This is a genomic window from Desulfovibrio piger, assembly GCF_951793255.1.
Classification (GTDB): Bacteria; Desulfobacterota; Desulfovibrionia; order Desulfovibrionales; family Desulfovibrionaceae; genus Desulfovibrio.
Window position 1 is genome coordinate 1,923,808 of sequence record NZ_OX636706.1, and the last position, 57,671, is coordinate 1,981,478.

Genomic DNA, 57,671 nt, shown 5'->3' on the forward strand with positions numbered 1-57,671 from the left:
CTCCGCATCATCCGCGCCCGGACCATCCTGGATATGCTCGGGGAGCGCCCCGCCACGGGCCGCGACCTTTTCCGCCCCCTCAAGGGCCTGGACAATGCGGCGCTGCTGGTACGCGGCGGCCGCGTCCTGGACGTGCTGCCCTGGAAGAGCGTGCGCGTGCCTGCCGGGACCCCGGTGACGGACATGGGCGACGTGACCCTGATGCCCGGCAGCATCAATGCCCACTGCCATCTGCAATTGTCGCATACGGCGGGCCGGACGTTGTTCGGCGCGGGCTTCACGGCCTGGCTGCGCAGCCTCATCGCCCTGTTGCGCGAAGAGCATGACGGCACGGCCCTGATCGGGGCCTGCCGGGACATGGCCGCGGCGGGCACGGCCCATGTGGGCGATTATGCCGGGGACGGCCTGCTGGCGGTGGATGCCGCCGTGCGGGCGGAAGGCATGGGCGTGACCCATTTTTGCGAGTGGTTCGGCGGCCAGGCCCCCTTCATCGACGACGGGCGTCCCTGGCCGCCGCGCTGCCGTGCCCTGCTGGAAGGCCGGCCGGAAGTGGCCGGGCGCTGTGCTCCGGCCGGGCACGCCCTGTATTCCACGGATGCCCGCGTGTTGCAGGATGCGCGGCAGTGGTGCCGTCTGAAGGGGTGTCCCTTCGCCCTGCATCTGGCGGAATCCGAGGACGAGACGCGCCTGCTGCTTGACGGCGAGGGCCCCCTGTGGGACTGCTACCGGGGCATGGTGCTGCCGGAAGACTGGGCCGTGCCGCATCTGCGACCTGTGGCCTATGCCCGGCGTCTCGATCTGCTGGGCCCGGGCACGCTGGCCGTGCACGGCGTGCAGCTGGAGCCCGCCGAAGTGACGGCCCTGGCCGCCAGCGGCAGCGCCCTGTGCCTGTGCCCCCGTTCCAACGAATATCTGGCCGTGGGCACGGCGCCCGTGGCCGCGCTGCTGGAGTCCGGCCTGCTGTGCTGTCTGGGCACGGACGGCCTCAGCTCCAACACGGATCTGGATGTGCGTCAGGAAGCTGTTTTTTTGCGCGAAAGGCTGGACGTTGCCCCGCAGGCCCTGATACGGTGCCTCACTGTGAACGGGGCCGCCGCACTGGGCCTTGCCGGATACGGGCGTCTCGAACCCGGGAGCAGGGCCGTTTTCAGTGTGCTGCCTGAAAGCCTCTCCATCTGATCCCATGCTATTTCGGCCGGTATGTCTCCGGCCTTCCACGACAGTTGTCCTTCATATTCACCGAATCATCAGAACGAGCAATAACGGGAAAGGTTATGAGCGAAGCAATCCTTGACTGGAAGGAAGCCATGGCGCGCGTGGATACCACGCGCGGGCTCTATGTGAAGCTGCTGCGAAACTTCATCGAGACGGAACGGGACACCCCCGTCAGGGTCTCGGTAGCGCTGAAGAACTGTCAGCAGGAAGAAGCCCGCGCCATGGTCCATGCCACGCGTGAAGCTGCCGCCGAACTGGGCGGCAAGGCGCTGGCGGCGGTCGCGCTGGAGCTTGAGATGGCCATCAAGGCCGGTGCGGACACCACGGTGGCCCTGCACCGTTTCGACAGCATCACCACGGATACCCTGGTGGCCATGGCCACGGTGGCCGCACAATAAACAGATGTTTTTCCGCCCGTCCCCCGCATCCCTGATGCCGGGAGGGGCAAAAAAGTCCTTTTTTTTCCATCGTTGCAACTGTCGTGGAAGGCCCTTTCCGCCCCGGACGGGGAAAGAGGAAAGGGCTTTTTCTTTTGTACGTTTTGGGATATGCTGTCCGCTTACAACAACTCGTACCTTTGGGAGAGTACCTTATGAAAAAGCTCGGGCTTTTGCTGGGAGTGGTAGCCTTGCTTGTGCCTTCGCTGGTTCTGGCGGGCGACATCAAGATCGGTCTGATGTGTCCGTTGACGGGCAAATGGGCCTCCGAAGGGCAGGACATGAAAAATATCGTGAGCCTGCTCGTGGATGAAACCAATGCCAAGGGCGGCATCAACGGCAGCAAGGTGGAACTGGTGGTGGAAGACGACGCCGGTGACCCGCGCACCGCTGCCCTGGCGGCCCAGAAGCTGGCTTCCGCCGGTGTGGTGGCCGTCATCGGCACCTACGGCTCCGCCGTGACCGAAGCCACCCAGAACATCCTGGCCGAATCCGAGCTGGTGCAGATCGGTACCGGCTCCACCAGCGTGCGCCTGACCGAGAAGGGCCTGCCGCTCTTCTTCCGCACCTGCCCGCGTGACGACGCCCAGGGCAAGGCCGCTGCCGCCGCCATCATCAAGGCCGGCTACAAGAAGGTGGCCCTGCTGCACGACAACTCCTCCTATGCCAAGGGCCTGGCCGAAGAAAGCCAGGCGGCCCTGGAAAAAGCCGGTGTGAAGATCATCTTCTACGATGCCCTGACCCCCGGCGAACGTGACTACACCGCCATCCTGACCAAGCTGAAGGCCGCCAACCCCGACCTGATCTTCTTCACCGGCTACTACCCCGAAACGGGCATGCTGCTGCGCCAGAAGAAGGAAATGGGCTGGGACGTGCCCATGATGGGCGGTGACGCCGCCAACCATCAGGACCTGGTCAAGATCGCCGGTCCCGAAGCCGCTGCCGGTTACGTCTTCGTGAGCCCGCCGCTGCCGCAGGACATGGATACCGACGAGGCCAAGAACTTCCTGAAGGCCTTCAAGGACCGTTACAAGACCGTGCCCGTCTCCGTGTGGGCCGTGCTGGCCGGTGACGCCTACAAGGTGCTCGAGGCCGCCATCGCCAAGGGCAACGACGATCCCGAAAAGATCGCCGAATGGCTCAAGCAGCTCAAGGAACTGCCCACTCTGTCCGGCAAGATGGGCTTTGACGAAAAGGGCGACCGTGTGGGTGATTTCTACCGCATCTACAAGGTGAACAACGCAGGCAAGTTCGAGCTCCAGGCTCGATAGAAAAGTCATCCGAAGCGGGGCGGCGGGCAGTGAACGCCGCCCCGCAAACTGCGCCGTGGGGCGCATGACCGAGACATGGAACAGTTTTTTCAACAACTTTTGAACGGCCTTGCCGTGGGCGGCATCTACGCGCTGGTGGCCCTGGGCTACACCATGGTCTATGGCGTGCTCAAGCTCATCAACTTCGCGCATGGCGACCTGTTCACCATCGGCGCCTATCTGGGCCTGACCCTGCTGGTGAGCTGCAACCTGGCGGGCATGCTGCCGCCGGTGGTGGCCGTGCTGGCGGTCTTCATCATGGTGGGCATCATGGTGGCCATCATCGGCTGCCTGCTGGAGCGCGCCGCCTATCGCCCCCTGCGCAAGGCCGGGCGCCTTTCGGCCGTGGTGTCCGCCCTGGGCGCTTCCATCTTTTTCCAGAACGCCGTCATGCTGGTCTACGGCGCGCGCTTCTACGTTTATCCCGACTGGCTGCGACCGGACTTCACCGTTGACCTTTTCGGCATCGCCGTCCCCGGCGTGCGCCTGATGGTCATCGCGGCCAGCGTTATCCTGATGCTGGCCCTGTGGGCCTTCATCCAGCGCACCCGTATCGGCGCGGCCGTGCGTGCCGTGGCCATCGACCAGGGCGCTGCCCGCCTCATGGGCATCAACGTGGACCGCATCATCTCCCTGGTCTTCTTCATCGGTCCCGGCCTGGGCGGCGCAGCCGGCCTCATGGTGGGCATCTACTACGGCCAGATCGACTTCACCATGGGCTGGTCCTACGGCCTCAAGGCCTTCACCGCCGCCATCCTGGGCGGTATCGGCAACATCCCCGGCGCCATGATCGGCGGCCTGCTGCTGGGCGTCATCGAAGCCCTGGCCGCCGGCTACATCGCCATCGCCTGGAAGGATGCCATCGCCTTCACGGTGCTGATCCTCATCCTGATCATCCGTCCCACGGGCATCCTGGGCGAAAGGACGGCCGACAAGCTATGAACCGCACCATCGTCATCGTCGCGCTGGCGGCGGCCCTGCTGGTCCTGCCGCTGTTCACCAATCCCTACTGGACGGACGTGTGCGTCAGCATCGGCCTGTATGCCCTGCTGGCCCTTTCGCTCAACGTCATCCTGGGACAGGCCGGCATCTTCCACATGGGGCATGCCGCCTTCTTCGCCGTAGGGGCCTACAGCACGGCCATCCTGAACACCATGTACCACTGGCCCATCTTCCTGACCATGCCGGTGGCAGGCTGTGCGGCGGCCCTGTTCGCCCTGGTGGTGGCGCGGCCCATCATCCACCTGCGCGGTGACTATCTGCTCATCGTGACCATCGGTATCGTGGAGATCGTGCGCATCGCGCTCATCAACGACGTGGGCGGTCTGACCGGCGGTTCCAACGGCATCTTCGGCATCAGCCGTCCCGTGTTCTTCGGTTTCCGCATCTTCAAGCCCCTGCATTTCTATTATCTGGTCTGGGGCATGGTGGGCGTCAGCCTGCTGCTGTTCTACGGCCTGTGGCGTTCGCGCATCGGCCGCGCCCTCAACTGCATCAAGGAAGATGACGTGGCCGCCGAAGGCTGCGGCATCAACGTGACCCACTACAAGCTCATGGCCTTCGTGCTGGGCGCGTTCTGGGCCGGTATGGCCGGCACCCTCTATGCCGCCAAGATGACCACCATCGCGCCGGAATCCTTCAACTTCATGGAATCCGTCATCATCTTCGCCGTGGTCATCCTCTCGGGCGGCAGCCAGCTGGGCGTGCTGGTGAGCGCCTTCCTGTTCATCGGCCTGCCCGAGCTGCTGCGCGAGTTCTCCGGTGCGCGCATGCTCATTTTCGGCCTGGCCATGATGCTGATGATGATCTGGCGTCCCCAGGGCCTCATGCCGCCCAAGAGCCGCCGTTACGGCGTGGCGGCGCTGCTGGAGGCCATCAAGGTCCGTGCCTGTGCCGCCGCTGACGGCAACGCGGTCCGCCTGGCGGACGATGCCCGCACTGCCGAGAAGGAAGGAGGCCGCGCATGAGCCTGCTGCAACTGCATGAGATCAGCAAGATCTTCGGTGGCCTGATCGCCATCAACGAGCTGTCCTTCTCGGTGGAGCAGGGCAGCGTGGTGGGCCTCATCGGTCCCAACGGGGCGGGCAAGACCACGGTCTTCAACTGCATCACGGGCAACTACAAGCCCGAACACGGCCGCATCACCTTCGGCGGCCAGGACATCACCGGCAAGCGCCCGCACAATATCGTGGAGATGGGCATTGCCCGTACCTTCCAGAGCATCCGTCTGTTCGGCAAGCTGCCCGCGCTGGAGAACGTGCTGGCGGGCCGTCACTGCCGCCTGAAATCCGGCTTTTTGTCCTCCATGCTGCACACGCCCTGGCAGCGCCGCGAGGAAAAGGCCGCTGTGGAACGCTGCATGGAAGAGCTGGAGTTCGTGGGCCTGGCCGATCATTACGCCGAGGCCGCCAACAGTCTTTCCTACGGCAACCAGCGCCTGCTGGAGATCGCCCGCGCCCTGGCCTCCGACCCCCGGCTGCTGATCCTGGACGAGCCCGCGGGCGGCATGAACGACCAGGAGACCGTGGCCCTGGTGGATACCATCGCGGCCATCCGTGACCGTGGCATCACCGTGCTGCTCATCGAGCACGACATGCGCCTGGTCATGCAGATCTGTGAACACCTTGTGGTGCTGGAAAACGGCACCCTCATCGCCCAGGGCACGCCCGACCATGTCCGCAACCATCCTGCGGTCATCGAGGCCTATCTGGGTTCCGACGATTCCGAGACGTGGTAATATGGCACTGCTGACGCTATCCAACATACATGTCCGTTACGGCAGCGTGGAAGTGCTGCACGGTATCGACCTGCACGTGGACGAAGGGGAGATCGTGACCATCCTGGGCGCCAACGGCGCGGGCAAGAGCACGACCTTGCTGTCCATCAGCGGTCTGGTGCGGCCCTGCGAAGGGGAGATCATCTTTGACGGCAAGCCCCTGCTCAAATACCCCAGCCACGAAGTGGTGAACCTGGGCATCGCCCAGTCGCCCGAAGGCCGCCGGGTCTTCGGCACCATGAGCGTGCTGGAGAACCTGCGCCTGGGGGCCTTCTGCATCCGCGACAAGGAGCGCAGCGAGCGGACCCTGGAGTGGATCTTCGAACTGTTCCCGCGCCTGTTCGAGCGCGAGCAGCAGCTGGCGGGCACGCTTTCGGGCGGCGAGCAGCAGATGCTGGCCATCGGGCGTGCCCTCATGGCCGAGCCGCGTCTGCTTCTGCTGGACGAACCCTCGCTGGGTCTGGCGCCGCTTTTGGTGCGTTCCATCTTCGAGACCGTGCGCGCCATCAACCAGAAGGGCGTCACCGTGCTCCTGGTGGAGCAGAATGCCCGTGCGGCCCTCAAGCTGGCCTCGCGCGGTTATGTGCTGGAAGTGGGCAACGTGGCCATGGAGAACACGGCCGCCAACCTTCTGGCCGACGCCAGCGTGCGCGAAGCCTATCTGGGCGGCTAACCGTCTGCCCGACACATGCGATAAAAAAGAGCCCCTGCCTGATGCGGGGGCTCTTTTGCGTTATGGGCTCAGCAGTGGCGGAAGCCGTACAGCAGGAGCAGGAAAGAATATGCTGCTGGCGGTTCAGTTGGCGGACAGTTTGGGTGCCAGGATGACAGCGGCCCGTGCGGCAGAAGGGCGTCTCGCACGGTGCCCATGATCCGCGCGCTGGACGAGCATGTCCGCCTGCCCTGTGTCCTTTCTTGCTTATTGTTCCTCCCGGTCTGCCATGCAGGTCGGCCGCAACGGGAACATCCCTCCGGCCTTACTTGTCGATCTGGCTTTCCGTAAAGGCGTCCGCACGATGTCCCATGAGGGTGATCCCGCCGTATTCCCATTCGAATTCTTCCAGCTCCTCAGGTGTCAGGCTCACGGCGGCACCGCCGAGAAAGTCGTCGAGATGGGCCGGATTGGTCGTGCCGGGGATGGGAGCGATCCAGGGAGCCTGGGCCAGGAGCCAGGCGATGGCGAACTGGGACATGGTGCAATGCTTGCGCTCGGCCCAGCTACGGATCAGGTGGGGCAGGGGCATGTTGTGCTTCAGGGCCTCCGGAGTGAACTGCGGCAGGGTGGACAGGCGCCCTGTGGTAAAGCGGCTGTTCTCGTCGATGGCGCCGGTCAGGAAACCCCGTCCCAGAGGGCAGTAAGGGACAAGGCCGATGCCCAGTTCCCGCAGGGTGGGGAAGATCTTGGTCTCCGGTTCGCGCCACAGAAGGGAGTATTCGCTCTGCACGGCGCTGACGGGCTGGACGGCATGGGCCCGCCGGATGGAGGCCGCGCTGGCCTCGGACAGACCGAAGTGAAGGACCTTGCCTTCCCGGATGAGGTCTTTCACCGTTCCGGCCACGTCTTCCATGGGGACCTTGGGGTCCACACGATGCTGGTAGAGCAGGTCGATGTGGTCGGTGCGCAGGCGCCGCAGGGAACCTTCCACGGCCCGCCGGATGTGGTCGGGACGGCTGTTGAGGGCCGTGGGCCGGCCTTCTTCGACACCAAAGCCGAATTTGGTGGCGATGATGACCTTGTCGCGCACCGGGGCCAGGGCTTCGCCGACCCATTCCTCACTGGTATAGGGGCCGTAGACCTCGGCCGTATCGAAAAAGGTCACGCCGCTGTCGTATGCCCGCCGGATCAGGGCGATCATGTCCTTTTTGGCATAGGTGCCGCCATAGTAGCCTACCATGGGCAGACAGCCGAGGCCGATGGCAGAGACCTGCAAGGAGCCGAGACGGCGTTGCGGCAGGGAGCGGGGCTGCTGCCTGTTTTTTGTGGCGGATGGGGAGGACAGTGCCGCGGCATGGGCCATGCCGTGCAGGGAGGAGGACAGAAGGGCGGCCGCTCCGGCGGCCAGGCCACCGGCAAGGAAGCGGCGGCGGGCAAGCTGGTTTTCTCTCGTGATCGTATTCATGACGTACCTCCGTCAGCATCTGGCTGTGATCCCTGTATAGGCAGAGCACACGAAGGAAGAAAGAAACGATCTTTGCAATTAGTTGCCTGTTTTTGGCGATGCCGGCAGATCCGGCCGGATGCGGCACGATGCTGTCATTCCACCATCGCCGTTCGTCGGCGATGAGGAGCCGCATCCCGCCAAAGAAAGGTTTTACGGCATGGTGCGTAGAGAAAGGGGCGCTTTTTCCAAAGCGCCCCTTCCCCCATAAAAAAGAAAAATGCCTACTTACCCGCGAACAGGGCCAGGGCCCGCCCGGCGGCCATGCCGCTGGCCCAGGCCCAGTGCAGGTTGTAGCCGCCCAGCAGGCCGGTGACATCAAGCAGCTCGCCCACGATCCAGAGGTTTTCCCGCACCGTGCTTTGCAGGCTGTAGGGATCCACCTGCCGGGTGTCCACACCGCCGCGGCAGGCCTCGGCTTTTTTCAGCCCGGCGAGACCGGCGGGGACGGTACGGAAATCATGGATGCGGGCACAGATCTGCTGCCGGGCGGCGCGGGAAAGTTCGGCTATCTTTCGGCCCGCAGTCTCCGGCGGCAGCAGGGCGTCCACCAGACGCTGGGGCAGCAGGCGGCGCAGCAGTCCGCGCGGTGTCTGCTTGCCCTGGCCGGGGCCGTCCAGCAGGGCGGCCAGATCGCTGCCGGGCAAAAAGTCCAGGGCAACTTCCTGTCCCGGCCGCCAGAACAGGGAGGCCTTGAGGCTGGCCGGGCCGCTGATGCCGTCGTGGGTGAAGAGCAGGTCGTCCTGCCAGACGGGATCCGCGGCCAGCGAAGGGGAAAGTCCGGTCTGCGGCAGGCCGATGCGCACCGGCAGGCTGATGCCCGCCAGATTGTCGTCCAGCCAGCCGGGGGCCATGCGGAAGGGGGCCAGCGCCGGAGCATGCTCCACAAGGTGGTGCCCCAGTGCCTGGGCCAGCCGGAACCCGCTGCCCGTGGCTCCGCATTGCGGCCAGGCGGGACTGCCCAGGGCCAGCACCAGGCGGCGGCAGCGCCAGAGGCCCTGCGAGGTGCCGACCTCGAAGCCCGCACCATCGGGCAGGGGCACCACGTCATGTACGTCGGTCTGGCAGTGGAGGGCACAGCCCTGACGGCGGCAATCCTGCACCAGGGCATCCAGCAAACGTTTGGCCGGGACAGTCAGGAACAGCTGGCCGTGGGCGCGTTCTTCCACGGGCAGGCCCCAGCCATGCACCAGGCGCTCCATGTCCTGCGGGGTGAAGGCATCTAGTGCGGGCTCGCAGAAGGAAGGATCGGCGCAGGCATAGTGATGGGCCGCCAGACGGCGGTTGGTGAAGTTGGCCTTGCCGCCGCCGCTGATGCACAGCTTGCGGCCGGGGGAGGGGGCACGTTCCAGCAGGGCCACGTCCAGGCCGTGGGCCGAGGCTTCGCGGGCGCACATGAGGCCCGCCGCGCCTGCCCCCAGGATGAGGACGTCCGTTTTCCGGGGAGCGGCGTTTGACAGGGCCTTTCTGACAGGTCTAGGATGAAAGTTTGCTTGCATCCCACCGTTCTTACACGAGGCCTGCCGTCATGCCAATACTGCCCAGCCGCTACCGCGCGCCGCTCTGGCTGCGCAATGCCCATGTCAACACCATCTGGTCCGCCAAATGCCGCCGTATGGACTTTCCCGATGCGGCACAGGCCGCCCGCTGCCGAAGGGTACGTCTGGATACGCCGGACGGGGATTTTCTGGATGTGGATGTCTACACGCCCCCGCCGGGCCTGCCGGAACGCGGGGTGGCCATCCTGTCGCACGGTCTGGAAGGCCACAGCCGTCGCCGGTACATCCTGGGACTGGCGCGCGTGCTGCTGGAAGAAGGGTTCCGGGTGCTGGCCTGGAACATGCGCGGCTGCTCCGGCGAGCCCAACCGGACCGACCGCCTGTACCATATGGGCGTGACGGTCGATCTGGCTACGGTGGTGCGTTACGCCGAGCAGTGGGATCTGCCCATCCTGCTGGCCGGGTTCAGCATGGGCGGCAACCAGACCTGCATGTATCTGGCCAGGGAGCAGGTCTCGCCGCTGGTGCGTGCGGCGGCGGTCGTCTCCGTGCCCTGCGATCTGGTGGGCGCGGCCAAAGTCATGGACGGGCCCGGCTGCCGCATCTATTTGCGCTATTTCCTGCGGACCATGTGTCCCAAGGTACGTGAAAAAGCGGCCCGGTTCCCCAATTACCCTTCGGTGGAGGGCATCGAGAAGTTCCGTACCTTCGCGGAATTCGACGGCCGCTTCACCGCGCCCCTCTACGGCTATGCCAGCGCCCAGGATTACTGGCGCGAGAACAGCTCGCTGCCCTGGCTGCCGTCCATCCAGACGCCGCTCTATATGCTGATGGCCAAAGACGATCCCTTCTGCTCGCCTTCCTGCTATCCCGTGGATATGGCGGCCAAAAGCGGGACCCTGCATCTGGAAGTGGCCTCGCACGGCGGGCATGTGGGCTTTGCCCAGCCCGGCAGGGACTATTACAGCGAAGAACGCATACGCGATTTCGTACGCTCACTGTGGTGAGTCGGGGGAGTGGATAGATGGTTTTGAGGGGGAAGGGCCCTTTTTCTGGCGGAAAAAAGGGCCCTTCCCCCTCAAACTCCCCCATCCCCCAAAAACCGCTCGTATGGTCTTTTGACAGTGACGCGTGATGCGGCGGGCAGCCTTTGCTGCCGGTCCCCCGATGTATGGGGAGATGGACGCGGGGAGATCCTTTGAAAGGATGTTTGCGTCAGAGGCGGTGTAGCCGGAGTATGGCCGGGGGAAAGCTGGAAGTTGCCCGGGAAGGGCGATGAGCTGGGCTCTTTGCCTTTTGCCGTACTCTTGGCGGAGCCTTCGTTTTTTCCCTGCAGTGGGGCAGGACGCGTTTTCAAGTAGATATTTTTCCGGACGCGCGGAGGCGTGTTCGCGGCCATACGACCAGCCGTTTTTTTGCACCGTAGGCGGCTTGCGGCCCTAGCTTTTTTATTGTCGTTTTTGTGGTGTGCCGGGGGACTGTGAGCGAAGGGAGACCGTTGCGCATCCGTAGCCTCCATCTTCCTGAATAACGCGCGTTTGGGGAAGGGGTGGGGCTTGGGGAGGGGGAACCCCTTTGTGCGCCAGCCAAAGGGGGTCCTCCTCCCCAAAAAACGACCTATTTGCCGCGGGCCAGCTGGCGGTTGGTGCGGGCCGTGGCCTGGGCGGCCAGCGGGTCATCGGGCCAGGGATGGCGCGGATAGCGGCCGCGCATCTCGGCACGCACCTGCGGGTAGCCGTTGCGCCAGAAGTGGCCGAGGTCACGCGTGATCTGCAGGGGGCGCCCGGCGGGCGAGAGCAGATGCAGGGTCAGCGGCACGCGCCCGTCGGCGATGTGGGGCGTATCCTCGCAGCCGAAGAATTCCTGCAGCTTGGCGGCCACGAAGGGTCCGCCTTCGGCATCATACACGATGGGATGGGATCTGCCGGAAGGGGCCTGCCATTGTGCGGGGGCCAGCTGTTCGAGTCGTCGCGGCAGGGGGTAGGGCAGCAGACAGCGCAGGGCATCGGCCAGCCGGGCAGCGGAGAGCTGGCGCAGGTCGGTGCAGGTGCCCAGATGGGGCGCCAGCCAGTTTTCCAGCTCGTCCAGCAGCCAGGTATCGGAGAGATCGGGCCAGGGATCGCCCCATGTCTGGTGCAGCAGGCGCACACGGGCCAGCCATTGGCGCGCGGGCTCGTCCCAGGGCAGGACACGCAGCCCCTGGTCGCGGATGAAGGCACACAGGGCCAGGGCGCAGGCGTCGCCATCGGGACGGGGCAGCGGGGCATCGTCCAGCAGCAGGGCCCCCAGACGGCGACGGCGGCGGGCATTGACCTGGCCTTCCGGGCTGACGTTCAGGTCTTCGCTTTCGGTGATCTCTGACCGGAAAAGTTTTTCCAGCACGTCCTGCTCCAGCGCTGCGGCCAGACGGATGCGGCCGCGCGTGCCTGCATCCACGGCGGCCACGGCCAGCATGTCCTGCCGGGCCAGACTGTCCGTCAGGGGCAGGACGGCAGCCTTGCCGTTGCGCATGAGGTACTGGGCCATGCCGTTGTTCTCGCCGCTGCGCAGGGCCACCCGCTCGGGATAGGCCAGGGCAACGACCTCGCCCAGATGGGGCAGCTGTTGCCGTGCCGTGCGCAGCAGGGAAGCCCCGGAGGCATCGGAACCGTTGCCGGTGGAGATGTCCGCCAGTCGTGCCATACGTTCCGCCCACTGGCGCAGACGGCGGAAGGCTCCGTGGCCGTCGCCGGGCGCGCAGAAGCGGTCCAGGCGCAGCGCCAGCGAGGCGTCCGCCAGCGGCAGGGGATCGCGCTCATCCAGCAGGGAAGCCACACAGGCGGCCAGAGCGCCGTATCCGTGTTCCCGGGCGCGCAGCAGCAGACAGGCCAGCCGGGGCGGCAGGGGCAGTTTTACCAGCTGCCGGCCCAGGGGCGTGGGCAGCAGTTCCTCCGTGCCGGGCTCGATGGCTCCCAGCCCGGCCAGCTGTTCCCGGGCCACGGCCAGATGGGCCTTGGGGGGCAGGTCCAGCCAGGGCAGGTCTTCGGGCCTGCGTGCGCCCCAGACGGCCAGTTGCAGGCAGAACGGCGCAAGGTCCGCATCCAGGATCTCCGGCCGCTGCTGGGGGCGGAAGCCGTGTTCTTCGGCCTGCTGCCACAGGCGGCAGCAGATGCCGGGCTCCAGACGCCCGGCGCGACCGGCCCGCTGCCGGGCCCCGGCCAGCGAGACGCGCACGGTCTCCAGGCGGGAAAGACCGCTGGCCGGATCAAAACGGCTCTCGCGGGAAAGGCCTGCGTCCACCACCAGGCGGATGCCTTCGATGGTCAGGGAGGTCTCGGCGATGGCCGTGGCCAGGACGACCTTGCGCTCGCCTGCGGTCGCCGGGGCGATGGCCGCATCCTGTTCCTGCGGACTCAGCATCCCGTAAAGAGGGTAGAGGCGGGTATCGGCGGGCAGGCGTCCTTCCAGCAGCTCGGCCACACGGCGGATCTCGCCCGTGCCGGGCAGGAAGGCCAGCAGGCTGCCGGATTCCTGACGCATGAGGGCCGCGATGACATCGGCCATGTGCGGCCACAGGGCCTGGGGGCCGCTGTGGGCCGCGGCGGGCGGCAGCGGCAGATAGCGTTCTTCCACGGGGAACTGGCGGCCCTCGCAGGCGATGACCGGCGCATCCTCCAGCAGGGCGGCCACCTTGTGGCTGTCCAGCGTGGCGGACATGACCAGCAGGCGCAGGTCGGGCCGGAGCACGGCCCGGCTCTCCAGACAGAGGGCCAGCCCCATGTCGGCATGCAGGGAACGCTCGTGGAATTCGTCGAAGATGACGCAGCCCACGCCGGAGAGCTCGGGATCGGCCAGGAGGCGGCGGGTCAGCACCCCTTCGGTGATGATCTCCAGCCGGGTCCGAGCCGAGACGGCGCTTTCCTGCCGCATGCGGTAGCCCACGGTCTGGCCCACGTCCTCGCCCAGCAGGCGGGCGGCGTAACGCGCCAGGGCCCGGGCAGCCACCCGGCGCGGCTCCAGCAGCAGGATCTTCCTGCCCTCCAGCCAGGGGGCCTCCAGCAGCCACAGGGGCACGCGGCTGCTTTTCCCGGCGCCGGGAGGGGCGCTCAGGACGGCATTGCCGTGTTCCAGGGCGCCGGCAAGTTCCGCACGGACGGCATCCACAGGAGCGGAAGGAAGATCGGGGCAACGGTAAGGCCGGGCAGCGGCGGAGGAATCTTTCATGACGGTCGCGCGGAAGGGAAGATGCATCCCTGTTTTTTTACTGGAAATTGATGGCCTGTCAGTGTATTGACAGTGTAAAGGCCATGAACGTGGAGAATATGCATGGAGCTCAAGAGCAACGGAATCATCGGGCAAAGCGCCAGCCTGGCCGGTGTGTTCAAGATCCTGGGCAAAGTGGCGCCCACGGACAGCACTGTGCTTGTAACCGGGGAATCGGGAACAGGCAAGGAATTGCTGGTGCGGGCCCTGCATGCTGCCAGCCCCAGGGCTGACAGACCCTTCGTGCCCGTCAACTGCGGCGCCATCCCCCGTGATCTTCTGGAAAGCGAACTTTTCGGCCATGAAAAGGGAGCCTTCACGCACGCCCTGCGTTCCCGCCCCGGCCGTTTCGAACTGGCGGACGGGGGCACCATCTTCCTGGACGAGATAGGCGAGATGGAGCCCGGCTTGCAGGTCAAGATCCTGCGCGTGCTGCAGGAAAAGGAAATAGAACGCGTGGGCGGCACGGGCTGCCGCAAGGTGGACGTGCGCATCGTGGCGGCCACCAACCGGGATCTGGAAGCCGCCGTGGCCGCGGGCACCTTCCGCGAAGATCTTTATTACCGCCTCAACGTCATCCCCATCCATCTGCCGCCCCTGCGCGAACGGGGGCAGGACGTCCTGCTGCTGGCCCGGCATTTTCTGGGCCGCTTCTGCCGCAAGAAGGAAAGGCCCCCGCTGGAGCTTTCGCCCGTCGTGCAGCGCGTCCTTCTGGCCTATGCCTGGCCTGGTAATGTCCGCGAACTGGAAAACGTCATGGAGCGCCTGAGCGTGCTGGTCGACGGGCATGTCGTGGCCCCGGAGGATCTGCCGGCGCGTCTGCTCCAGAGCGTGGGGGATATTGCCTTGTTGCCGGAAGTGGAGGAATATGCCCCTGAGGCTGACGTCCTTTCCGGTGCCGGGAACGGGGAGCCCGCTGCGGCTGCCTCCAGTCCTTCCTCTGGTTTCGTCTGGCCGGATCTCCAGACTCTGGAGGCCCGGGGGATGGGACTGAAAGAATTCCTGGATGCCGTGGAGATGCACCTGATCGAAGAGGCCCTGCAGCGGACCGACGGAGTGAAGAACCAGGCTGCGGAGCTTTTGGGCATCAAGCGGACGACCCTCATCGAAAAGTTGAAGAAAAAAGGCCTGTAGCCGGAACGCCCGGCGGCTTTTGACTGCGGGCATGCCCGCAGGTTTGCCTGCCCTTGCGGCAGGAGGAGGCTATCATGAACATGAAAATGGCAAGTATCCTTTGTCTGGTCATCATGCTGGCCGGCTGTGTGGCCGGGCAGCAGCGCGGTCTGGTGGGCGATACCTATGTTTCGTCTTCCCAGCCCGCTCTTGCCCTCAAAGCCCGTGACCTGCCCCTGATGGGCAGCATGACGGGTGCCTCGCGCCTGACCAGTTCCGGCGCCATGGGAGGGCTTTTGGTGGACAGCTGGGTCACGGTCTACGGCAAGGGCGACGGCGCGTCGCCTCTGGCCATCGTGGCTCACGGCGAAGTCCCCAACGGCTGGTACTGGGACGGCATCATGCGCCATCCGTTCAGCATCAACGAAGGGGTGGAGACCATCGGCGGCGTGGGCTTCCAGGCCTGCACCTATGTCACCAGCGAAAAGCGTGATGCCTTCCTGCCCCTGGAAGACCCCGAGGGGGCCCGCATCCTCGCGCAGGACGGCCAGCCGCCCCGTCGCTGGCTGGCGCGCATGTTCGCCAACCGCTTCAATTTCGACAGTGACAAGATCGTACTGGAATACCGTGAGCCCCTGCCCGAGGACATCACCTCCATCACGGCCCTGCCTCTGGGGCGCGCCGACTATATCGCCGCATTCGAGCAGCGTGCCCGTGAAGCCTTCATGGTCGAGACCGCGGCTGTCCCTGCTGCAGGCATCATGCCGCAGCGCAACATCGGCGCATTGCAGTGGCGTTACATGGATGAAACGTTCTGGGGAACGGTCTCTCCCTATGACCGTGTGGACTGGCGTTAACCCATCCTGGCGAAAAATATACGATTTTGCGTTTCGTCTTTGTTGACGAAACGCTGTCGTCTATTGTACTCAGTAAAAGTTGTTGAAATTGGCGCAACGAGGGGAATGCAATTCCACTGTTGCAGGCTATACGCATGAGGTACACCATGGATGATTATTTGAAAGAAGCACTGGAAATTGCCAGGGCGCAGGCCAGCGTGCGCGTCATGTCGGAAGAAGAAATCACTTCGTTTATCCAGAAAGTGGCTGCCGGTATCCGTACCGTCGCCGAGGGCGAAATGCCTGTGGAGCTGGATTCCGCCGACATGCAGCAGGATGCCCGCAAGTCCATCAAGGAAAAGTCTGTAACGTGTCTTGAATGCGGCAAGACTTTCAAGATCCTCACCAAGCGCCATCTGGCCATGCACGGCATGGATGCCGCGGCCTATCGCGAAAAGTGGGGCTTCAAGAAAGATACGCCTCTGGTGTGCAAGGCGCTGCAGCGCGAGCGTCGCCGCAAAATGAAAGACATGAAGCTGTGGGAAAAGCGTCGCAAGGCCCAATAGCACAAACACCCGCCGCCCGGCGGGTTTTTTCTTTTACCGGAAGGGCATATGCTGCCTTGGTACAGCATATGCCTTCCGGGGGAGCATGACGCTCCCACCTCTCCGGACAGGCATCGACTCTGTCCCCTTCGTCCCAAGCATTCCCCCAAGGATCCATCGCATGAACCATCCTGTTTTTCCCGTACCCGCCACGCCCGCTGAAGCGGTCCGTCTTCTTGATGCGCCGCTGGAGGCCCTGCTGGACAGCGCCGCTGCCCTGCGCGAGCGGCATCACGGCAAGCGCATCAGCCTGTGCGCCATCATCAATGCCCGCAGCGGCGATTGCGGCATGGACTGCCGTTTCTGTTCCCAGAGCAGCCACAACCACACGCCCATCGCCCATTTCCCCTTTCTGGAGGCCACCGAACTGCGTGAACGCATCCTGCGGCTGGCTGTCTGGCCCGTGCGCCGTATCGGCATCGTGACCAGCGGAGGGGCCCTGGAAGAGCAGGAACTGCATTGCCTGCTGGCTGTGGTGCGTGACCTGCCGGAAGACGTGCGTCGCCGGGTCTGCACCTCGCTGGGGAGGTTGCCGGAAAAACATCTGCGCGAACTGGAACAGGCCGGTGTGCGCCGCTATCATCATAATCTGGAGACATCGCGTGCCTATTATCCCCGCATCTGTTCCACACAGCTCTGGGACCAGCGTCGGGATACGGTGCTGCGTGCGCAGGCAACGGGCCTTTCGGTCTGCGCCGGCGGGCTGTTCGGCCTGGGCGAGAGCTGGGAGGACAGGATGGACTTTGCCTTCAGCCTGCGGGAGCTGGGCGTGCGCCATGTGCCCATGAATTTTCTGCATCCCCATCCGCAGACGCCGCTGGCCGCACAGCCCCTGCTGGAACCGGAGGAGGCCCTGCGCATCATCGCCCTGTTCCGGCACATCCTGCCCGAAGCCAGCCTGCGCATCTGCGGCGGACGGCCCGAGACCTTGCGGGAGCGCCAGGGCGACATGTTCCGGGCCGGGGCCGATGCCCTGATGACCGGTGACTACCTGACCACGCAGGGCATGGGCGTGGAAGAGGACATCCGCATGATCGAAGCCGCGGGGCTGGAGGTGGCACGTCCATGAGTGCAGGAAAGATGACAGCGGGTCTCCCCGGCGACAGGGGCCCCGTACAGGGATTTTTCGTGACCGGCACCGGGACGGACATGGGCAAGACCGCGTTCACGGCGGCCTTGCTGCGGGCCCTGCGTGGCCGGGGCGTGGCGGCCCAGGCCCTCAAGCCCGTCCAGACCGGTGTGCGGCCGGAGCAGCTGGCGACCTCCGCTCTGGCCGACGGCGTGGCCTACGCGCGCGCCGTGGCCGACCTGCCGATCTTGCCCCCGGCGCCTGCGGCGACCCTGCACTGTTTCCGTCTGCCCGCCTCGCCGCATCTGGCGGCAGGGGAAGAAGGGCAGCGCCTGACGGTGGCCGGGCTGGCCGAGGATGTCCGGGCCCACTGGCAGGAGACGGAGACCTCCCTGCTGCTGGTGGAAGGTGCGGGCGGCATGGCTGTCCCCATCAATGAGGAAGAAGACACGCTGGATTTCATGGCGGCCCTGGATCTGCCTGTCCTGCTGGTGGGCAGCAACTGTCTGGGCGCGCTCAACCATGTGTTGCTCTCCCTGCAGGCCCTGCGCCTGAAGGGACTGCGCCCGGCGGCGGTGGTCCTGATGGCGCCGGAAGAGCCGGAAGGCCTGAGCGCCGGGGAACGGCATGACCGGGAACGGGTGCTGGCCGACAATCCTGAATTTTTGCGTCGCCGTCTGGCGGCCTGGGGCGAGGATGCGCCTGTGGTCGTCCTGCCCCGTGTGGCCCGGCTGGATGCGGCGGGCTGGCAGGAGCTGGCCGATGCCTGCGCCGTGCTGCTGCCTGCGCTGTCCCGGCATGTGCCGCCCCTGACAGGACAGGCGGCAGCCGTGGGCAACGAAGAGCCCCTGCCGCTGCGGGACAGGCGCATCCTTTGGCATCCGTACACGTCCGTGGTGGATCCTTTGCCGGTCTTCGCGGCCGCGCGCAGCCACCACAACCGCATCGTGCTGGACGACGGCCGGGAGCTGGTGGACGGCATGTCCTCGTGGTGGACGGCCATCCACGGCTACAACCATCCGCGTCTGGTGGCTGCGGCCCAGCGGCAGGCCGGGAGGATGCCGCATGTGATGTTCGGCGGTCTGACCCATGCGCCTGCCGTGGAGCTGGGCGAACGCCTTTTGACCATGCTGCCGCAGGGCCTGGCGCGCGTCTTTCTGGCGGATTCCGGCTCCGTGTCGGTGGAAGTGGCTTTGAAGATGGCCCTGCAATACCAGCAGGGCATCGGCCAGAAGCAGCGCACCTGCTTCCTCACGCCCCGGGGCGGTTATCACGGCGATACCACCGGCGCCATGTCGGTGTGCGATCCCGTGACCGGAATGCACTGCCTGTTCACGCATATGCTGCCGCGCCAGATCTTCATGGAGCGGCCTTCCTGCCGTTTCGACCAGCCTTTCGATCCGGCCAGCCTGGATGACGCCCGCCGCATCTTCGCGGAGCAGGGCGAGCGCATCGCGGCGGTCATCCTTGAGCCGCTGGTGCAGGGCGCGGGCGGCATGTGGTTCTATCATCCCGACTATTTGCGCGGCATGGCCCGCCTGTGCCGTGAGCACGGGGCCCTGCTGGTCTTCGACGAGATCGCCACGGGCTTTGGCCGTACCGGGACGCTGTTCGCCGCGGAGCGGGCCGGTGTCTGCCCGGACATCCTGTGCTGCGGCAAGGCCCTGACCGGCGGCGTCATGACGCTGGCCGCCACGGCCTGCACGGAAGAAGTGGCCCAGGGCATCTGCCGGGACGGCATGGTCTTCATGCACGGGCCCACGTTCATGGGCAATGCCCTGGCCTGTGCCGTGGCCTGCGCCAGCCTGGACATCCTGGCTGAAGGGCGTTGGCAGGAGCAGGTGGCCATGCTGGAAACGGCCCTGACAGCGGGCCTGGCTCCCTGCCGGGAACTGCCGCAGGTGGAAGATGTGCGTGTGCTGGGCAGCATCGGCGTGATGGAGACCACCCGGCCGGTGAACATGGCCGCCATGCAGGACTTTTTCGTGCGGCGGGGCGTCTGGATACGGCCCTTCAACCGTTTGGTCTATGTGATGCCGCCCTATGTGAGCCCCCGCGAGGACGTGGAGCGCCTCTGCGCGGCCATGCACGATGTGCTGTCCCTGCCCGGCATGCTGGCGTAGGGCAGGGGAGTTCTTGCGAAAACATATCCTGATGATGGCAAAGGCCCCGTCTGCCGATGGCAGGCGGGGCCTTTGCGGAATGACGCGTGGGGAAAGGGCCTGAGGGGCGAGGGGCCCATCTCGTGTACCGGCAATAGGCTCAAGGGGCCGTAGGGGCCGGGCCGTTGCGCCACAGGGAACTGCGGGCATCAAGAGCCGCGCGCCCGGAGGAAAGCTCTCCTTCCCTCAAAAATATCTTTTCCGTTACTTTTTCTCACCTTCGGGGGCGGCCCCCGCACCGGCCAGCAGGCCTATCTGGCCGCGGAAGATGACCTTGGTGGCCGTCTCGTCGGCCAGTTCGGCCACGTCCATGAATTTTTCCAGCAGCTCCAGCAGATAGTAGCGGTCGTTTTCGCAGCCGTCCTTGAAATCGGTCTCCAGCTCGCCGGAGCGCATGTAGTTCTCGAATTCTTCAAGATCTTTCACTGTCAGCATGGTCGTTCTCCTGTAGCCTCCGGAGACGGCGCAGGCCGCAGGCTCCCAGCATGCGGGCCAGGGCCAGTACCGTGTCGATCTCCTCGCGGCTGATATGGTCATAGTGGATGCCCGCGCTGACACATACCGTGGCCTTCAGCGCACGGCAATAGTCCCGGGCCAGCGGCAGGGCGGCCTTGTCGTCGTGGTGCCCTGTACGGCGCAGGACATGCAGGCGCACGCCATCTTCCGTCCCGGAAGAGGCGGTGTCGGACATGACGCCCGGTCGTGACCTGCCCCCGGCGGTGTGGGCGGACATGGCTTCCGGGACGTCCGGGGGCAGGGCGTTTGCGGGCTCGGCCAGGATCACGGCACCGATATGGGCATCACCGCCGGTCAGCAGCAATTGCCAGTCCTGCCCGGCGGGCAGCAGGCGCAGTTCCAGGGCCAGCCGGCCGTGCGTGCAGCGCAAAAGAAAGGGCTGGGATCTTTCCATCCGCAAAGCATGCTGCAGATGGCATGCAAAGGCAAGCCGGAGGCAGGCATTTGCTTGACCCAAAGCCCTGTAAAAGGATAAGTAACAGGCAAACAAAAAAGGAGAAGCCATGGCTCTTGATCCCACCAAGCACCCTGACTGGCAGATCGCCCAGGATGCCGAAAAATCTATGAAAACTGTGGAAACCCTGGCTGCCGAGCTGGGGCTTGAGAAGGACGAGCTGCTGCCTTACGGCCACTACATGGGCAAGATCGAGCAACAGGCGGTGCTGCGCCGTCTGGCTGACAGGCCCAATGGCAAATATGTGGACGTGACCGCCATCACGCCGACCCCGCTGGGCGAAGGCAAGTCCACCACTACCATCGGTCTGGTGCAGGGCCTCTCCAAGCGTGGTGTCAAAACCACGGCGGCCATCCGCCAGCCTTCGGGCGGCCCCACCATGGGCATGAAGGGCTCCGCTGCGGGCGGCGGTCTGGCCCAGTGCATCCCGCTGACCCCGTATTCCCTGAATTTCACCGGCGACATCCACGCCATCACCTCGGCCCACAACCTGGCCATGGTGGCCCTGACCTCGCGCATGCAGCACGAGCGCAACTATGACGACGAAAAGCTGGAACGCCTGTCCGGCATGCGCCGCCTCAACATCGATCCCACCCGCGTGGGCATGGGCTGGGCCATGGACTTCTGCTGTCAGGCCCTGCGCAACGTCATCATCGGCATCGAAGGCGACGGCCGCCGCAACGACGGTTTCATGATGCGTTCGCGCTTCGACATCACGGCCGCCTCGGAGATCATGTCCATCATGTCCCTGGCCCGCGACCTGCCCGACCTGCGCAAGCGTCTGTCGCGCGTGGTGCTGGCTTTTGACCGCGCCGGCAACCCCGTGACCACCGCCGACCTGGAAGTGGACGGCGCCATGATGGCCTGGCTGCTGGAAGCCAGCAAACCCAACCTGATCCAGACCATCGAAGGCCAGCCCGTGCTGGTGCACGCCGGTCCCTTCGGCAACATCGCCCTGGGCCAGAGCTCCATCATCGCCGACCGCGTGGCCCTCAAGCTCAGCGACATCCATGTGACGGAATCCGGCTTCGGTTCCGAGATCGGTTACGAAAAGTTCTGGAACGTCAAGTGTCACATGAGCGGCCTCAAGCCCGATGCCGCCGTCATCGTGGCCACGGTGCGCGCCCTCAAGAACCACGGCGGCGCCCAGCCGCCCATGCCCGGCCGTCCGCTGCCCGAACCCTACACCCGCGAAGACGTGGGCCTGGTGGAAGCCGGCTGCGTGAACCTGCTGCGCCACATCGGCATCGTGCGCCGTTCCGGCGTGTCGCCCGTGGTCTGCATCAACGCCTTTGCCACCGACAGCAAGAACGAGATCGCCGCCATCCGCCGCATCTGTGAAGAAGCCGGTGCGCGCGTGGCCCTGTCCGAGCATTGGCTCAAGGGCGGCGACGGTGCCCTTGAACTGGCCGATGCCGTCATGGACGCCTGCAACGAGCCCAACAACTTCGCTCCCCTGTACGACTGGTCCATGCCCTTCGAGCAGCGCATCGAGACCATCGCCAAGGAAGTCTACGGCGCCGACGGCGTGGAATTCTCCTCGCTGGCCAAGCAGCGCATCAAGGAACTGCAGGCCCGTCCCGACGCCGAAGAACTGGGCATCTGCATGGTCAAGACCCAGTACTCCCTGTCCGACAATCCGGCCCTCAAGGGTGCGCCCACGGGCTGGCGCCTGCATGTGCGCGACTGCCTGTTCTACGGCGGTGCGGGCCTGGTGGTGCCGGTGGCCGGCGACATCAGCCTCATGCCCGGTACGGGTTCGCGTCCTGCCTTCCGCAATGTGGACGTGGATCTGGAATCCGGCCAGGTGACCGGCCTGTTCTAGGCCTTTTCTGACGGCATAACGCTGTGATACGGGGAGACCTTCCTGCCCTCGGGGCCGGGAGGTCTCCTTTTTCATGCCATGCACCGGCGGAGGGGCGGGAGCCGACAGCCCTGCGGACGATCCGTGCCCTCAGGCGGCGGATATTGACATCTTTATCGAAAAAATAGTATTTATTTTCATCTGGCCGTCATTGATGGATGGCCGCAGCGTTCCTGCCTGATTCCAGGGATTTGCGTCACCGTGTTCCTTACCGGGGCAACGTATGTGCAATCATCTGGCGTGGCAGGATTTTTTTATGCCTTCCCCCTGTCTGACGCCGGACGCTCCCCGAGCGTGCCTTGCAAAGCCGAGCCCTGTCCCGAGCCCTTTCGGTACGGGGCTTTTGACGTTTTCATATTTTTTTGACAGATCACACGATTTTTTATCCGGGGGTCCCTCATGGCCGATATCCGTCTTGCCAAGCCTGTTGCTGGTACCACACAGACCGTCCCCAGCGCTCCTGACGGGCGCTTCATCTTCGATTTTCCTGCGGATGCGGCGACGCTGACCCGCAATGGCGACGATCTTGTCCTGAGCTTTGAAGATGGGTCTTCCATCCGGTTGCAGGGCTTCTACACCACGTATTCCAAGGAAGATATGCCCTCCTTCCAGGTGGAAGGGGTGGAGAGCAGCGGGCAGGATTTCTTCGCGGCCCTTGGCGAAGACCTGATGCCCGCCGCCGGTCCTGCCGCCGGCAGCAGCGCCTCGCGCGGCGGCCGCTATAACGAATACGGCGGCAGCGACCTGCTGGACGGCATCGATCATCTGGGGCGTCTGGACATCGGTTTTGGCGATGGCGTGGAGTGGGCCGACGATCAGGTCGGCGGCTGGACGCACCAGAACCTCGATCCCGAGATCAGCGGCATCATCGCTGTGGACGGTAACGACATGACCCTGGTGGAATCCGGTGTGGAGACCGACGGGAGCCAGAAGATCCAGGGCAATGTCTTCACCCCCGGTGTGCCTGTCGTCGTGGGGCAGGTGATGGCCAGCGATCCTGACGGCGGGCGGCTGTCCTACAGCTTTGCCGACGGCAGCAACCGCATCGTCACCGAGTATGGCGTCATCACCATCGATGCCGACACCGGTGTCATCACCTATACCCTGAACAACGATGACCCCGATGCCGACAGCCTGGCCCTGGGCGAGACCGTGCGTCAGGACTTCACCGTGCGCGTGGAGGACGGGCAGGGCGGTAAGGCCGAGGCCTCGTTCTCCGTGACCATCAAGGGGACCAACGACCAGCCTGAGGTCACGCTGGATGCGGATTCCGAGCTGGGGCTCATCGAGAGCGGCGTGGGGCGTACCGATGACGGTCAGGTGGTGACTGCTCCGGGTACGGAGGAAGAGAACCAGGCCTACGACGGTTCGCACGCTGATGACAAGGGCACGCAGCATCTGGAAGGCAAGGTGACCGGCGCAGACGTGGATGCCGGGCACAAGCTGTGGTTCGGTGCCGTGGCCGGTGACAAGAGCCAGGACGGCAGCTGGGAAGGGGCGCAGAGCCCTGACGCAGACATCTTTCTGGGCAAGGATGCCACGGATGGCGACGTGGAGAGCAGCGAGCCCGTGGAAGGGAGCTTCGGCCATCTGGTCCTGAACAGCGACGGCACCTGGACCTATACCCTGAAGGGCGAGGGCGAAGCCGTGCAGGGGACGGCCAGCCTTGACGGCGAGACCTTCGATATTTCCTCCATCGATGCCCTGCCGGAAGGGGCCACCATCACGGATACCTTCACCATCTATGTGAAGGATGAGCACGGCGCCTGGAATCTGGAGACCGTGACCATCACCATCACGGGCAGCAATGATGCTCCGTCGCTGACCGTGGGAGACCCGGACGGCCTGCTGTATGAGTCCGGTGTGGGCCGGGATACGACGACCTCCGATCACCGCCCCTTCGACAAGCCCGGACAGCCCGAAGAGAACAACCCCTACGACAATGATGCCGCAGGGACCGCTTCTGTCACGGGCAGCATCAACGCTGCGGACGTGGATCATGGCGACATCCTGCACTTTGCCGTGGCGGACGGTACCGGCGTGACGACGCCCGAAGGCCTGGGATTGACCACAGGCAGCCAGACCAGCGTCACGGCCCAGGGGCATTACGGCCAGCTGGTCGTGACGGAAACGGCCAACGGCACGGCCTCCTATACCTACACGCTGCACGGGAACAGTGACGGTATACCGCTGACCTTCCCGGTCACGGTGAACGGGACGACCTACGCCGGCCTGGAAGAACTCAAGCAGGGGCTGGACTGGGACTTCGACGGTCAGCCGACGCTGGACAACCTGCCGGAAGGGGCCACGGTCTCGGAAAGCTTCACCATCTTCGTGCAGGACGACAAGGGCGCCTGGCAGCAGCAGGAGGTCTCGTTCACCATCACCGGTACCAACGACCAGCCTGAGGTCACGCTGGATGCGGATTCCGAGCTGGGGCTCATCGAGAGCGGCGTGGGGCGTACCGATGACGGTCAGGTGGTGACTGCTCCGGGGACGGAGGAAGAGAACCAGGCCTACGACGGCTCGCACGCCGATGACAAGGGCACGCAGCAGCTGGAAGGCAAGGTGACCGGCGCAGACGTGGATGCCGGGCACAAGCTGTGGTTCGGTGCCGTGGCCGGTGACAAGAGCCAGGACGGCAGCTGGGAAGGGGCGCAGAGCCCTGACGCAGACATCTTTCTGGGCAAGGATGCCACGGATGGCGACGTGGAGAGCAGCGAGCCCGTGGAAGGGAGCTTCGGCCATCTGGTCCTGAACAGCGACGGCACCTGGACCTATACCCTGAAGGGCGAGGGAGAAGCCGTGCAGGGGACGGCCAGCCTTGACGGCGAGACCTTTGACATCTCCTCCATCGATGCCCTGCCGGAAGGGGCCACCATCACGGATACCTTCACCATCTATGTGAAGGACGAGCACGGCGCCTGGAATCTGGAGACCGTGACCATCACCATCACGGGCAGCAATGACGCTCCGTCGCTGACCGTGGGCGACCCGGACGGCCTGCTGTATGAGGCCGGTGTGGGCCGGGATACGACGACGCCCGATCACAGCCCCTTCGACAAGCCCGGACAGCCCGAAGAGAACAACCCCTACGACAATGATGCCGCAGGGACCGCTTCTGTCACGGGCAGCATCAACGCTGCGGACGTGGATCATGGCGACATCCTGCACTTTGCCGTGGCGGACGGTACCGGCATGACGGCGCCCGAAGGCCTGGAGCTGACCGCGGGCAGCCAGACCAGCGTCACGGCCCAGGGGCATTACGGCCAGCTGGTCGTGACGGAAACGGCCAACGGCACGGCCTCCTATACCTACACGCTGCACGGGAACAGCGACGGTATACCGCTGTCCTTCCCGGTCACGGTGAACGGGACGACCTACGCCGGCCTGGAAGAACTCAAGCAGGGGCTGGACTGGGACTTCGACGGTCAGCCGACGCTGGACAACCTGCCGGAAGGGGCCACGGTCTCGGAAAGCTTCACCATCTTCGTGCAGGACGACAAGGGCGCCTGGCAGCAGCAGGAGGTCTCGTTCACCATCACCGGTACCAACGACCAGCCTGAGGTCACGCTGGATGCGGATTCCGAGCTGGGGCTTATCGAGAGCGGCGTGGGGCGTACCGATGACGGTCAGGTGGTGACTGCTCCGGGTACGGAGGAAGAAAACCAGGCCTACGACGGCTCGCACGCCGATGACAAGGGCGCGCAGCAGCTGGAAGGCAAGGTGACCGGCGCGGACGTGGATGCCGGGCACAAGCTGTGGTTCGGTGCCGTGGCCGGTGACAAGAGCCAGGACGGCAGCTGGGAAGGGGCGCAGAGCCCTGACGCAGACATCTTTCTGGGCAAGGATGCCACGGATGGCGACGTGGAGAGCAGCGAGCCCGTGGAAGGGAGCTTCGGCCATCTGCAGCTGAACAGCGACGGTACCTGGACCTATACCCTGAAGGGCGAGGGAGAAGCCGTGCAGGGGACGGCCAGCCTTGACGGCGAGACCTTCGATATTTCCTCCATCGATGCCCTGCCGGAAGGGGCCACCATCACGGATACCTTCACCATCTATGTGAAGGACGAGCACGGCGCCTGGAATCTGGAGACCGTGACCATCACCATCACGGGCAGCAATGACAAGCCGTCGCTGGAGATCCGGGATGGCAACGGACAGATCCTCACGGACGGTGCGGTGCTTGAGACCATAGAGAGCGACCCCGCTGGTGCCGATGACGCCACGAGCTGGCCCCAGCTTTCCGGATCGTTCGATATCCGGGACGTCGATGCCGATGCGGGCAGTGACCAGACCATCCTTATTGCCGGCGGTACCCATACGGATGGAGATGTGGAGCATGCGACCTCTCCTGCCGCAGGGCATGAGCCGCAGCCGGGGCATATCGGCTCTGAAGGCGGCACCCAGGCCATTTTCACGACCGACTACGGTACTCTGACCGTCAATCCTGACGGCAGCTGGACCTATGTGGTCAACAGCGGGAGCGAGCTCGTCCAGCAGCTCGATCCCGAGCACCCCCATTTCGAGACCTTTGAGATCACCGTGGTGGATGAGCATGGTGCTTACGACACCAGGGAGATCGTCATCAAGGTGGAAGGCTCGAGCGCGTTCCCTGTCATCACGGACAAGGATGATCTCGTCTTCAAGGAAGAAGGCGTCTACCATGACGGCAGTGACGGCAATACGCCGACAGAGGCGGGGGATGTCGTCGACGGGCAGGGCAATGTCATCCCCGGCCATCACCAGACAGAGAGCCTTTCTGGCCGGGTCGATGCCACGGACATTGACCTTGGCGACCAGGGGAATCTCTCCTTCCGTGTGGATGCCGCGGATGCCCAGCTGAAAACGGACGGTACGCCTGCCGTGACCCAGCCGGAGGCGCCCAAGCAGGTCTCCACTTCGCCGAACGGCGATACCGTCTATGAATCCGGCTACGGTACGCTGACCTTCCATGCAGACGGTACCTATACCTATGAGCTCAAGTCCGGCGCTTTTGATGCGGACGGCAATGCCGTCAACAAGCTGGCCCAGGGCGAGGTGCTGACCGAGACCTTTACCGTCACGGTCAGGGATACCTTCGGCAAGGAAGTTTCCACCGACATCACCATCACCATCCACGGGACCAACGACAAGCCCCGTCTGGAGCTGGGTGACGGTTCTGATGGCGGCGCGCTGCACGTCACGGAAAGCGGCGTGGGCCGTCATGATGACGGTGCCGTGGTCGATGGACCGGATGACGAGCTCGTTGACGCGCCCAGCAAGGACGGGACGGCTGCTGACGAGATCGGCAGGTATGACGGTGCGCTCACGGACAGCGACAAGGCCACGGGCAAGGATGCCGACCACGGCGCGGAACTCGTCTACGGTGTGGAGGCCGGCAAGGCCGAATCCCCTGATGGCGTCGACTTTACCACTGACGGCGGCGATGTCTCCGTCCGGGGGCAGTACGGCAGCCTGACCATCGGAGCGGACGGCAGCTATTCCTACACGCTGGACGAGAGCAGCGATTTTACGGCCGGTGACGGGACGCAGTACGACAGGCTCGACTACCTCAATGAAGGCGAGACGCTGACGGAGACCTTCACCATCTTCGTCAGGGACGAGCATGGCGCCTGGGCCAGCAAGGAAGTGACGGTCACGGTGACCGGCACCAATGACCGGCCGACGCTGGACGTCCTTGACGGCAAAAAGTTCTTCGATGCCTCCGGCAAGGAAATAGCGGTGGCGGACGACCGCCTGCATGCCTACGGCACGGCCGATAGTGCGGCCAATGCCGTGGTCAGGCTCTCCGGCCGTGTGCAGGCCTCGGATGACGACCGGGAAAACGGCGCGGGGCAGGAAACCACGGACGGAGACAACCACGGATTGCAGTTCTCCTTGCAGGGCACGGGCTATGATCCGGCGCTGACCTCCTCCTCGGTGTGGAAGGACTCCAGCGGCCATGATCTGGGGACCGGCCCTGTGGAGGTCTCCCGGAGTGGTGACGGCGGGTACGTTGCCACCACGGAGTACGGGACCCTGACCCTGGACCAGTACGGGAACTATACCTATGAGCTCCACGAGGGCGATGATGACGTCACGGCACTGGGCAAGGGCGAGAGCGTGACCGAGACCTTTGTGGTCCGCGTCGTGGACGACAGGGGGGCCTGGTCGGAAAAGACCATCACCATCACCATCGAAGGCACGGACGACAAGCCTGCGCTCTCGGACGATACGGAATCTGCGCTGGATGTGTATGAAGCTGGCGTTTGGGGCAGCAAGCGGGGAGCAACAGACCCTGATGGTACGTTTACCGGCGGGAATACAGGTTCGCAGGAAATAACTGTCTCCTTCGACAAGCAGGATGCCAACGATACGCACAGCCTGGTCATTGGTGAGGGGCTGTCTTTGGGGATCAAGCAGCCTTTGGATGTGACATCTCCAGATGGGACGACTGTGGTGAACGCCACCTACACCATCACCCAGACCGCTGACGGCATCTACACGCTGCAAGCTACCATCCCCGGCGTCAATAACGGTAAGATCATCACGCTGGGCACGCTCAAACTGCAGCAAGACGGCACGGATGATGAGCTGACTTATACCTTTACCCCGAATCAGAATGGCCTGAACGGTCTGCCGCAGGACATGGACCTGAGCATCGATATCCCGCTCCAGGTCGAGGACCAGAACGGCAACCGTTCTGACGGCGAACATACGGCCACCATCAATATCCACGGCACCAACGACCGTCCGACCATCGAGGTCACGCGACCGGCGCCAGAGGACGTCTACGCTGACGGGGTGGGCCGTGAGGACGACGGGAGCGCGGTCGCGACGCCAGGCAAGACGGAGCTCAATCCCGAAGAAAATGTGCCCTATGGGTCCAGGCCCGTGGAAGGGCAGCTTACGGCCAGCGATGTCGATGCCGGAGATACGACTTTCTCCTATTTCGTGGACAAAGTGGGCGGGATAAGCAATCCGGCACTGACGGCCACGGTGGGGGATGGCAGAACTACGGTGACCCTTTCCCTCAACGAGGTGGCCGTAGCCGAACTGACGCTCGATCCTGCGACGGGAAAGTATTCCTTGAGCCTGCTGGATACGGATGAAGCCCGGGCGGCACTGGCGCCGTATGGCGAGGATGTGAAGTTCGACTTTACGGTCTACTTCAATGTTCGTGACGAGCATGGCTCCACGGCGCAGACGTCGGCTTCGCAGAAGTTTTCCATCCACGGTACCAATGATGCGCCGGAGATCAAGGACGCCTCGGACCTGGGCCTGGATGAGGGCATGGTTTCTGTTGCCGGGCAGGTCAGCGCCGAAGATGCCGACGCGGGGCACAAGCTCACCTACGGCCTGCTGTCGGATCCTGCTTTTGGGAGCCTGAACGGGGCTGATCCCGAAAGCGTCGGCATGACGACGTCGCTCAGCAATGAGTTCGGCACCCTCAAGATCGATCCCGCCACCGGCAAGTATACCTTCTATCTGGATGCGGAAAGCGAAGCGGTCATCAGCCTGCCGGAAGGAGAGAAAAAAGAGCTGACCTTCCATGTGGCCGTGCGTGACGACAAGGGCGCCTGGGATGTGAAGGACATCACCGTCACCATCACCGGCAAGGACACGGCCACGGTCTTCGTGGGCGACGCGGCAGTGGTCCCGGTGGTGGAAGCCGGCGTCGTGCCCGACATGCATCCCGGGACGGAGAACCAATCCGAGGACGGGAGTCCTGTCGCGTCTGGCAAGCTGGAAGCCAAGGATTATGACACGGTGGACGGCAGGCCGAATGAGGTGGAATACTCCATCAACACGACGGAGAACGGGCAGATGCCCACCACCTCTGCCTTCAGCAAGCTGGGGCCCGAGATCCAGGATGCCATCAGCCAGCAGTTCCCGGAGGAAGCCTGGGGCGCGGATGCCGACATCCAGATCATGCAGGGACAGTACGGCACGCTCTATCTCAACACGTCTACCGGCCAGTATTTCTACCAGCTGGACAACGGCAGTGACGCGACCAATGCCCTGAAGCGCGGAGAGATCCGGTATGATGATTTCTCCATCCATGCCCAGGGGACGGGGAAGGGCGATACTCAGGGAGCCGACCAGCCGCTGAAGGTCGCCGTCAAGGGCAGCAACGATGCCCCGGAAGTGACGGGCGTCACGGTGGATGAGGGGCAGACAGGGCTGGAGGTCTCGGATGACGGCTTTACGGTCACAGGCATCGTGGAGGACGGTGGCACCAAGACCGTCACGGGCCAGATAGGCGCTACGGACGTGGACAGCCCTGACGGCAGTACGGCAGGCGAGGAGGGGAGCGTCCTCAAGTACCTGATCAAGGTCACGGGTGAAGATGGCTCCGTGCGCTACGTGGGCGCGCAATCCGGCGAATACGGCTATCTGAAGCTGAACGAGAAGACCGGTGAATACACCTTTGTCTTCAACAACAAGGCCGCGCAGCATCTGGGGGAGGGCGATATCGGTAAAGCCTCGTTCACCGTGGTGGTGCTTGATGAATACAATGCCATCTCGGAAGAAAAGGAACTGACCTTCGAGATCACGGGGAAGGATGATGCTCCCCGTATCTCCGGCAGCGCGGTGTCCATCACGGAGGATACCGGAAACTCCGTCAACATCCAGCCGGTCACGATCACGGACCCTGATACCGGGGATGAACAGCATATCACGAGCATCGCTTCCCGGGGCGGGGAGCCTGTTGATCTGACAACAGGCGACGGTCCCTGGAAGACCGAGGGTGAGTACGGGACCCTGACCGTCACACGCAATGGAGACGGCAGCCTGTCCTACACCTATCAGCTGACTGAAGAAGGCCGTAACAAGCTGCAATATCTGAACGAGGATGGCGCCCATACGTCCGTGCAGGAAAACTTTACGGTCACGGGCGATTCCGGCGGACAGAGCGTCACAGGCGGCATCACCGTCACCATCAACGGGATGAACGATGCTCCGACCCTGGAGCTCAGGGCTCCTGACGGGCAGGCCGTTTCGGCAGAACATCCTGTCAAGGTCAAGGACTGGAACCCTGTGAAGGGCACGGCCGCCGGTCATGATGTGGACGATGCCGAGGGGGATCTGCGCTACAGCGTGGATGATGCTGATTCGGCTACTGCGGCCCAGGACGGTCTGCAGACCATCAAGGGAGAATTCGGCTACCTGACCATCGATGCCCAGACCGGTAAGTACACCTATGTGGTGGACCCGTTCAGTGAAGAATACCAAAAGCTCCAGACCGGGGCGCAGGGCAAGGAACACTTCACCATCACGGTGACGGACCCGTATGGCGCGACCGACACGAAGGAGATCGTCTTTGATGTGACCAAGGTGGAAGGCGGCACGAGCCCCGGCTCGATAAAGCTCCAGCTCCAGGAACCGGGAGGTCCGACGTATGTCACAGAAGACGGTGGCAGCTACGAGGTCATCCTGCCGCCGTCCGTGGCAAGTGGCTTCACGGAGCTGAAGGATAGCGAGGGCAAGCCCGTGAAGGTCGATGCCGATGACATCTGGCTGGTGGACAACAAGGGGCAGTCCGGCATCGTGGCCGGCGACAGGACCCATGTGGTCCGGACAGACTACGGTTCGCTGATCCTGGAAAAGGGCGACGATGGCCAGTGGGGCTACCGTTTCGTGCTCAACAACAGCAGCGATATCGTCCAGAGCCTGGACGAAGGCGATAGCATCGAGAAGACCTTCTATGTTTCGGCGGGCACGAACCAGGTCCCCATCCATGTGACCATCACAGGCATCAATGACCGGCCGGTCATCGAGTCGGTCGGGCATCTGAGCATCGAAGATACGGGCGGGATCGTGACCGGCAGGGTCACGACCACGGACCCCGATGCCGGCGATGTGGGCAGCAATGAAGCCGGGGAAGGCAGCGGGCAGACCCTTTCCTATGCGGTCTCGGAGGGATCAGGCATCACCCTGACTCCCACGAGTGGTCAGGAAAAGGGCGCCCCCGGCACCTATACGCTCACCAAGGATGGTACCGACTGGGGCGAGTTCACGCTGAACAAGGACGGCAGCTACTCCTTCAAGCCCAGTGCCGAAGCTGAAAAGCTGCTGGCCGGAGAGAATGCGAACTTTAACCTGACCATTACTGTGGACGACGGCAGTGATGCTCCCAACAGCAGCACGGGGGAAAATCTCCACATCACCATCACGGGTACCAACGAAGCCCCTGTGATCAAGGGCGGTAAGCTCACGCTTGAGGCCACGGAAGATACCGCCATCACGGTCGGGGACAAGCTCGACGTCTCGGACGACCGCGTAAATGAAGGCAATCTGAGCTATTCCGTGGCTGCCGGTGAGGGTGCGGCAAGCAGCAACGCCGGCAATATGGCTGCCGGGCAGTACGGTACCCTTTTCATCAATGCGGACGGTACCTACAGCTATCAGCTCAACAACCAGATGCAGGCAGTACAGGAACTGGGAGAAGACAGCGAGCTCCTGAAGGAGACCTTCACCATCTTCGTCAAGGACCAGGACGGTGCGGAGGTGGCAAAGACCGTCACCGTCACCATCAACGGCACCAACGATGCTCCTGTGCTTTCGCTGGATACGCCGGTACTGACCATCAAGGAGGGCAGCACCGCCGAGGTCGGCGGCACAGCCTCCGCCACGGACGTGGATAAGGGCGATACGCTGAGCTATGCCCTGAAGGATGGGACGCTCTCGGAAGAAACGGGCAAATATGTCTGCAAGACCGACTACGGTACCTTCTCTATCGCCCCGGTGACCGGCGAGTACCGCTTCGTGCTGGATAACAGTCTGGATGCGGTAAAGAATCTGCGTCCCACGGATGTGGTGGATGCCAAGGTCACCGTGGTGGTGGATGACGGCCACGGCGGCGTCACCGAAAAGGAACTCACGGTCCACATCAAGGGCAGCGACAGCGTGCCGGAGATAACCGACGAGGGGAGCCTGGCGATCGATGTGGCGGAAGAGCCGGAATCCACGGCGGAGAAGGACATCGCAGCCGAAGGCTGGGACCACGGCCCGGACGGGACCCATGACGATCCTCTGCATTACGCGGCACAAGGCGCCCAGCCTGTGACCATCGACGGCCAGGTCTGGCAGATGGTCACGGGAAAGTACGGAACTCTGTACCTTGATCCCAAGACCGGCAAGTACAGGTATGAGCTGACGGAGGACATGAACCATCTGGCGGATGGTGAGACCGCGACCGAGAGCTTCGGCAAGATCACCATCGCCGACAGCACCGGCAACAAGATCACCGAAACCATCACCGTCACCATCAAGGGCAGCAATGATGCCCCCGAGATCGCGGTCTCGCAGCCTTCCGGTGCCCTGGCCGGGACCGTGCCCATCACGGACGTGGATGCCAGCGATACGCACAGCGTGACCTTTGAAGGTTTGTGTGCGGATGCGGCAGGCACCCCCCTGTCGGTGGATCTGGCAACGCTGGAACAGGAAGGCGGCACGACGACAGTGGATGTCTATGATGCGGACGGCACACTGATCGGGAAGCTGGAGCTGGTGTACGCCAAGGGAACGGGGACGGACGACTCGCTGGCCTATACCTTCACGCCTGATGAGGGCTATCTGAACAGCCTGCCCGTGAACGGATCACAGGACATCGACTTCAGCATCACGGTGTCTGATACGCATGATGGTACGGACACGACGGACGGCCTGCAGTTCAGCGTCAGCAACGTGAACGATGCGCCTGTCATCGACGAGGCCCTGTCGCAGGGCCCGGCGGAAGGCAGCAATACGGGCACGCTGGCCTTTACGGACGCGGACGTCCGGGATACGCACAGCGTGACCTTTGACGGGCTGCAGGATGCGAACGGTCATGCCCTGACGGTGGACAACGTGGAAGGCCTGACCGGGGACAGGGAAGTGCCCGTTTATCGTGACGGTCTGCAGATCGGCACGCTGACCCTGAGCTATGCGGACGGCAAGCTGAGCTACACGCTCTCGACCGAAGGCTTTGAAGACAACCTGCCCGTGGGCGAAAGCAGTATCGGCTTCGACCTCACGGTGACGGATGCCCAGGGCTCGTCGGACCAGCTGGGCGGCCTGCAGTTCGGCGTCAGCAACGTGAACGATGCGCCTGTCATCGACGAGCCCCTGTCGCAGGGCCCGGCGGAAGGCAGCAATACGGGCACGCTGGCCTTTACGGACGCGGACGTCCGGGATGTGCACAGCGTGACCTTTGACGGGCTGCAGGATGCGAACGGTCATGCCCTGACGGTGGACAACGTGGAAGGCCTGACCGGGGACAGGGAAGTGCCCGTTTATCATGACGGCCTGCAGGTCGGCACGCTGACCCTGAGCTATGCGGACGGCAAGCTGAGCTACACGCTCTCGACCGAAGGCTTTGAAAACAACCTGCCCGTGGGTGAGAGCAGCATCGGCTTTGACCTCACGGTGACGGATGCCCAGGGCTCCTCCGACACGGCAGAGAATCTGCAATTCCGTGTGACCGGTAACGGCACGACGGGCGGCGGCATTCCTGCTGGCGAAGATGATGCGGCCCTGCGGGCCCAGAGCGAACGCCAGCGCCTGGCTGCGGAAGAATCCGGTCTTTTGACGGCGGCGGCCTCCTTCGTTGCCGGCATCACGCCGGAATCGGCCGATCCGGAGACCTTCCTTCAGGACACTGTCCCGGCACAGGAGAACGGCCCCGAAGCTCTTGTGGCGGAAGAGATCCCGCTGCCGCAGGATGAGACCGTGCTGCAGGAGGAAATGACGGATCTGCCGGATGCGGATGTGCCGGTATCGGAGACGCCGCTTGCCGATGATTTGCTTGCGGAGCCCCTGCTGTTCGCCGGGCTGGAAAACGCGGATGAAATGCCGGAGCCCGTGGAGATGCTGCGGTTCGAAACGGCGGAGGATATGCTTCCGGCAGAGGATGCCGATCCTGCTACGGCTGCGACGCCTCCCGCCTTCAGCGGAGAGGATGCCGGGGACGGTGGGCTGCTCCTACCCGAAGGTGTGGAAGGCCTCTTCGGCACGGACGGGAACGACTACCTGCGCGGCGGCGAGGGCAGTGATGCCATCTTCGGCGGTGCCGGAAACGACATCATCGTCTACGACCAGCAGGATTATCTGGTCAGCGGCGGCAGCGGCATCGACTTCATGGTCTCTGACGATACGAGCCTGACGCTGGACGGGCTGCTGAGCAATACCAGCAGCGACAAGCCTCTCGTCAGCGGCATCGAGGTGCTGCTGAAGGGCGAGGATGCCCTGAGCCTGACCAGCATCAATGATCTGGCCGACAGGTACGGCATCACGCTGGGGGTCAACGAGGCCGGAGAAGAGACACTCCAGCTGGATGACCGCTGGACGAAGCAGGATGATGGCAGCTATGATTTCAACGGCGGGGCCGAAGCCGATGGCGGCCTGACGCTGGAAACCAGTCTGACACCGGTGGAGACCGGCGATCCGGCCAGCGAGGCCGTACAGCAGCAGGTCTTTACCCTGGAACACAGCAACGGTTAACCTTGCATACACGGCGGGGCGGTCTGAAGGCCGTCCCGCCTTTTGGCAGCATCCGCGGGAGCTTCCATGCGCATCCTGTTCGTCAACCACACCTTCCCGGGGGATCTGGGCCCGTTGCTGGCAGCTTTTGCCGCGCAGCCGGGGCATGAGATCCTTTTTGCCTCCTGCCGGGGCAGACGGGATTTCAGTGTGCCCGGGGTGCGGCATGTGGTCCTTTCCCCCTCCCGCTCCCGGCGTCTTGCGGGGGATGGGGCGGGCGCATCCCTGGACAGGGCCGTGGAGATGGGACGACAGGCTCTGCAGGCCTTCCGTCTGCTGCGGCAAAGCGGTTTTGTGCCGGATATGGTGTTGCTTTCTTCCGCACTGGAGCAGGGGCTGTTCCTCAGGGATGCCTTTCCTGATGCCTTTGTGGCCTGCTTTGCGGAAAGCTTGCCGTCCGACGGGCTTGCCGGGGACGGTAAAGGGCTTGTCCGCCACTTGCTGCAATGCCGCCAGATGCAGCAGAGCGATCTGGTCATCAGGCTGACGGCAGAAGCGGAAAACCGCGATCAGGAACAGCGGGGCGTCGTGAGCTTGCCGTATCCTGTAGATACGGACTATTTTTCTCCCCTCACTCCAAACGGGGCATCCGGCCCGCAAGCCGGAACCCGGATTCTGTGCGCTGCCCGGGACGCGGCGGATGTCTGGCAGATGCTGCGCCTGGCGGAAGTCCTGCTGGCGCAGTGCCCGGGCTGCCGTCTGGTGCTGCTGTGCGAAAGCGCGGCAGGGCGGGAATCGCTGGCGGAGCTTGGCCTCTCCCTGCCGACGGGGATCGAGGTCCCGGAGCGCCTCTCCCTGCAGGCCTATCGGGATCTGCTCCGCACGGCGGCCGTCATCACGGCCCCGGCGGCAGCGTGCCTTTCCGCGCCGGTGCTGCTGGAAGCCATGAGCTGCGGCGTGGTGCCGGTACTGGCGGGCGATGCGCCGCACTGGCCCCTGTTGCAGGAGGGCGGGGGAGGCCTCTGGTGCGGGGCGGCGGATCTGGTCCCCACACTGGCGGGCATACTGGCGCAACCGCACCAGCTGGCGGAGTTGTCCCTTGCCGCCCGCCGGACCGTGGAGCGGCATTTCCGGCGGCAGGATGTCATCCCCGGGCAGCTGGCCTTGCTGCATCAAGCACGGGCCGCGTGGCTGCGAAAAAAGCAGGGCGGTACGACGGCCTGATGCGGCGACGCGCAAGGCTGACGGCCGGCAGGAGACAGTCATTTTTTTGCCCGCTCTCCCGGAAGGGATACGACGACCGCAGAGACGATCATCACGGGTCATGACAGATATAAAAAGACCGGCGCCCATGCTGCGGGCCACCGGTCTTTTTTGCATTTTCAGAGGCAGGACATCATGCGGAGGGCCTGCCTTTTATGGGCGTTTTTTTTAGGAGGGATGTCCGTCTTCCATGCCTTTTGGGGCGACGATCCCGGAAGAGATTCTTGTGGAGCCTGTCCGGCAGGAGATTTGCCCGCCTTCGTTATATCCGTTCCGGCGCTTTCTTGCCAAAGGCCCGCTTCAGCAGACGCCGTAGGCCGCTCCCCCGTGTTTCAAAAAACTACATCCCGGGCTTCATGCCCGCGGGCCAGAACGAGGAGTTCCGGCGGCCCTCGCCATCCAGGGCCCAGCCGAGCCCCCAGCCGGCCAGCGAGAAGGCAAAGCCCACGAAGAAGGGCGGCAGCGCGGCCAGCGAAGGCCAGGGCATGGGCAGGATGGCGAATTGCGGGTGCGTCATGAGGTACCAGAGCATGCAGCTCACGAAGCCCGCAGCGCAGCTGCACCAGGCGGCCAGGCTGCTGCGCTTGCCGAAGCGCACCAGGGCCACATAGGCCACCAGTACCGTAGAGCCCACGATGCTCCAGCTGGTAGTGCAGAGCATGGCGATGATCTGTCCCTTGATCTGGGCACAGCCGCCGCTGAGCAGCACACAGAAGACGATGCCCGCGAACCACATGCCGCGCGAGGTCTTGCGGCCCGGCAGGTCTTCGGCGATGGCCGCCACGGCGATGTGGAAGATGGCCGTGGCCGTGGACAGGGAAGCCGAGACGATGGCCAGCACGAAGAGCTGCAGGCCGATGTCGGGCAGCAGCATCTTGACCAGGGCGGGCATGACGTCATCGGGCGAAGCCACTTCGGGCATGAACAGGCGGGCCAGGCTGGCCACATAGTAGGCACCGCCCACCAGCACGGTCAGCACCAGCATGGCCAGCGGCGTGATGCGGTTGACCTGCCGGGCGGAGTTGAGGGCAAAATGGCGCTGGATCATCTGGGGCTGCGCCCAGACCGCCACGGACGTGACGATGACCAGCGAGATGATGAACCAGCCCTGTCCGCCGTCGGCCAGCGAGACGAAGCCGGTATTGGCCGTGGCGGTGGGCGCCAGTTCCGCCAGCCGGGCCATGCCTTCCACCGGGCCGCCCACCTTGTCGAACACGGCCACGGTGAGCATACAGATGCCCACCAGCATGACGAAGCCCTGCATGGCTTCGGTATAGAGCACGCCGCGCAGGCCGCCCATATAGATGGCCGCCGCCACCAGCAGGGCCACGATCCAGACCAGCAGCCAGACGGGTACGGGCATGATCTGGGCCAGGAGCAGGGCCGCCCCCTTGATGACGGCCGAGGCATAGACGCCCAGGAACACGGCGAAGATCAGGGCCAGACAGCGGCCCAGCAGGGGGCTGCGGTGGCCGTTGGCCAGCAGCTGCACCGGGGTGCGGGCCTGCAGGTTGCGCTGGCACAGGCGGGTGGGCCAGGCCAGATAACGATAGACGATCCAGGTCCCCAGCCAGACGTTACCGGCGGCCACCAGCAGCATCTGCATGCCGTAGGCATAGGCCAGACCGCCAAAGCCCACCAGGGCCACGGCGGAGATATAGGTAGCCACATAGGCAAAGGCCTGGATGCCGAAACCCACGCGGCCCGAAACCATGACATCATGCCCGCTGCCCTTGCGGGACAGCCAGATGAACAGGGCGATGTAGCCGCCCCAGATGAGGACATCGGCCAGCATCTAGCGCCCCCTTCCCTGACGGATCAGGCTGAAGAGGGAAAGCACCAGCGCGGCCAGCAGCGAAAGCACCGCCAGCAGCACCGGGGCGTCCGCCAGCCCCAGAACGGAAAACAGTTCCATACGCAACTCCGGTTACGGTCTGACGGGAACGGCAGGGAGCCGCCTCCCGAATATAGACAGCGTAGACGGAAGTGCTGTCCCGAGGCAAGTCCATTTTCCGTTTTTCGGCGGAAAGAAGAGGCTGTGCGACGTTGGCAGTAAGGCAGGCAGGAGAGTCAGCCGCCGGGCACCATAAAAAAAGGGCCCCGCAGGGCCCTTGGGTACGGAAGTCGGATGCGATCAGCGCTTCCAGGGCGTGATGGCGCACTTGATGCAATCGTCCTGCCGCTGTTCGAAGATGCGGTAGCCCTCCAGGATCTTGTTCAGGGGCAGGCTGTGGGTGATGAGCGGGTTGGTGTCGATGCGGCCGCGCTCGATGAGGCGGATCAGCTCCGCGCTGTGGGTGGCGTCCACACCGCCGGTACGGAAGGTCAGGTTCTTGCCGTACATCAGGTGCAGGGGCAGGCTCTGCGCTTCTTCATACATGGCCACCACTGCCACGGTGGCATTGGGGCGGGCCACTTTCCAGGCGGTCTGGAAGGTATCGTGCCCGCCCGCGCATTCGATGACCGCATCGGCGCCCAGCCCGCCGGTGGCGTCGAGGATACGCGCTTCCACGTCATCCGCGGCGGCGTCGATGGTCAGGTCGGCATAACCGCGTTCCTGCGCCAGCTGCAGGCGGCTGGGCAGGATGTCCACGGCGATGACCTGCGCGGGGCCGAACAGGTGTGCGCACTGCATGGCGCACAGGCCCACGGGTCCGGCCCCCAGCACGGCCACGCTGTCGCCGGGGCGGATGGCGGCCAGTTCCGCACCAAAGTAACCGCTGGCCAGCACGTCGCCCACCAGCAGTACGTCCTGATAGGACAGGGAATCGGGGATGGGGTCGAGGCCGTTGTCCGCAAAAGGCACGCGCACATACTCGGTCTGGCAGCCGTCGATGCGGCAGCCCAGCTCCCAGCCGCCGTGACGGCAGTTGTTGACGTAGCCCTGGCGGCAGAACCAGCAGGTACCGCAAAACGTTTCCACATTGGCGGCCACACGCTGGCCGGGGCGCACTTTGCGCACCTCGCTGCCCGTTGCCACCACTTCGCCCACGAATTCGTGCCCCAGCACCGTGCCGGGCAGGGCACGCGGTACCGCGCCGTTGCGGATATGCAGGTCACTGGCGCAGATGCTGGAAAGTTCCACTTTGACGATGGCGTCGCGCGGATCCTGTATCTGCGGCAGGGGACGTTCCTCCAGCCGCAGGTCGTTGGTACCGTGATAGACCAGTGCATGCATGATTTCAGCCATAAGCCCCTCCTTGTGCGGACATGCAGCCGTCATATCCGTCCACTATGGCGGGCTTTGGGCAGTGTGTAAAGCGTTCCCCCCCGGTCTGTCCGGCCGGGGCATCATGAGACGGGCCATCCCGCGGCATCAGGACTTGCGGATGAGCGTTGGCAGGTCGTCTTCCGTGGAGCAGAAGCGTTCCCAGCGGAAATCGCGGCGGTCTTCCAGCAGGCGGGGGACAAGGTCCGGCATATCGACGGGCCAGAAGCAGTCAGGGCGGGGGTGGTGCACGCCCGGTCGTCCGGCCTGCGGGCGGCAGGCAAGGATGGCTTGTCGCCATTGCGCCGGGATGGCTTCCAGACCGTACACGGCTCCCAGCAGGGCCCCGCAGATGGCGGCGTTTGTGTCCGTATCACCGCCGCGCCGCACGGTATCCACCACGCCTTCCTCCAGCGTGGGCGCGTGCAGCAGCTGCCACAGGGCATTGTGCAGGGCGATGCGGACCCAGCCCATTTTGTGTACATAATCCGCAGGCGCTTCGTGCGGCGCCTGCTCCAGGATCTCGTACAGACAGGGCTCAAGCCGCTGCCGCCGGGCAAGCCTGAGCAGCCAGGCGTACAGGTCCTGGGGAGAATCGCCGCTGCGGATGGCCTGCGCGATGAGGCAGGCATACAGGGCATTGGCCTGCTGGCAGACCGGATGGGCATGGGTCAGGGCCGCATCCTGTTGCGCCCAGCGTGCCACGTCGTGCCAGTGGCGGGTGGCGCCGAAGATGCCCAGCGGGCTCACGCGCATGAGAGCGCCGTTGGCCTGGCTGTCCGGGTCGGGATGCCCGCGCAGGCCAAGGGCGATGGTCCGGCCCATGTCGAAGGGGCCGCTCTCCAGCCAGAAAAGATAACGGCGGCGGGCTTCTTCGGCATCATATTCCACGGCTTCGGCCAGCAGACGGGCCAGCATGAGGGCCATTTCCGAGTCGTCCGTGGGTTGCCCGGCCAGGATGTTCCAGGTACCGCCGTCTTCCAGCAGACGGGGTCCATTGGGATAGCGTTCGCGGATGGTGGCCGGGGAACAGAACTCCACCAGACCGCCCAGGGAATCCCCGGCGATCTGGCCCATGAGACAACCGGCGGCACGGTCGAACAGGGGATCGGTATGGCTGGGCATGGAACCTCCTTTCTTTCAGTTGACGGATGGGGAAAGGCCTGCGGGAGAGCATGTCCTTCCCCATTGCGAATGAAGATACCAGACCACCGTTCCATTTTGTGGAATGGAGCATGCCGCCCGCAGCTGTGCGAGGGATTTTGTCATCATCCCGTCACCCACATATTTTTTCTGAAAAGCAGATCGTACGCGCTCGTGTGGCTGCGGGCACAGCCCGGAGGCGGGCGCTGTGGCAAGATTGGCCTGCTCACGCTGATGCGACCATTGAGGACGTGACAGCGGGGGACAACGGGCAGGCCGTCCCCGTGGCAGGCGGCCAAACAGGCAGGAGGCAGGATGGACGGCAGCATGCAGATGGAGGCCGCGCCCCGGGCGTGTCCCCAGCCGGGGAGATGGAAGGGCCGCGCGGCTCTGGCGGGGGCCTCGCTGGCCTTTGTGCTGGGGGCAGCCCATTTTTTTCGCAGCGGGCAGCATGGCCTTGCTTGTGTTTGTCTGGTCTGGGCCGGGCTGCTCTGGCGGCCGGTGGCCTGGCTGCGGCGCAGTGCCGCGGTCTTTTTGCTGGGGCTGGCCGCGGAGTGGGGCATGACGACGCTGGCCCTGGCCCGCTGGCGTCTGCAACTGGGCCAGGACTGGCTGAGGATGGTCTGCATACTGGGTGCGGTGGCCGCGCTGACCCTGCTGGCGGCCGCAGCCCTGCGCAGTCGCGCCTGCCGCAGGGACGAGGTCTCCGGTCCCCGTGCCCAGGCGCTCGCCTGTCTGCTGGTCTCGGCCCTGCTGTTGCTGCCGGACGGGCTGCGGCCTGATCTTTTGCTGCTGCACCGGCTCGTACCGGGCTGGGGAGCGGTGCAGGCCCTGCTGGCCGGTCTGTGGGCGGGCCTCGTCTATGGCTGGCTTGCGGACAGGCGTCGGGCCCCCGTATGGCGGCGGCGCATCTGGCTGCTGTTTTCCTGCGTGTTTTTCGGGCAGCTGCTGGCGGGGCTTTTCCTGCACAGCCTGTTCCTTTTGCAGGGCGTGCCGCACCTGCCCGTGCCGGGACTCATCCTGTCCGGCCCGCTGTACCGGGGCGGGGGCTCGCTCTTCATGCCCGGGCTGTTCGCGGTCTCGCTGCTGCTGGCGGGCAGTGCCTGGTGCAGTCATCTGTGCTATCTGGGCGTCTGGGATGCCCGGGCGGCGGATGCCGGGCCCCGCAGCGGCCGGGGCGTGCCCGCGCTCTGGCGCAAGATGCGCTGGGGCCTGCTGGCCGTGAGCCTGCTCCTGCCTTTGGGGCTGCGCCTTGCCGGGCTGCCGTGGCCCTGGGCCCTGGTCCTTGCGCTGGCGCTGGGGCTGGCCCTGTTGCCCTGTGCCCTCTGGCTGAGCCGGAAGCTGGGCATCCCGGTGTATTGTTGCGGCATCTGTCCGCTGGGGATGACGGCCAACCTGCTGGCGCGTCTCTCCCCGTGGCGTCTGCGCCGGAACGGGCACTGCACGGGATGCGGGGCCTGTGCGCGGGTCTGCCGATACGGCGCCCTGCGGCTGGACGGGGACGGCAGGGTCGCCGGCCCGGATTGGCGCTGCACCCTGTGCCGGGACTGCATGTCCGTCTGCCGTCATAGAGCCCTGGAGATCCGTTGCTGCGGACAGGGCGGGGCGTGGGTGGAGCAGGCGCTGCTCTGTTCGCTGAGCGTCCTGCATACGCTCTTTCTCTTCATGGGACGTGTCTGATGCCCTGAGAGCCCGGCAGCGCCCGTGACGTTCCCTGTGGTCGTTCCACGCGCAGAAAAAAAGGAGGACGACCGCTGTGGCCGTCCTCCCGTTTTGCGTCAGCAGGGATGGTTTACGGCAGCACCAGCTGAAAATCGGGACGGAAGCTGTCCAGCAGGGAGAGCAGTTCCTTCACCGGTGCGGCGTTCTGGAGCAGGCCCTGCTGCACGGCCTGTTCAGGTGTCAGGCGGCCTTCGAACAGGGCCATCATCTGGAGGCGGGTGCAGGTGAGCAGGGGGGCGCGGCGGTCACGATCCGCCCTGCGCGCCGTGAGCACGCTGTTGGCCAGATGCAGCTCCCAGCCTTCCTGCGTGTCTGTCAGGCGGATGAGCAGATCCAGCGTCTTGTCCTGGGCCCGGATTCCATCCAGGCGCACGCCCAGATAGGCGAAGTACAGGGCCGCGGGCATGGCCCTGGCCTGCGTGTTGACGGGGCTGGCGGCATTGGCGGACACGGCGGGCGGCAGGCCCCGCAGGTCGCGGGCGCCGCTCAGGTAAAAGTTGCGCCAAGGGGCGCTCTCGGCCTGATAGCCCAGCTGTTCCAGGGCATCGGCGGCCAGCTCGCGGGCGGCCTTGTTGTCCGGCTCGGCAAAGATCACGTGGTCGAGCACCTGGGCCACCCAGCGGTACTGACCGGCCTCAAAGTCCTTGCGGGCCCGCTTCAGGACGGCATCGGCACCGCCCATGTATTCCACATATTTGCGGGCGGCCTCCACCGGGGCCAGCATGTGCAGGTGCGCGGGATTGCCGTCGAACCAGCCCAGATAATAGTTGTACACGGCCTTGGCATTGTGGTTGAGGCTGCCGTAATAGCCGCGCAGGCTGAAGACCCGCTGCAGTTCGGGAGGCAGGCGCAGGGTCTCCGCGATCTCCAGCATGGTCTGGCCTTTATTGGCCAGATGCAGGGTCTGGTCATTGATGTAGCGGTACAGGTCCCGCATCAGGCCCAGCTCGGTACGCACCCGTTCCGCTCCCCAGACGGGCCAGTGGTGCATGCCGTACAGGACCTCCGCCTCGCCGCCCCAGCGCTGCAGGCTCTCGTCCAGAGCACGGCTCCAGCACAGGGGATCGCGCGCCTTGGCCCCGCGCAGGGTGTAGAGGTTGTGCATGGTGTGGGTGCAGTTCTCGGCGGCGGTCAGGGCCTTGAGTTCCGGGATGTACCAGTGCATCTCCGCCGGGGCCTCGGTGTTGGGCGCCATCTGGAAGATGAAGGTAAGGCCGTCCAGCTGCAGGGTCTCGCCATCCTTTTCGATGAGGCGGGTGGGCTCCAGCAGGCCCGACGTGCCGCGGGAGGTGGCCAGCCCCAGCCCGGCGCCCACATGACCGCGCGGCGAGGGCGGCAGCAGGGAGCCGTACATGTACTGGGCCCGGCGGCTCATGGCATTGCCGGCCAGCACGTTTTCGGCCACGGCCGCTTCCATGAAGCCCCCGGGCGCGATGATCCGCACCTTGCCGGCGGCCACGTCCTTTTCATCCACCACGCCGTGCACGCCGCCGTAATGGTCCACATGGCTGTGGGAATAGATGACGGCCACCACCGGCTTGTGCGGCCGGTGGGCGTAATAGAGCTTGAGGGCCGCCGCGGCGTTCTCGGCGGAGATGAGCGGATCGACCACGATGATGCCGCTGTCGCCCTCGATGATGGTCATGTTGGAAAGGTCGGCATTGCGGATCTGGTAGAGGCGGTCCACGACCTTGTAGAGGCCGTCGCGCAGCACCAGCTGGCTTTGCCGCCACAGGGAAGGATTGACCGTATCCGGCGCCTGGGTGGGCATGATGACCGACGGCGGAAAGTCGCGGCTCATGGCCGGGGCCAGAAAATCATAGGGGGCCAGGTTCCAGGTCTCGCGGCCGTTGGCGTCGAGGATGCGGCCCCTGTCCGGCAGGGGAGCCAGAAAGCCGCGCTGGGCATCCTGAAAATCCTGCCGGTCGGCAAAGTCCACTTCTTTGCTCATGGCCGCGTGGGCGGCGCGTGTGTGCTCCGTGGCCGGTTTGCTCATGTCCGCGGCATCTGGGGCAGGAGCCGCCCAGGCAACGCCGGGGCCGCAGGACAGCAGGGCGGCGCACAGGGCCGAAGTCAGCAAGGTACGCATGGGTTCCCTCCATCGGGGTATGCTCGGGAAAAGGCCGGCCACAGGAAGGCGGACCTTTGGAGAGATCCCGGCACGGGACGGGTCCGCTGCCGGATCTTTTGCCAGTATCGCGTCCGTCCCGGTCGAAGGCAAGCGGATTCCGGACCAGGGCATGCGGCCGGGACAGGCCGGGAACGGATAAAAAAGGCCGGAGAGGCTCCGGCCTTTGGGCATGCTTTGGGGGCGGGGCCACCCGCCGCAGGATCACATGCTGTGCTCGAAGTAGCGGGCCACTTCCGCGGGATCGGGACGACCGTCGGGGCCGTACTGGCTGAGGATGAGCATGAGCTTGAGGCGGGCCTTGGCGGCGCTCAGTTCTCCGGCCATGATGACGCCCATCTTGTGCTGTTGCAGCATGCCGCCCTCGTAGCCGTATTCGTCCAGCACGCGGCCGCCCGTGCGGGTGGCGTTGACTACGATGATCCCTTTTTCCAGGGCGCGCGCGATACCGGGGATCACATAGGGCGGCACGTTGCCGCGGCCGAAGCTTTCCACCACGATGCCGTCCACACCGCGCGAGACGGCAAAGTCCAGATAGGCGGCATCGGAACCGGTGACCAGCTTGATGAGGTCGACCTTTTTGCACAGGCTGTGGGGCAAAAAGGTCTGGCGGCCCAGCTGGGCCCTGCGGAAGATGACCCTGTCGCCGTCCACCACACCCAGGGGGCCCCACCAGGGGGACTGGAAGGTGGCCACGTTGGCGGCGTGGGTCTTGGTGACTTCGCGGGCGGCGTGGATCTGCTCGTTCATGACCACAAGGCTGCCCATGTTGCGGGCCGAGCGTGAGGCCGCCACGCGCACGGCCGCCAGGATGTTGCGCGGCCCGTCGGGGCTGAGCTCGTCACCGGAGCGCATGGCTGCCGTGAAACAGACAGGCTTGTGGCCTTCCAGGGAAAGATCGAGGAAATAGGCGCTTTCTTCCAGACTGTCCGTGCCGTGGGTGATGACGCCGCCGCTGACGTCGTCCATGGCCAGATACTGCCGGACCATGGCCGCCAGGCGGAACATGTGGTCAGGCGTGATGGCCGGGCTCGGCAGGTTGTCGAACTCGCGTACTTCCAGATCGCAGACGCTGCCCAGGCCGGGGATGGCCCGGACAAGGTCCGCACCGCTGACAGCGGGCACGGCCGCACCGGTCACGCTGTCATGCTGCATGGCGATGGTGCCGCCGGTAGTGATGATGACGACTTTTGACATGGGTGGTTCCGTATGTCTTGCATAAAAAAAGGGAAAAACAGCCGGCGTGCCGCCCCGGACGGCGGCAACGGGAGACTTGTACCCGACTTGCGAAGATTGCTCAAGGATATGGCGGGGAAAGGATATTTTTGTCCGGTGGCGGCTTTTGGGGTGTTTCCTTCCTTTACGCTGCATCTGTCCCGTGCTATTGGAACTCATTTACATGGTTTCGCCGCCGATTCCGCATTTTTTCAGTCCTTCTTTCGGGTAGCATCATGAACATGCATGAAAAGATCCTGGATAACCTGCAGGAGCTGGTCTACATCGCCGACATGGAGACCTGCGAGCTGCTCTACTGCAACAGGGCCCTGGCAGAAGAATTCCACATCCCCCAGAGATTGCATGGCAAATGTTACGAGATCCTGCAGGGACGGCGGGATCCCTGTCCTTTTTGTACCAACGGCAAGCTTTCCCAGGACGGCTGCTATGTATGGAAGTTCTACAACCAGCTTGTCGGACGCCATTTTTTGCTGAGCGACAGCATTTGCGAGTTCAACGGCAGGCAGGTCAGGACGGAGATCGCCTCGGACATCACGGAGCATGTGCTCCTGCAGGAACAGCTGGACAAGAATCTTTCCCTGCAGAACTTCATCAACCACTGCGCCCGCAAGCTGTACCGGCAGGATGCCGACCTGCCTTTCCTGATCGACGACGTGCTGGCCGCCATCGGCGAATATTTGCAGGCGGACAGGGCCTATATCTTTGAGTTCTCTGACGATGTCGTCCGCAATACCTTTGAATGGTGTCGTGAGGGCGTCGTGCCGCAAAAGGAATTTCTGGCCAATGTCCCTGTGGGGGTCATTGCCCGCTGGATGCCCAATTTTTACGCCCACCAGCCCATCCTGATCACGGATCTGGAAAGCCTGCGTGTGACCAGCCCGGAAGAATGCGCCGTGCTCAAACGCCAGGACATCCACTCCCTGCTGGTGTTCCCGCTCTGGAACGGCAAGAGCCTGCGCGGTTTCGTGGGCGTGGACAACCTGGATCCCGAGCGTATCGATTCTTCCCGGGTGCTGCTGTCGTCCATGAAGTTTTTCCTCAGCTCCTCCCTGTGGCGGCGGGATTCGCTGAACGAGCTGCATTTCCTCAGCTACCACGACCAGCTGACCGGGGTGTTCAACCGCAATGCTTTCCAGCGCGACATGCAGAAGCGGGATGCCGACATCGGCGTCATCTTCCTGGACATCAACGGCCTCAAGGACATCAATGACGGCGACGGCTACAGCGGCGGGGACGCCGTCCTGGCGGCGGTGAGCCGTTCGGTCCATGAGCTCCTGCCGGATACGGCCGTATACCGCATGGGCGGTGACGAATTTGTCCTGCTGTGGCAGGGAGGGGACGAACGGGAGTTCCGCAGGGATGTGGAGCGGGTGCGTTCCCTGTTTGCCGGGACGCTGGGCTTTACCGCCTCTGTAGGCTGCGCCTGGGTGCGCCGCGAAGACGATATAGGCGAAGGCCTGATCGCCGCCGATGCCCGGATGTTTGCCGCCAAGCGGGATTTTTACCGTTCGTCGCCCCAGAGCGGTCGTTACCGGAGCGGGCTGGACGACGTCCTCGACCCGGCCCGGCCGTCTGGAAGAGCTGCTGGCCTCGGACAGTTTTACTCTGTATTGCCAGCCCCAGTTCCGGGTGGCGGATGGCGCGGTGGTCGGCGGCGAGATCCTGCTGCGCCTGATAAGCGAGGGCAAGGTCATCCCGCCCACGCAATTCATCCCCCTGCTGGAATCCCTGTACGCCATGCCGCAGGTGGACCTGCATGTGTTCGGCAAGGTCTGCGCCTGCCTGAAACGCTGGCGGGACGAGGGGCGGCCGCTGGTGCCCATGACCGTGAATTTTTCCCGTACGACGCTGGCCTTTCCTGAAGTGGCCGACAGGCTGGAGGAGATCAGGCAAAAGTTCGACATCCCGGCCGAGCTGTTGCAGGTGGAGATCACGGAAACGGCCAGTACGGAGGATTACCGTACGTTCCAGAAGGTCGTGGACAGCATCCGGGCCAAAGGCTTCCGGGTGGCCATCGACGATTTTGGTGTGGCCTATGCCAATCTCATGACCCTGGCGCGTCTGGGCTTCGATGAGCTCAAGCTGGACAAGAGCCTGATGGATGACCTGTGCGACAGCGACAAACGGCAGCGCCTGCTGCGTCTGGTCATCGAGGCTGCGGAGGATATGGGCATCCGTACCGTTGCCGAGGGCGTGGAGACCGAGGAACAGCTGGCTGTCCTGCGCAAACTGGGCTGTCCCAGGGCCCAGGGCTATCTGCTCAGCCGGCCGCTCCCGGTGGAACAGTTCGCCGCCCTGCTGTCCTGACAGGGAGCGCAAAAAAGCCGCCCGCAAAGGGCGGCTTTTTTATGGTCTTCAGCCAGTTGAACGCCCGGGGCGCGCAACGGCAAAATATCCTCGCGGCGGGGCGCTGTTGCGGGGATGACGGCAGCTGCATCTGCCGGGCCGTCGTCCCGTATTACGGCTGGGCCGTAGTTCCTCACAGCCCCAGACGCTTGTAAATGGCCTTCATGTCCACATTCTGGCGCACCACGTCGGCCAGGCGGTCCAGCGAGGCTTCCAGATCGCAGCGCACCAGCTGGCGGCCCTGCGGCTTCAGGCCCACGTCCTGCCGCACATGGTCGAGCCAGGCACGGCGGAAGGCGTCGTCATCGAACAGACCGTGCAGATAAGTGGCCCAGCGACGGCCGCTCACATAGCCGCAGATGCGTTTTTCCGGAGCGCCTTGGCCCTCGCGCACGAAAAGGGGCAGGGCCGACGGACCGTGGCTGGTATGGCCGTGATGGATCTCGTAACCGCCGGTCATGGCCGGCAGCGGCGTGGCGGCGCGGCGCACGCTGACCAGCGTCTTGTCCGCAGCAAAGGTGGATTCCAGATCCATGAGCCCGAGGCCGGGCACGGAAGGCGCGGCGGATTCCAGCCCCAGCGGATCGAGGATGGCGCGCCCCAGCATCTGGAGCCCGCCGCAGATGCCCAGCAGCCAGCCGTCCCGGGCGGCATGGCGGCAGATGAGCTCGGCCAGGCCGTCGGCCCGCAGCGCGGCCAGGTCGGTGGCCACGCTCTTGGTACCGGGCAGGATGACCACATGAGGCTGCCCCCAGTCTTCGGCCCGGCGTACGGCCCGCAGGCGCACGTCCGGTTCGGCGGCCAGAGGCGTCATATCGGTGAAGTTGGACACATGCCGGGGCATGACCACGGCGATGTCGAGAATGCCGGGCGGGGGCGGTGTGGTGTCCGCCGCCTGCGACCAGGGGAAGCCCGCCATGTCTTCATCCGGGATATTGATGTCGCGCAGCCAGGGGATGACGCCCAGCACCGGGATGCCGGTGGCCTGCCGCACATAGGCATGGGCCGGTTCCAGAAAGGAAGCGTCGCCCCGGAACTTGTTGACGAGCCAGCCCGCCAGCAGGGAGCGCTCCTGCTGTTCCAGGGTCATCCAGGTGCCCAGCAGCGAGGCATAGACCCCGCCGCGGTCGATGTCGCCCACCAGCAGCACCGAGGCCTGCGCGTGGGCGGCCATGCGCATGTTGACGATGTCGTGCTGCTTGAGGTTCACCTCGCCTGGGCTGCCTGCCCCTTCCAAGACCATGACCTCGTGCCGGTCGGCCAGCGTGTCGTAGGCGTCGCGCACGGTCTGCCAGAGCCCGGCCTTGTAGCGGAAATATTCGCGGGCCTGCATGTGCCCCACGGGTTTGCCCAGGACGATGACCTGTGACCCGGTCTCCGAATGCGGTTTGAGCAGCACGGGATTCATGAGGGCCTCGGGATCGATGCGGGCCGCCTGGGCCTGGACGATCTGGGCGCGCCCCATCTCTTCGCCAAGGGCGGTCACCCCGGAGTTGAGGGACATGTTCTGGGCCTTGAACGGAGCCACGTCGTAGCCGTCCTGACGCAGGATGCGGCAGAAGGCGGCGGCCAGGATGCTCTTGCCCGCATCGGAGGACGTGCCCTGCAGCATGAGGGCGGGACGCCGGGAACGCGGGCGCGGCGGCACGGGCACGGACGGGTGCAGGATGCCGCGCAGGGCGTCGGCCAGCCGCTGATGGTCTTCTTCCAGCCGTACGGCGGCCCGGAACCAGCTGCCGTCTTCCATGCCGCGATAATTGGAGCAGTCGCGCACGGCGATGCCGTATTCCCGCAGCAGGCGGGCATACAGGTCCGCCGGGGCCTGTTCACAGCGGAACAGCACATAGTTGGCCAGCGAGGGGAAGATCGTGATGCCGGGCACGCCGCGCAGGCAGGCGCACAGATGCTCGCGGCGGCGGCGGTTCTCGTCCCGTGTCCGGTCGGCAAAGTCCGAGGTATCCGCCAGCACGGCCTGTGCGGCGGCCAGGGCAAAGGCATTGACGCTCCAGGCGGGCAGCTGTCTGCGCCATCGCCGTGCCCGTTCCGCCCGCGTGACCATATAGCCCAGGCGCACGCCGGGCACGGCATGGAACTTGGTCAGGGAGCGCAGCAGCACGGCATTGTCCGGCAGCTGCGTGATGAGGGAAGAGACGTCGTCGGGGCCCGCATAGGCGGCAAAGGCTTCGTCGATGATCCAGAGCAGGTCGGGGCGGGCCTCCAGCAGGTGGCGGCAGGAAGTGGGCGGCAGGAAAGATCCGGAAGGGTTGCCCGGATTGGCCAGCCAGACGGCTGCCCGGGCCGGGACGTCCGCCAGCAGGGAGAGCAGCTGCCGGAGCATGTCCTCGTCGCTGTCCCCGTCGCGGCGCACGCCGCAGTCCGGATGGCGTACCTCCAGCCCGGCCAGTCCGCAGGCCAGGGCGTATTCGCTGAAGGCCGGTTCGATCACGGCCGCGCAGGGAGTGCCGTCTTCCTTGAGGACACGGGCCAGCAGGTGGATGAGCTCGTTGGTGCCGTTACCGAACACGAAGCAGTCCGCAGGCAGGCCGTAGACGCGGGCGGCGGCCTCCATGGCCTCTTCCGCATGGGGGGAAGGATAGGCCGAGATATGGTCCAGGGCGCGACAAAGCGCCAGACGCAGGAATTCCGGCGCGCCTTCGGGACGGACGTTGACGCTGAAATCCAGCAGGCTGTCAGGGGCGCGCCCGGCCAGTGCGGCCATGCGCAGCCGGTCGCCGCCGTGTGCCTCAGGCTTCATGGGAGTCCTCCTCAAGGGTCGGTGACGGCATGGCCTTGCCGTGAAGGGCAAGGGCGGAAAGGATGCGGGCCGCGCAGTGCTCGGGACTGGTGCAACTGGTATCGATACGCAGCTCGCCGGGCAGGGGCGCGTGGATGTCCCGCGCCTGCCGGGCGGCATGGGGCCAGTCCGGCGTGCGGTCGGTACGGCCCTTTTCCCGGCGTTCCAGTTCGCCCAGTTCGCAGCAGACCTGCACGGGCAGGACGGGGATACCCCGCAGGCGCCGCCACAGGTCGGCTATCCAGTCCGGGCGCTCACCCAGCACATGGTCCACGATGACCCATGCCCCGGCGTGCGCGGCTTCGACCGTGGCCGCGTGCAGGATGGCGGTCAGGGGCAGGCCCGTGGCGGCCATGCCCTGCAGCAGGGCCCCCGGACGGCCGGGGCAGGCCCGCAGCAGATCGTCCATGGACAGGATGATGCTGTGGCGGCCGTGGTCGGCCAGCAGCTTTTCCTGCAGGGCGCGGGCCAGGGTGCTCTTGCCCGCACTGGAGGGGCCGTTGAGCAGGATAACCTGTCCGGCAGGACTGAGGGGGGCAGGAGCGGCAGGGGCCGTCTCCATGTCCATATTCCCGCCAGCGGCGGCATCGGCCAGACCGCCCCAGTAAAGATGCACATAGCCCGCCCGCACATTGCCGTGATGCACGCCCTCGGGACGGGTGCCCGTACGGTCCGTGACGTCATAGAGGGGCGCATAAGGCCGGTGCAGCTCGATGTGCGACCAGTGGAACTCGTGGCCCCGGCAGGTCTCCAGAGGCAGGCCCAGGGGCGCGCCCCCCGTGAAGCGGACATCGCGGTAACCCAGCGAGCGCAGGCCCTGGCCCATGCGGGCCGTGGCCTCCAGCACGCCGCACATGGGCCAGACGCGGCGCTCTCCATCCAGACCGTGCCCCTCGGCGGCGGCTTCCAGTCCGGCACACAGATACATGTAGCCGCCGCACTCGGCGTAGATCTCGCCGCCCGCGGCGGCGAAGTCCCTGATGGCGCTACGCATGGCCGTATTGGCGGACAGTTGGGCGGCAAAGGCTTCCGGGTAGCCGCCGCCCAGATACAGGGCGTCCGGCTGCGGCGGCAGGGCCGTATCCCGCAGGGGCGAGAAGGGGACGATCTCCCAGCCGCGGGCGCGCAGGGCGTCCTCGTTGGCGCGGTAATAAAAGCAAAACGCCTCGTCCCGGGCCACAGCCAGCCGCCGCTGCCGCTGTCCGGGGGCGGGCAGGGGCGGCCCCAGCGGCCGGGGCCGGCGCGTCAGAGCCAGCAGGCGGTCCAGATCCACATGATTTTCCGCCAGTTCCGCCAGACGATCCGTCCACACCGTATCGCAGTCGCTTTCAGCCGCGGGCAGCAGGCCCAGCTGCCGTTCGGGGATGCGGCAGGCCTCGTGGCGGGGCAGGGCGCCCAGCAGGGGCGGCAGCCCGGCCTTTTCCAGCGCCTGACGCAGAATATCCGCATGGCGCGGGCTGCCGGCATTGTTGGCGATGACGCCCGCCAGCCGGACGCCATGACGTGCCGCCTGTTGCTGGAAACCTTCCACCAGCGCCGTCAGCGAGGCGGCCATGCCCCGCACGTTGACCACCAGCAGCACGGGCAGGTGCAACACACGGGCACAATCCAGCGTGCTGCCGGAAAGGTCGTCCGGGGCGCGGCCGTCCAGCAGGCCCATGACACCCTCGCAGACAGCGGCGTCGGCTCCCTGCACGGCGGCCCGCCACTGGGCGCGCACACCGGCCTCGCCCATCATCCAGGTATCCAGATTGCAGGCCGGGCGACCGGTAGCCAGCGCATGGAAGGTGGGGTCGATGTAATCCGGCCCGCATTTGCAGCCCTGCACGGCAAGGCCCCGGCGGACAAGGGCCCGCATCAGGGCCACGGCCACGGCGGTCTTGCCCTCGCCGGAGCGGGGAGCGGCCAGACAAAAGGCGTGGAAGTCCCGCATCAGCGACCGTCCGCGGTGGACGCGGGGGCGTCCTTGTCCAGATATTTTTCCGCATAGCCGCGGGCTTCGAACAGCGCGCCCCGATCCGTGACCGTGCGTGCGCTGCCGATGAGCACCAGCGTGGACATATCCACGTCATCGGCGGGCAGGTCGGCCAGACGGCCGATCCAGCGCGTCTCTTCCGGGCGGCCGGCATGACGCACGAAGGCGCAGAGGATGTCACCGCCGCGGGCCTCGCGGAAGATGTCCAGGGCCTCGGCCAGCAGCCGGCGGCGCTTGCGTCCGGCAGGATTGTACAGGGTCACGGGCAGGGCCGACTGCGCCACGGCCCGCAGGTTGCGGCGCACTTCGTCAGCGGGCACCAGCAGGTCGGAGAGGCTGACCAGCGAAAAACCGTTCTGCAGGGGGGCCCCCAGCGCCGCGGCGGCCGTGCTGGCAGCCGTGATGCCGGGCAGCACCCGGATGGGCAGGTCGCGGAAGGCCTGTTCGCGGGCGCGCAGCTCGAACAGCAGCCCGGCCATGGCCAAAATGCCCGGGTCACCGGAGCAGACCATGCAGACCGTGGCCCCGGCAGCGGCAGCGGCCAGGGCGTCGCGGCAGCGTTCCACCTCGCCCTTCATGCCGGTCTCGATGAGGCGCTTGCCGTGGATGCGGTCGCGGATGAAATCCACATATTTGCTGTACCCGGCCACAGTATCGCAGCGGCGCAGGGCCGCATCCACTTCGGGCGTGAGCTGGGCGGGGTCGCCGGAGCCCAGGCCCACCACCAGCACCTCGCCGTGCGGGGACGAGGGGACCGCGGATGCCGTGGCAGCTGCCGGAGAGACCGCAGCAGGCGTGTCGTTTTCTTTCTCCGCTTCAGTCGGGCCGGTGATGCCCAGCCCGCCGGTGATGCGGGCCACGCGCCGGGTCAGACGGTCACCGGCATGATTCGGGCCGTCCAGCAGGCAGACGGCATGGCGGCCGCTCTCGGCGCAGCAGATGACGGCAGCGTCCCCGGTGGCGGCGGGCAGCAGGGGCAAGACCTGATGGGGCGTGCCCAGGATGATGTGGGCATCGAATCGGGGCAGGGCATCAGCCAGGGCAGCGGCCATGTCGGCCACGGGCTGCGGGGCAGGCTGCTGGTCATCGGCCGGGCAGGCGGCGAAGATCACGGGAGCGGGGGCGTCGCCCTGCGCCAGTGCGGCGGCCAGCGTACGCGCCTGGGCCAGTCCCGCCGGGCTGGCGGCATAGAGGGCGCAGGTGCCGTGGAAGGCCTCGTCGGGCAGGCTGTTGCGGTAGCCGTGGGAAAAAGAGCCGTCGTACAGGCGTGAGACCGTCGCGGAAGCAGCCAGGGCACGACCCACCAAAATAAGGGACTGCCGCCGGAAGCCAGCTTCTTCCACCTTGCGGGCCAGATCGGACACCGTGCCGCGCACGACCTGCTCGTCAGGCCAGGAGGCGCGGTAGACGGCTGCGGCGGGCGTATCCGGCGCAAGACCGCCCGCATCCTGCAGTTCCGCCATCAGATCGGCCACTTTGCCCGTACTGAGGAAAAAGGCCAGCGTGGCCCCCGTGCGGGCAAAAGCGGCGGCCTGCTCGCCAGCAGGCATGGGCGTGCGGCCGGGCGTACGGGTCAGGACGACGCTCTGGGCCGTTTCCGGGCCGGTCAGCTCGCAGCCCAGGGCCGCGGCGGCGGCGAACACGCTGCTCACGCCGGGGGTGATGCGCACGGTGATGCCCCGTTGGGCCAGCCCCCGGATCTGTTCGTCGATGGCGCCGTAAAGGGCGGGATCACCGGTGTGCAGGCGCACCACGCGCTTGCCCGCCAGCGCGGTCTCGCTCATGACGGCCACCTGTTCCGCCAGATCCATGGAGGCACTGTCCCGGCAAAGGCAGTCCGGGCGGCAGTGGCGCAGCAGGGCAGGAGCCACCAGCGAACCGGCATAGACCACCAGATCGGCTTGCTGCAGGGCCCGCAGGCCGCGCACGGTGATGAGGTCTTCCGCACCGGGACCGGCGCCGACGATTTCCACAAAGGGCATGTTCATGGGCAAACTCACAGGGGGAGGTAAGGGGCTCCGGCCGCAGGGCGGTCAGGGCCTGTCGATGAAATAGCGCAGGCCGATGTCCGGGGCCTGTCCGTCAGAAGAAGTGTCTTCCGGGCTGTCGGTCGTGCCGTCGTCCGGGGGCGGCAGAGGGGCCGCCACCGTGCCGGGAGCGTGCCGCAGGCTTTCCTTGAACAGGAAGGCGCCGTCAAAGTCGAAGACCAGCAGATGCAGGGACGGCACGCCGGGAGCCCGGCGGGAAAAGTGTTCCAGGGCCGCCCGGGCCAGCCCATGCAGCACGGGCAGGCGCCCGGCTTCGGGAATGGAGAGCAGGGCCTCGCGCACGGACGCACTGTGATGCAGAGCCTCGTGCAGGGCGGTCTCTCCGGGCAGGCAGGCCTGCACCTGACGGCGCAGCAGGGCCATGTCCTGTTCCACCTGATGGGCGTGGGTGTTGGCGAAGCCGGCGGCATACTTGCAGAGCTTGCCCGCCATGCAGGCCACGACCACCTCCTGCATCCGGTGACGGGCGGCGATGCCCAGACTGTCGGCGATGAAATCCCCGATGCAGACGAAAGCGCTTTCCGGCCAGTGGGGCAGCTGGCGGCGGGCTCCCGCCTGGGTGCGGCCGCCGGTACAGAAGACCATCTCGCGGCCGCCGCTGCGTTGCCGGGCCCGTACGCACAGGCGCACGGTCTCCACATAGGCGGCGTGGCTGTAAGGCCGCACCAGACCCGTGCTGCCCAGGATGGAGATGCCGCCTTCCACGCCCAGCCGGGGATTGAGGGTGTGGCGGGCCAGCTCCGCGCCGTTCTCCACACCCAGCTCCAGCAGCCAGCAGCCGCCGGTCATACCCGCGCGGGCCAGGTTCTCGGCCAGCAGGCGACGCGGACCGCCGGTGACGGCCCATTTGCCGGGCGGGCAGTCCAAGCCCTGTCGGGTACAGCGGCCGATACCTTCCACGGCACGCAAAATGAGCACCGCTGCGCCTGCGTCGAGGCGATGGTCCTCCGGCCGGGCATCCTCGGGCGCGCAGGTGGAAAGCCGGGCAAAGAGCACCGCACCATGCGTGCAGTCGGGATCGTCGCCGCCGTCCTTGACCATCTCGGCCATGCGGCCCGGAGCGGGCGGCCGCATGGGCAGGAGGCGCTCCTTGCCGTCGCCGAACAGCACGGGCACCACGGCCGGTGGCGTGCCCGTCCGCAGGGACTGCCAGCAGGCCACGGCCAGCGCGGCCGCGCAGGCGCCGGTGGAATAGCCCCAGCGCAGGGACGTGTGGTCTTTGCGGCCCATGGCGGTCTAGGCGCTCTCCATGATGGCGTGCAGGGTGGTGACGGCCAGGGCGCTGCCGCCGCGGCGGCCTTCCAGCACGATCTGGGGCACAGGGCAGCGGGCCAGGAGCTCCTTGGATTCCACCACGTTGACGAAACCCACGGGCATGCCCACCACCAGGGCCGGGCGGACGCCTTCTTCAAGGATATAGCGGGCGATGCGGGCCAGGGCCAGGGGCGCATTGCCGATGAGCACGATGCCGCCATCCAGCAGGGGACGGGCTTTTTCGGCGCTGCACAGGGCGCGGGTATGGCCTTCGGTGCGGGCCCGCTCCACCACATCGGGATCCGTGATGTAGCAGTGCAGGTCTTCAGGCCCGTAGCCCGGATGGAGCGTGCGCAGTTTGGGCAGGGACAGGCCGGAGCGCAGCATCTGGGAATCACAGAAGATGGGGGCCTTGCGGCGCAGGGCGGCCAGTCCGGCGGCCACCGGATCGTGGCGGAAGACAAGGGTGTCCGCGATGTGCATGTCCGCCGTGGTGTGGATAAGGCGGCGTGCCACGCGCCAGTGCGGGGCGGACAGGGTACGGTGCAGGTCGCATTCGGCTTCGATGCGGCGGAAGCTCTCCTGCTCGATCTCTGCGGGGCTCATGTTCCAGCGAATCGTTTCCATGGGATATCCTGCTGAACAGCAGTCAGAAAGGTCGGGAAAATCGCGACAAGAATGCAGAAAATCGGCGTGCTGTGCAAGAGGGGAAGTGGCGGGCCGGATGGGACCGCAGCTGGAGCAGGGCATGCCGGCGCAGTGGGGAAGGCAGGCAGGGAACGGCTGTTGCTGCTGGCGGGACAGGTGAGGAGAGAGCGGACGCGGACAGCCGGAGCGGAGGGAGGCCGAAG

Annotated in this window: 33 protein-coding genes and 1 pseudogene (1 of these 34 running past the window's edge); 19 read left to right on the forward strand and 15 right to left on the reverse strand. The window is 65.3% G+C overall.

Annotation, left to right across the window (positions count from 1 at the left end):
- From Q4I12_RS08570 to Q4I12_RS08600, 7 genes are all read left to right on the forward strand, one after another.
- Positions 1-1,179 carry the 3' portion of an amidohydrolase family protein gene (locus tag Q4I12_RS08570; RefSeq protein WP_297159577.1) on the forward strand. It extends 24 nt beyond the left edge of the window, so only the last 1,179 of its 1,203 coding nucleotides appear in the window; the start codon falls outside the window, past its left edge; it ends in the stop codon at positions 1,177-1,179.
- Between the two features lie 95 nt (positions 1,180-1,274).
- Positions 1,275-1,613, forward strand: coding sequence for a histidine kinase (locus Q4I12_RS08575; protein ID WP_297159574.1), 339 nt, complete (start codon positions 1,275-1,277; stop codon positions 1,611-1,613).
- A 194-nt stretch (positions 1,614-1,807) separates the two neighbouring features.
- Positions 1,808-2,923 (forward strand): branched-chain amino acid ABC transporter substrate-binding protein, encoded by a 1,116-nt coding sequence (locus tag Q4I12_RS08580; protein ID WP_297159571.1) that lies wholly within the window; start codon positions 1,808-1,810, stop codon positions 2,921-2,923.
- Between the two features lie 75 nt (positions 2,924-2,998).
- Positions 2,999-3,904, forward strand: coding sequence for a branched-chain amino acid ABC transporter permease (locus Q4I12_RS08585; protein ID WP_302261325.1), 906 nt, complete (start codon positions 2,999-3,001; stop codon positions 3,902-3,904).
- Positions 3,901-4,929, forward strand: a complete 1,029-nt coding sequence (locus Q4I12_RS08590; RefSeq protein ID WP_297159568.1) for a branched-chain amino acid ABC transporter permease — start codon at positions 3,901-3,903, stop codon at positions 4,927-4,929. The genes Q4I12_RS08585 and Q4I12_RS08590 overlap by 4 nt, the downstream gene beginning before the upstream one ends.
- Positions 4,926-5,699 carry an ABC transporter ATP-binding protein gene (locus tag Q4I12_RS08595; protein ID WP_204675084.1) on the forward strand — a complete coding sequence of 258 codons (774 nt, stop codon included), beginning with the start codon at positions 4,926-4,928 and terminating at the stop codon, positions 5,697-5,699. Before Q4I12_RS08590 ends, Q4I12_RS08595 begins: the two co-directional genes overlap by 4 nt.
- Position 5,700: 1 nt before the next feature.
- A complete protein-coding gene (locus Q4I12_RS08600; RefSeq protein WP_302261326.1) occupies positions 5,701-6,411 on the forward strand; it encodes an ABC transporter ATP-binding protein in 711 nt (236 codons plus the stop codon).
- 304 nt (positions 6,412-6,715) lie between these two features.
- Here the strand turns inward: Q4I12_RS08600 and Q4I12_RS08605 are convergent, their stop codons facing one another.
- Positions 6,716-7,858: an aldo/keto reductase gene (locus Q4I12_RS08605; RefSeq protein WP_302261327.1), complete on the reverse strand. Its 1,143-nt coding sequence runs from the start codon at positions 7,856-7,858 to the stop codon at positions 6,716-6,718.
- A gap of 263 nt (positions 7,859-8,121) precedes the next feature.
- Positions 8,122-9,396, reverse strand: a complete 1,275-nt coding sequence (locus Q4I12_RS08610) for a BaiN/RdsA family NAD(P)/FAD-dependent oxidoreductase (protein ID WP_437438854.1) — start codon at positions 9,394-9,396, stop codon at positions 8,122-8,124.
- Between the two features lie 29 nt (positions 9,397-9,425).
- Here Q4I12_RS08610 and Q4I12_RS08615 point away from each other — a divergent pair, with 29 nt between their 5' ends.
- Positions 9,426-10,403 (forward strand): YheT family hydrolase, encoded by a 978-nt coding sequence (locus Q4I12_RS08615; RefSeq protein ID WP_302261328.1) that lies wholly within the window; start codon positions 9,426-9,428, stop codon positions 10,401-10,403.
- 610 nt (positions 10,404-11,013) lie between these two features.
- Here Q4I12_RS08615 and hrpB read toward each other — a convergent pair.
- Positions 11,014-13,599 carry an ATP-dependent helicase HrpB gene (hrpB, locus tag Q4I12_RS08620; protein ID WP_302261329.1) on the reverse strand — a complete coding sequence of 862 codons (2,586 nt, stop codon included), beginning with the start codon at positions 13,597-13,599 and terminating at the stop codon, positions 11,014-11,016.
- Between the two features lie 102 nt (positions 13,600-13,701).
- On the opposite strand from hrpB, the gene Q4I12_RS08625 reads away from it, so the two are divergent.
- From Q4I12_RS08625 to bioA, 5 genes are all read left to right on the forward strand, one after another.
- A complete protein-coding gene (locus Q4I12_RS08625) occupies positions 13,702-14,772 on the forward strand; it encodes a sigma-54 interaction domain-containing protein (protein WP_168934586.1) in 1,071 nt (356 codons plus the stop codon).
- Positions 14,773-14,846: 74 nt separating this feature from the next.
- Positions 14,847-15,608 (forward strand): DUF4851 domain-containing protein, encoded by a 762-nt coding sequence (locus Q4I12_RS08630; RefSeq protein WP_302261330.1) that lies wholly within the window; start codon positions 14,847-14,849, stop codon positions 15,606-15,608.
- Positions 15,609-15,754: 146 nt separating this feature from the next.
- Positions 15,755-16,153, forward strand: coding sequence for a Ros/MucR family transcriptional regulator (locus tag Q4I12_RS08635; protein WP_040368935.1), 399 nt, complete (start codon positions 15,755-15,757; stop codon positions 16,151-16,153).
- A 160-nt stretch (positions 16,154-16,313) separates the two neighbouring features.
- Positions 16,314-17,261 (forward strand): biotin synthase BioB, encoded by a 948-nt coding sequence (gene bioB / locus Q4I12_RS08640; RefSeq protein ID WP_302261331.1) that lies wholly within the window; start codon positions 16,314-16,316, stop codon positions 17,259-17,261.
- Positions 17,258-19,384, forward strand: coding sequence for an adenosylmethionine--8-amino-7-oxononanoate transaminase (bioA, locus tag Q4I12_RS08645; protein ID WP_302261332.1), 2,127 nt, complete (start codon positions 17,258-17,260; stop codon positions 19,382-19,384). The genes bioB and bioA overlap by 4 nt, the downstream gene beginning before the upstream one ends.
- Before the next feature lie 243 nt (positions 19,385-19,627).
- Here bioA and Q4I12_RS08650 read toward each other — a convergent pair whose 3' ends face one another.
- Positions 19,628-19,858 carry a hypothetical protein gene (locus Q4I12_RS08650; protein ID WP_168934582.1) on the reverse strand — a complete coding sequence of 77 codons (231 nt, stop codon included), beginning with the start codon at positions 19,856-19,858 and terminating at the stop codon, positions 19,628-19,630.
- Entirely contained in the window at positions 19,836-20,333 is a 498-nt protein-coding gene (gene lpdD / locus Q4I12_RS08655; protein WP_302261333.1) for a prenylated flavin chaperone LpdD, read from the reverse strand. The genes Q4I12_RS08650 and lpdD overlap by 23 nt, the downstream gene beginning before the upstream one ends.
- Before the next feature lie 109 nt (positions 20,334-20,442).
- Between lpdD and Q4I12_RS08660 the strand changes: the two genes are divergently transcribed.
- From Q4I12_RS08660 to Q4I12_RS08670, 3 genes are all read left to right on the forward strand, one after another.
- The gene (locus tag Q4I12_RS08660; RefSeq protein WP_006004036.1) at positions 20,443-22,218 is read left to right on the forward strand and encodes a formate--tetrahydrofolate ligase; all 1,776 of its coding nucleotides are present in this window, start codon (positions 20,443-20,445) and stop codon (positions 22,216-22,218) included.
- 438 nt (positions 22,219-22,656) lie between these two features.
- Positions 22,657-35,724, forward strand: a complete 13,068-nt coding sequence (locus Q4I12_RS08665; protein WP_302261334.1) for a VCBS domain-containing protein — start codon at positions 22,657-22,659, stop codon at positions 35,722-35,724.
- Positions 35,725-35,790: 66 nt separating this feature from the next.
- Positions 35,791-36,927, forward strand: a complete 1,137-nt coding sequence (locus Q4I12_RS08670) for a glycosyltransferase family protein (RefSeq protein WP_297159238.1) — start codon at positions 35,791-35,793, stop codon at positions 36,925-36,927.
- Between the two features lie 379 nt (positions 36,928-37,306).
- Here the strand turns inward: Q4I12_RS08670 and Q4I12_RS08675 are convergent, their stop codons facing one another.
- From Q4I12_RS08675 to Q4I12_RS08685, 3 genes are all read right to left on the reverse strand, one after another.
- Entirely contained in the window at positions 37,307-38,761 is a 1,455-nt protein-coding gene (locus Q4I12_RS08675; protein ID WP_168934578.1) for a sodium:solute symporter family protein, read from the reverse strand.
- A 339-nt stretch (positions 38,762-39,100) separates the two neighbouring features.
- Entirely contained in the window at positions 39,101-40,156 is a 1,056-nt protein-coding gene (locus Q4I12_RS08680) for an alcohol dehydrogenase (protein ID WP_302261335.1), read from the reverse strand.
- A 126-nt stretch (positions 40,157-40,282) separates the two neighbouring features.
- Positions 40,283-41,299 (reverse strand): ADP-ribosylglycohydrolase family protein, encoded by a 1,017-nt coding sequence (locus Q4I12_RS08685; RefSeq protein WP_302261336.1) that lies wholly within the window; start codon positions 41,297-41,299, stop codon positions 40,283-40,285.
- Between the two features lie 333 nt (positions 41,300-41,632).
- Here Q4I12_RS08685 and Q4I12_RS08690 point away from each other — a divergent pair, with 333 nt between their 5' ends.
- Entirely contained in the window at positions 41,633-42,997 is a 1,365-nt protein-coding gene (locus tag Q4I12_RS08690; RefSeq protein ID WP_302261337.1) for a 4Fe-4S dicluster domain-containing protein, read from the forward strand.
- A 112-nt stretch (positions 42,998-43,109) separates the two neighbouring features.
- Here Q4I12_RS08690 and Q4I12_RS08695 read toward each other — a convergent pair whose 3' ends face one another.
- The gene (locus Q4I12_RS08695) at positions 43,110-45,128 is read right to left on the reverse strand and encodes an alkyl/aryl-sulfatase (protein WP_302261338.1); all 2,019 of its coding nucleotides are present in this window, start codon (positions 45,126-45,128) and stop codon (positions 43,110-43,112) included.
- 243 nt (positions 45,129-45,371) lie between these two features.
- The gene (locus Q4I12_RS08700) at positions 45,372-46,364 is read right to left on the reverse strand and encodes an asparaginase (protein WP_297138763.1); all 993 of its coding nucleotides are present in this window, start codon (positions 46,362-46,364) and stop codon (positions 45,372-45,374) included.
- A 311-nt stretch (positions 46,365-46,675) separates the two neighbouring features.
- On the opposite strand from Q4I12_RS08700, the pseudogene Q4I12_RS08705 reads away from it, so the two are divergent.
- Together Q4I12_RS08705 and Q4I12_RS08710 are read left to right on the forward strand one after the other, a co-directional pair.
- Positions 46,676-47,887, forward strand: a pseudogene (locus Q4I12_RS08705) (sensor domain-containing diguanylate cyclase); the annotation flags it as partial.
- Positions 47,874-48,710, forward strand: coding sequence for an EAL domain-containing protein (locus Q4I12_RS08710; RefSeq protein WP_302261339.1), 837 nt, complete (start codon positions 47,874-47,876; stop codon positions 48,708-48,710). The pseudogene Q4I12_RS08705 and the gene Q4I12_RS08710, both read left to right, overlap by 14 nt.
- Before the next feature lie 172 nt (positions 48,711-48,882).
- On the opposite strand, the gene Q4I12_RS08715 is transcribed toward Q4I12_RS08710, so the two are convergent.
- From Q4I12_RS08715 to Q4I12_RS08735, 5 genes are read right to left on the reverse strand one after another with little or no spacing between them, the layout of a single operon-like run.
- Positions 48,883-51,504, reverse strand: coding sequence for a cobyric acid synthase (locus Q4I12_RS08715; protein ID WP_302261340.1), 2,622 nt, complete (start codon positions 51,502-51,504; stop codon positions 48,883-48,885).
- Complete coding sequence (locus Q4I12_RS08720; protein WP_302261341.1) at positions 51,494-53,476, reverse strand: cobyrinic acid a,c-diamide synthase CobB; 1,983 nt, start codon at positions 53,474-53,476, stop codon at positions 51,494-51,496. The genes Q4I12_RS08715 and Q4I12_RS08720 overlap by 11 nt, the downstream gene beginning before the upstream one ends.
- Positions 53,476-55,506 (reverse strand): precorrin-4 C(11)-methyltransferase, encoded by a 2,031-nt coding sequence (cobM, locus tag Q4I12_RS08725; RefSeq protein ID WP_302261342.1) that lies wholly within the window; start codon positions 55,504-55,506, stop codon positions 53,476-53,478. Before cobM ends, Q4I12_RS08720 begins: the two co-directional genes overlap by 1 nt.
- Positions 55,507-55,551: 45 nt before the next feature.
- Entirely contained in the window at positions 55,552-56,796 is a 1,245-nt protein-coding gene (gene cbiD, locus Q4I12_RS08730) for a cobalt-precorrin-5B (C(1))-methyltransferase CbiD (RefSeq protein ID WP_302261343.1), read from the reverse strand.
- A gap of 6 nt (positions 56,797-56,802) precedes the next feature.
- Positions 56,803-57,447, reverse strand: coding sequence for a precorrin-8X methylmutase (locus Q4I12_RS08735; protein ID WP_302261344.1), 645 nt, complete (start codon positions 57,445-57,447; stop codon positions 56,803-56,805).
- Positions 57,448-57,671 lie beyond the last annotated feature (224 nt).

What these genes read in the sequence shown, in the direction of transcription:
- Q4I12_RS08575 (WP_297159574.1), top strand. Translation starts at nt 1,275, where the DNA reads ATGAGCGAAGCAATCCTTGACTGGAAGGAAGCCATGGCGCGCGTGGAT.
- Q4I12_RS08580 (WP_297159571.1), top strand. Translation starts at nt 1,808, where the DNA reads ATGAAAAAGCTCGGGCTTTTGCTGGGAGTGGTAGCCTTGCTTGTGCCT.
- Q4I12_RS08585 (WP_302261325.1), top strand. Translation starts at nt 2,999, where the DNA reads ATGGAACAGTTTTTTCAACAACTTTTGAACGGCCTTGCCGTGGGCGGC.
- Q4I12_RS08590 (WP_297159568.1), top strand. Translation starts at nt 3,901, where the DNA reads ATGAACCGCACCATCGTCATCGTCGCGCTGGCGGCGGCCCTGCTGGTC.
- Q4I12_RS08595 (WP_204675084.1), top strand. Translation starts at nt 4,926, where the DNA reads ATGAGCCTGCTGCAACTGCATGAGATCAGCAAGATCTTCGGTGGCCTG.
- Q4I12_RS08600 (WP_302261326.1), top strand. Translation starts at nt 5,701, where the DNA reads ATGGCACTGCTGACGCTATCCAACATACATGTCCGTTACGGCAGCGTG.
- Q4I12_RS08605 (WP_302261327.1), bottom strand. Translation starts at nt 7,858, where the DNA reads ATGAATACGATCACGAGAGAAAACCAGCTTGCCCGCCGCCGCTTCCTT.
- Q4I12_RS08610 (WP_437438854.1), bottom strand. Translation starts at nt 9,396, where the DNA reads ATGCAAGCAAACTTTCATCCTAGACCTGTCAGAAAGGCCCTGTCAAAC.
- Q4I12_RS08615 (WP_302261328.1), top strand. Translation starts at nt 9,426, where the DNA reads ATGCCAATACTGCCCAGCCGCTACCGCGCGCCGCTCTGGCTGCGCAAT.
- hrpB (WP_302261329.1), bottom strand. Translation starts at nt 13,599, where the DNA reads ATGAAAGATTCCTCCGCCGCTGCCCGGCCTTACCGTTGCCCCGATCTT.
- Q4I12_RS08625 (WP_168934586.1), top strand. Translation starts at nt 13,702, where the DNA reads ATGGAGCTCAAGAGCAACGGAATCATCGGGCAAAGCGCCAGCCTGGCC.
- Q4I12_RS08630 (WP_302261330.1), top strand. Translation starts at nt 14,847, where the DNA reads ATGAACATGAAAATGGCAAGTATCCTTTGTCTGGTCATCATGCTGGCC.
- Q4I12_RS08635 (WP_040368935.1), top strand. Translation starts at nt 15,755, where the DNA reads ATGGATGATTATTTGAAAGAAGCACTGGAAATTGCCAGGGCGCAGGCC.
- bioB (WP_302261331.1), top strand. Translation starts at nt 16,314, where the DNA reads ATGAACCATCCTGTTTTTCCCGTACCCGCCACGCCCGCTGAAGCGGTC.
- bioA (WP_302261332.1), top strand. Translation starts at nt 17,258, where the DNA reads ATGAGTGCAGGAAAGATGACAGCGGGTCTCCCCGGCGACAGGGGCCCC.
- Q4I12_RS08650 (WP_168934582.1), bottom strand. Translation starts at nt 19,858, where the DNA reads ATGCTGACAGTGAAAGATCTTGAAGAATTCGAGAACTACATGCGCTCC.
- lpdD (WP_302261333.1), bottom strand. Translation starts at nt 20,333, where the DNA reads ATGGAAAGATCCCAGCCCTTTCTTTTGCGCTGCACGCACGGCCGGCTG.
- Q4I12_RS08660 (WP_006004036.1), top strand. Translation starts at nt 20,443, where the DNA reads ATGGCTCTTGATCCCACCAAGCACCCTGACTGGCAGATCGCCCAGGAT.
- Q4I12_RS08665 (WP_302261334.1), top strand. Translation starts at nt 22,657, where the DNA reads ATGGCCGATATCCGTCTTGCCAAGCCTGTTGCTGGTACCACACAGACC.
- Q4I12_RS08670 (WP_297159238.1), top strand. Translation starts at nt 35,791, where the DNA reads ATGCGCATCCTGTTCGTCAACCACACCTTCCCGGGGGATCTGGGCCCG.
- Q4I12_RS08675 (WP_168934578.1), bottom strand. Translation starts at nt 38,761, where the DNA reads ATGCTGGCCGATGTCCTCATCTGGGGCGGCTACATCGCCCTGTTCATC.
- Q4I12_RS08680 (WP_302261335.1), bottom strand. Translation starts at nt 40,156, where the DNA reads ATGGCTGAAATCATGCATGCACTGGTCTATCACGGTACCAACGACCTG.
- Q4I12_RS08685 (WP_302261336.1), bottom strand. Translation starts at nt 41,299, where the DNA reads ATGCCCAGCCATACCGATCCCCTGTTCGACCGTGCCGCCGGTTGTCTC.
- Q4I12_RS08690 (WP_302261337.1), top strand. Translation starts at nt 41,633, where the DNA reads ATGGACGGCAGCATGCAGATGGAGGCCGCGCCCCGGGCGTGTCCCCAG.
- Q4I12_RS08695 (WP_302261338.1), bottom strand. Translation starts at nt 45,128, where the DNA reads ATGCGTACCTTGCTGACTTCGGCCCTGTGCGCCGCCCTGCTGTCCTGC.
- Q4I12_RS08700 (WP_297138763.1), bottom strand. Translation starts at nt 46,364, where the DNA reads ATGTCAAAAGTCGTCATCATCACTACCGGCGGCACCATCGCCATGCAG.
- Q4I12_RS08710 (WP_302261339.1), top strand. Translation starts at nt 47,874, where the DNA reads ATGCCCGGATGTTTGCCGCCAAGCGGGATTTTTACCGTTCGTCGCCCC.
- Q4I12_RS08715 (WP_302261340.1), bottom strand. Translation starts at nt 51,504, where the DNA reads ATGAAGCCTGAGGCACACGGCGGCGACCGGCTGCGCATGGCCGCACTG.
- Q4I12_RS08720 (WP_302261341.1), bottom strand. Translation starts at nt 53,476, where the DNA reads ATGCGGGACTTCCACGCCTTTTGTCTGGCCGCTCCCCGCTCCGGCGAG.
- cobM (WP_302261342.1), bottom strand. Translation starts at nt 55,506, where the DNA reads ATGAACATGCCCTTTGTGGAAATCGTCGGCGCCGGTCCCGGTGCGGAA.
- cbiD (WP_302261343.1), bottom strand. Translation starts at nt 56,796, where the DNA reads ATGGGCCGCAAAGACCACACGTCCCTGCGCTGGGGCTATTCCACCGGC.
- Q4I12_RS08735 (WP_302261344.1), bottom strand. Translation starts at nt 57,447, where the DNA reads ATGGAAACGATTCGCTGGAACATGAGCCCCGCAGAGATCGAGCAGGAG.